Source organism: Helicobacter pametensis ATCC 51478 (assembly GCF_000518225.1).
Classification (GTDB): Bacteria; Campylobacterota; Campylobacteria; order Campylobacterales; family Helicobacteraceae; genus Helicobacter_G; species Helicobacter_G pametensis.
On sequence record NZ_JADE01000007.1, the window covers coordinates 1 to 57,671 of the forward strand.

General features: G+C 40.2%; 56 protein-coding genes, 5 tRNA genes and 1 rRNA gene (1 of these 62 running past the window's edge). 48 read left to right on the forward strand and 14 right to left on the reverse strand.

Annotated features, from left to right (window positions below; translation table 11 throughout):
• The first annotated feature begins 45 nt into the window (after positions 1-45).
• From rrf to T391_RS0101035, 3 genes are all read left to right on the forward strand, one after another.
• Positions 46-161 (forward strand): 5S ribosomal RNA (gene rrf / locus T391_RS0101025).
• Positions 162-352: 191 nt separating this feature from the next.
• Positions 353-1,726 carry a TrkH family potassium uptake protein gene (locus T391_RS0101030; protein WP_027326778.1) on the forward strand — a complete coding sequence of 458 codons (1,374 nt, stop codon included), beginning with the start codon at positions 353-355 and terminating at the stop codon, positions 1,724-1,726.
• On the forward strand, positions 1,723-2,364 hold the full coding sequence (locus T391_RS0101035; protein ID WP_027326779.1) for a potassium channel family protein: 642 nt from the start codon (positions 1,723-1,725) through the stop codon (positions 2,362-2,364). The genes T391_RS0101030 and T391_RS0101035 overlap by 4 nt, the downstream gene beginning before the upstream one ends.
• Positions 2,365-2,419: 55 nt before the next feature.
• Here the strand turns inward: T391_RS0101035 and T391_RS0101040 are convergent, their stop codons facing one another.
• From T391_RS0101040 to tatB, 6 genes are read right to left on the reverse strand one after another with little or no spacing between them, the layout of a single operon-like run.
• Complete coding sequence (locus tag T391_RS0101040; protein WP_027326780.1) at positions 2,420-2,845, reverse strand: hypothetical protein; 426 nt, start codon at positions 2,843-2,845, stop codon at positions 2,420-2,422.
• A gap of 2 nt (positions 2,846-2,847) precedes the next feature.
• Positions 2,848-3,054 carry a PP0621 family protein gene (locus T391_RS0101045; RefSeq protein WP_027326781.1) on the reverse strand — a complete coding sequence of 69 codons (207 nt, stop codon included), beginning with the start codon at positions 3,052-3,054 and terminating at the stop codon, positions 2,848-2,850.
• Positions 3,048-3,584 carry a 16S rRNA (guanine(527)-N(7))-methyltransferase RsmG gene (gene rsmG / locus T391_RS0101050; RefSeq protein ID WP_027326782.1) on the reverse strand — a complete coding sequence of 179 codons (537 nt, stop codon included), beginning with the start codon at positions 3,582-3,584 and terminating at the stop codon, positions 3,048-3,050. Before rsmG ends, T391_RS0101045 begins: the two co-directional genes overlap by 7 nt.
• The gene (queA, locus tag T391_RS0101055; protein WP_104692926.1) at positions 3,581-4,627 is read right to left on the reverse strand and encodes a tRNA preQ1(34) S-adenosylmethionine ribosyltransferase-isomerase QueA; all 1,047 of its coding nucleotides are present in this window, start codon (positions 4,625-4,627) and stop codon (positions 3,581-3,583) included. The genes rsmG and queA overlap by 4 nt, the downstream gene beginning before the upstream one ends.
• The gene (gene tatC, locus T391_RS0101060; RefSeq protein WP_027326784.1) at positions 4,624-5,382 is read right to left on the reverse strand and encodes a twin-arginine translocase subunit TatC; all 759 of its coding nucleotides are present in this window, start codon (positions 5,380-5,382) and stop codon (positions 4,624-4,626) included. The genes queA and tatC overlap by 4 nt, the downstream gene beginning before the upstream one ends.
• Positions 5,382-5,798, reverse strand: a complete 417-nt coding sequence (gene tatB, locus T391_RS08760) for a Sec-independent protein translocase protein TatB (protein WP_034583426.1) — start codon at positions 5,796-5,798, stop codon at positions 5,382-5,384. The genes tatC and tatB overlap by 1 nt, the downstream gene beginning before the upstream one ends.
• A 170-nt stretch (positions 5,799-5,968) precedes the next feature.
• Here tatB and serS point away from each other — a divergent pair, with 170 nt between their 5' ends.
• The 8 genes from serS (at position 5,969) to T391_RS0101105 (ending at position 14,655) form a co-directional block, all read left to right on the forward strand.
• Positions 5,969-7,246, forward strand: coding sequence for a serine--tRNA ligase (gene serS, locus T391_RS0101070; RefSeq protein ID WP_027326785.1), 1,278 nt, complete (start codon positions 5,969-5,971; stop codon positions 7,244-7,246).
• Between the two features lie 64 nt (positions 7,247-7,310).
• Positions 7,311-9,608: a tetratricopeptide repeat protein gene (locus T391_RS07525; protein ID WP_158654554.1), complete on the forward strand. Its 2,298-nt coding sequence runs from the start codon at positions 7,311-7,313 to the stop codon at positions 9,606-9,608.
• The gene (locus T391_RS0101080) at positions 9,605-11,614 is read left to right on the forward strand and encodes an ATP-dependent helicase (RefSeq protein WP_034583375.1); all 2,010 of its coding nucleotides are present in this window, start codon (positions 9,605-9,607) and stop codon (positions 11,612-11,614) included. Before T391_RS07525 ends, T391_RS0101080 begins: the two co-directional genes overlap by 4 nt.
• Positions 11,611-12,486: a flagellar basal body P-ring formation chaperone FlgA gene (flgA, locus tag T391_RS0101085; RefSeq protein WP_027326787.1), complete on the forward strand. Its 876-nt coding sequence runs from the start codon at positions 11,611-11,613 to the stop codon at positions 12,484-12,486. The genes T391_RS0101080 and flgA overlap by 4 nt, the downstream gene beginning before the upstream one ends.
• Entirely contained in the window at positions 12,480-13,043 is a 564-nt protein-coding gene (locus tag T391_RS0101090; RefSeq protein WP_027326788.1) for a UbiX family flavin prenyltransferase, read from the forward strand. The genes flgA and T391_RS0101090 overlap by 7 nt, the downstream gene beginning before the upstream one ends.
• Positions 13,043-13,525 carry a pantetheine-phosphate adenylyltransferase gene (coaD, locus tag T391_RS0101095; RefSeq protein WP_027326789.1) on the forward strand — a complete coding sequence of 161 codons (483 nt, stop codon included), beginning with the start codon at positions 13,043-13,045 and terminating at the stop codon, positions 13,523-13,525. The genes T391_RS0101090 and coaD overlap by 1 nt, the downstream gene beginning before the upstream one ends.
• A complete protein-coding gene (tmk, locus tag T391_RS0101100; RefSeq protein ID WP_027326790.1) occupies positions 13,516-14,085 on the forward strand; it encodes a dTMP kinase in 570 nt (189 codons plus the stop codon). The genes coaD and tmk overlap by 10 nt, the downstream gene beginning before the upstream one ends.
• Before the next feature lie 9 nt (positions 14,086-14,094).
• Complete coding sequence (locus T391_RS0101105; protein WP_027326791.1) at positions 14,095-14,655, forward strand: hypothetical protein; 561 nt, start codon at positions 14,095-14,097, stop codon at positions 14,653-14,655.
• On the opposite strand, the gene T391_RS0101110 is transcribed toward T391_RS0101105, so the two are convergent.
• The 5 genes from T391_RS0101110 to T391_RS07540 are packed head-to-tail and all read right to left on the reverse strand — an operon-like array spanning position 14,652 to position 19,634.
• Positions 14,652-15,770, reverse strand: a complete 1,119-nt coding sequence (locus tag T391_RS0101110) for an ABC transporter permease (protein WP_027326792.1) — start codon at positions 15,768-15,770, stop codon at positions 14,652-14,654. The two genes, T391_RS0101105 and T391_RS0101110, sit on opposite strands and share 4 nt — an antisense overlap.
• Positions 15,767-16,900 carry an ABC transporter permease gene (locus tag T391_RS07530; RefSeq protein ID WP_051420511.1) on the reverse strand — a complete coding sequence of 378 codons (1,134 nt, stop codon included), beginning with the start codon at positions 16,898-16,900 and terminating at the stop codon, positions 15,767-15,769. The genes T391_RS0101110 and T391_RS07530 overlap by 4 nt, the downstream gene beginning before the upstream one ends.
• 8 nt (positions 16,901-16,908) lie before the next feature.
• A complete protein-coding gene (locus T391_RS0101120) occupies positions 16,909-17,907 on the reverse strand; it encodes an HlyD family secretion protein (protein WP_027326793.1) in 999 nt (332 codons plus the stop codon).
• Between the two features lie 10 nt (positions 17,908-17,917).
• On the reverse strand, positions 17,918-19,270 hold the full coding sequence (locus tag T391_RS07535; RefSeq protein WP_051420512.1) for a TolC family protein: 1,353 nt from the start codon (positions 19,268-19,270) through the stop codon (positions 17,918-17,920).
• 10 nt (positions 19,271-19,280) lie between these two features.
• Entirely contained in the window at positions 19,281-19,634 is a 354-nt protein-coding gene (locus T391_RS07540) for a rhodanese-like domain-containing protein (protein ID WP_034583378.1), read from the reverse strand.
• Between the two features lie 154 nt (positions 19,635-19,788).
• On the opposite strand from T391_RS07540, the gene gyrA reads away from it, so the two are divergent.
• Genes gyrA through T391_RS0101145 form a run of 3 tightly spaced genes read left to right on the forward strand, consistent with a single transcriptional unit; the run spans position 19,789 to position 23,985 of the window.
• The gene (gyrA, locus tag T391_RS0101135; RefSeq protein ID WP_027326794.1) at positions 19,789-22,263 is read left to right on the forward strand and encodes a DNA gyrase subunit A; all 2,475 of its coding nucleotides are present in this window, start codon (positions 19,789-19,791) and stop codon (positions 22,261-22,263) included.
• Between the two features lie 55 nt (positions 22,264-22,318).
• The gene (locus tag T391_RS0101140) at positions 22,319-22,678 is read left to right on the forward strand and encodes a hypothetical protein (protein WP_156923045.1); all 360 of its coding nucleotides are present in this window, start codon (positions 22,319-22,321) and stop codon (positions 22,676-22,678) included.
• On the forward strand, positions 22,675-23,985 hold the full coding sequence (locus T391_RS0101145) for a sigma-54-dependent transcriptional regulator (protein WP_027326796.1): 1,311 nt from the start codon (positions 22,675-22,677) through the stop codon (positions 23,983-23,985). Before T391_RS0101140 ends, T391_RS0101145 begins: the two co-directional genes overlap by 4 nt.
• A 35-nt stretch (positions 23,986-24,020) precedes the next feature.
• Here the strand turns inward: T391_RS0101145 and T391_RS0101150 are convergent, their stop codons facing one another.
• Genes T391_RS0101150 through murJ form a run of 3 tightly spaced genes read right to left on the reverse strand, consistent with a single transcriptional unit; the run spans position 24,021 to position 27,292 of the window.
• Positions 24,021-24,407 carry a group III truncated hemoglobin gene (locus tag T391_RS0101150; protein ID WP_027326797.1) on the reverse strand — a complete coding sequence of 129 codons (387 nt, stop codon included), beginning with the start codon at positions 24,405-24,407 and terminating at the stop codon, positions 24,021-24,023.
• 45 nt (positions 24,408-24,452) lie between these two features.
• On the reverse strand, positions 24,453-25,862 hold the full coding sequence (cysS, locus tag T391_RS0101155) for a cysteine--tRNA ligase (RefSeq protein WP_027326798.1): 1,410 nt from the start codon (positions 25,860-25,862) through the stop codon (positions 24,453-24,455).
• A complete protein-coding gene (gene murJ, locus T391_RS0101160) occupies positions 25,859-27,292 on the reverse strand; it encodes a murein biosynthesis integral membrane protein MurJ (protein ID WP_027326799.1) in 1,434 nt (477 codons plus the stop codon). Before murJ ends, cysS begins: the two co-directional genes overlap by 4 nt.
• A 122-nt stretch (positions 27,293-27,414) precedes the next feature.
• On the opposite strand from murJ, the gene T391_RS0101165 reads away from it, so the two are divergent.
• The 34 genes from T391_RS0101165 to fusA all read left to right on the forward strand — a co-directional run.
• Positions 27,415-29,232: a FapA family protein gene (locus T391_RS0101165; protein WP_027326800.1), complete on the forward strand. Its 1,818-nt coding sequence runs from the start codon at positions 27,415-27,417 to the stop codon at positions 29,230-29,232.
• Positions 29,229-29,792 carry a Holliday junction branch migration protein RuvA gene (gene ruvA, locus T391_RS0101170; RefSeq protein ID WP_027326801.1) on the forward strand — a complete coding sequence of 188 codons (564 nt, stop codon included), beginning with the start codon at positions 29,229-29,231 and terminating at the stop codon, positions 29,790-29,792. The genes T391_RS0101165 and ruvA overlap by 4 nt, the downstream gene beginning before the upstream one ends.
• A gap of 48 nt (positions 29,793-29,840) precedes the next feature.
• Positions 29,841-30,044 (forward strand): 50S ribosomal protein L31, encoded by a 204-nt coding sequence (gene rpmE / locus T391_RS0101175; RefSeq protein WP_027326802.1) that lies wholly within the window; start codon positions 29,841-29,843, stop codon positions 30,042-30,044.
• A 2-nt stretch (positions 30,045-30,046) separates the two neighbouring features.
• Positions 30,047-30,877: a 16S rRNA (cytidine(1402)-2'-O)-methyltransferase gene (gene rsmI / locus T391_RS0101180; protein WP_027326803.1), complete on the forward strand. Its 831-nt coding sequence runs from the start codon at positions 30,047-30,049 to the stop codon at positions 30,875-30,877.
• Positions 30,877-31,569 carry a 23S rRNA (guanosine(2251)-2'-O)-methyltransferase RlmB gene (rlmB, locus tag T391_RS0101185; RefSeq protein ID WP_027326804.1) on the forward strand — a complete coding sequence of 231 codons (693 nt, stop codon included), beginning with the start codon at positions 30,877-30,879 and terminating at the stop codon, positions 31,567-31,569. Before rsmI ends, rlmB begins: the two co-directional genes overlap by 1 nt.
• A complete protein-coding gene (locus tag T391_RS0101190) occupies positions 31,559-32,482 on the forward strand; it encodes a hypothetical protein (RefSeq protein ID WP_027326805.1) in 924 nt (307 codons plus the stop codon). Before rlmB ends, T391_RS0101190 begins: the two co-directional genes overlap by 11 nt.
• The gene (locus T391_RS0101195) at positions 32,479-33,315 is read left to right on the forward strand and encodes a hypothetical protein (protein ID WP_027326806.1); all 837 of its coding nucleotides are present in this window, start codon (positions 32,479-32,481) and stop codon (positions 33,313-33,315) included. Before T391_RS0101190 ends, T391_RS0101195 begins: the two co-directional genes overlap by 4 nt.
• 8 nt (positions 33,316-33,323) lie before the next feature.
• Positions 33,324-34,595 carry a homoserine dehydrogenase gene (locus tag T391_RS0101200; protein WP_027326807.1) on the forward strand — a complete coding sequence of 424 codons (1,272 nt, stop codon included), beginning with the start codon at positions 33,324-33,326 and terminating at the stop codon, positions 34,593-34,595.
• Positions 34,596-34,612: 17 nt separating this feature from the next.
• On the forward strand, positions 34,613-34,924 hold the full coding sequence (locus tag T391_RS0101205) for a YraN family protein (protein WP_420806126.1): 312 nt from the start codon (positions 34,613-34,615) through the stop codon (positions 34,922-34,924).
• Between the two features lie 3 nt (positions 34,925-34,927).
• Positions 34,928-35,353 (forward strand): MerR family transcriptional regulator, encoded by a 426-nt coding sequence (locus T391_RS0101210; RefSeq protein WP_027326809.1) that lies wholly within the window; start codon positions 34,928-34,930, stop codon positions 35,351-35,353.
• A gap of 52 nt (positions 35,354-35,405) precedes the next feature.
• Positions 35,406-36,506, forward strand: a complete 1,101-nt coding sequence (locus tag T391_RS0101215) for an NAD(P)-dependent alcohol dehydrogenase (RefSeq protein WP_027326810.1) — start codon at positions 35,406-35,408, stop codon at positions 36,504-36,506.
• 68 nt (positions 36,507-36,574) lie between these two features.
• Entirely contained in the window at positions 36,575-37,909 is a 1,335-nt protein-coding gene (locus tag T391_RS0101220) for an anaerobic C4-dicarboxylate transporter family protein (RefSeq protein ID WP_027326811.1), read from the forward strand.
• 72 nt (positions 37,910-37,981) lie between these two features.
• Positions 37,982-38,299 (forward strand): thioredoxin, encoded by a 318-nt coding sequence (gene trxA / locus T391_RS0101225; RefSeq protein ID WP_027326812.1) that lies wholly within the window; start codon positions 37,982-37,984, stop codon positions 38,297-38,299.
• Between the two features lie 89 nt (positions 38,300-38,388).
• The gene (gene trxB / locus T391_RS0101230; protein WP_027326813.1) at positions 38,389-39,318 is read left to right on the forward strand and encodes a thioredoxin-disulfide reductase; all 930 of its coding nucleotides are present in this window, start codon (positions 38,389-38,391) and stop codon (positions 39,316-39,318) included.
• Positions 39,318-40,079, forward strand: a complete 762-nt coding sequence (gene dapB / locus T391_RS0101235; RefSeq protein WP_027326814.1) for a 4-hydroxy-tetrahydrodipicolinate reductase — start codon at positions 39,318-39,320, stop codon at positions 40,077-40,079. The genes trxB and dapB overlap by 1 nt, the downstream gene beginning before the upstream one ends.
• Positions 40,076-41,041: a tRNA modification radical SAM protein MnmL/YtqA gene (mnmL, locus tag T391_RS0101240; RefSeq protein ID WP_027326815.1), complete on the forward strand. Its 966-nt coding sequence runs from the start codon at positions 40,076-40,078 to the stop codon at positions 41,039-41,041. The genes dapB and mnmL overlap by 4 nt, the downstream gene beginning before the upstream one ends.
• Complete coding sequence (locus T391_RS07545) at positions 41,031-41,705, forward strand: tRNA (5-methylaminomethyl-2-thiouridine)(34)-methyltransferase MnmD (protein ID WP_034583437.1); 675 nt, start codon at positions 41,031-41,033, stop codon at positions 41,703-41,705. Before mnmL ends, T391_RS07545 begins: the two co-directional genes overlap by 11 nt.
• A 92-nt stretch (positions 41,706-41,797) precedes the next feature.
• Positions 41,798-41,873, forward strand: a tRNA-Thr gene (locus tag T391_RS0101250).
• Between the two features lie 35 nt (positions 41,874-41,908).
• Positions 41,909-41,993, forward strand: a tRNA-Tyr gene (locus T391_RS0101255).
• Positions 41,994-42,035: 42 nt separating this feature from the next.
• Positions 42,036-42,112: transfer RNA gene (locus T391_RS0101260), tRNA-Gly, on the forward strand.
• A 62-nt stretch (positions 42,113-42,174) separates the two neighbouring features.
• Positions 42,175-42,249, forward strand: a tRNA-Thr gene (locus T391_RS0101265).
• A gap of 93 nt (positions 42,250-42,342) precedes the next feature.
• Positions 42,343-43,542: an elongation factor Tu gene (tuf, locus tag T391_RS0101270; RefSeq protein WP_027326816.1), complete on the forward strand. Its 1,200-nt coding sequence runs from the start codon at positions 42,343-42,345 to the stop codon at positions 43,540-43,542.
• Between the two features lie 12 nt (positions 43,543-43,554).
• Entirely contained in the window at positions 43,555-43,713 is a 159-nt protein-coding gene (gene rpmG / locus T391_RS0101275) for a 50S ribosomal protein L33 (protein WP_027326817.1), read from the forward strand.
• 18 nt (positions 43,714-43,731) lie between these two features.
• Positions 43,732-43,807, forward strand: a tRNA-Trp gene (locus T391_RS0101280).
• A gap of 24 nt (positions 43,808-43,831) precedes the next feature.
• The gene (gene secE, locus T391_RS0101285) at positions 43,832-44,014 is read left to right on the forward strand and encodes a preprotein translocase subunit SecE (protein WP_034583439.1); all 183 of its coding nucleotides are present in this window, start codon (positions 43,832-43,834) and stop codon (positions 44,012-44,014) included.
• 28 nt (positions 44,015-44,042) lie between these two features.
• Positions 44,043-44,570 carry a transcription termination/antitermination protein NusG gene (gene nusG, locus T391_RS0101290; RefSeq protein ID WP_027326819.1) on the forward strand — a complete coding sequence of 176 codons (528 nt, stop codon included), beginning with the start codon at positions 44,043-44,045 and terminating at the stop codon, positions 44,568-44,570.
• Between the two features lie 27 nt (positions 44,571-44,597).
• Positions 44,598-45,023 carry a 50S ribosomal protein L11 gene (gene rplK / locus T391_RS0101295; RefSeq protein ID WP_027326820.1) on the forward strand — a complete coding sequence of 142 codons (426 nt, stop codon included), beginning with the start codon at positions 44,598-44,600 and terminating at the stop codon, positions 45,021-45,023.
• Positions 45,024-45,040: 17 nt separating this feature from the next.
• Positions 45,041-45,745, forward strand: a complete 705-nt coding sequence (rplA, locus tag T391_RS0101300) for a 50S ribosomal protein L1 (protein WP_027326821.1) — start codon at positions 45,041-45,043, stop codon at positions 45,743-45,745.
• 89 nt (positions 45,746-45,834) lie between these two features.
• Positions 45,835-46,317, forward strand: a complete 483-nt coding sequence (rplJ, locus tag T391_RS0101305) for a 50S ribosomal protein L10 (protein ID WP_027326822.1) — start codon at positions 45,835-45,837, stop codon at positions 46,315-46,317.
• Between the two features lie 22 nt (positions 46,318-46,339).
• Complete coding sequence (gene rplL, locus T391_RS0101310; RefSeq protein ID WP_027326823.1) at positions 46,340-46,720, forward strand: 50S ribosomal protein L7/L12; 381 nt, start codon at positions 46,340-46,342, stop codon at positions 46,718-46,720.
• A 151-nt stretch (positions 46,721-46,871) separates the two neighbouring features.
• On the forward strand, positions 46,872-55,523 hold the full coding sequence (locus tag T391_RS0101315; protein ID WP_027326824.1) for a DNA-directed RNA polymerase subunit beta/beta': 8,652 nt from the start codon (positions 46,872-46,874) through the stop codon (positions 55,521-55,523).
• A 71-nt stretch (positions 55,524-55,594) separates the two neighbouring features.
• Positions 55,595-55,978 (forward strand): 30S ribosomal protein S12, encoded by a 384-nt coding sequence (rpsL, locus tag T391_RS0101320; protein ID WP_027326825.1) that lies wholly within the window; start codon positions 55,595-55,597, stop codon positions 55,976-55,978.
• Between the two features lie 11 nt (positions 55,979-55,989).
• Positions 55,990-56,457, forward strand: coding sequence for a 30S ribosomal protein S7 (gene rpsG / locus T391_RS0101325; protein ID WP_027326826.1), 468 nt, complete (start codon positions 55,990-55,992; stop codon positions 56,455-56,457).
• A gap of 64 nt (positions 56,458-56,521) precedes the next feature.
• Positions 56,522-57,671, forward strand: partial view of an elongation factor G gene (fusA, locus tag T391_RS0101330; RefSeq protein ID WP_027326827.1) — the 5' portion only. The gene runs 929 nt beyond the window's last position; only the first 1,150 of its 2,079 coding nucleotides appear in the window; its start codon is at positions 56,522-56,524; its stop codon lies off the right edge, out of view.

Here is a 57,671-nt window from a genome sequence, read left to right on the forward strand (position 1 = left end):
TAGAAAAGGGAGTAGAGGATAAGATCTTATCTTCTTCTCCCTTTTCCCTGTGTCTATAGAGAGGAGGTCACACCCAGCTCCATTCCGAACCTGGAAGTTAAGCTCCTCATCGCTGATGATACTGCACTTTTCAAGTGTGGGAATGTAGGTCGATGCAGGGTTGGGATTACTTCTTTTTTCTTCTATGATTTTTTATCTTTTAATTTATGCTTTAATTCTTGTCTTGTCTTGTCTTGTCTTGTCTTGTCTTGTCTTGTCTTGTCTTGCTTCTGCTTATTGAGTTGAGTGGATCTAGCTTGTTTTAGTGTGTCTTGAAAAGGGAGTATAATTGATCTTTTGATGAGAGGATTAGATGTTTGAGATTCGCCTAAAAAGCATACAGATTCTTGTCTTGAGCTATCTTGGTATTATTCTTTGCGGAGCGGTGCTATTGATGCTTCCGTGGATGCATCGAGGGCATCTAGATTTCTTGGATTCTCTTTTTACGAGTGTTTCAGCTTTCACTTGCACGGGATTGATCGTCAAAGATACTTCACATGATTTTACTTTTTGGGGACAATTTGTCATTTTGGCGTTGATCCAAATTGGAGGATTTGGATATATGACTATGCTTGGGTTGCTCTATATGTTTTTGCATAAAAGAATTTCAAATCGTGAAAAGAATTTGATTCGGCAATCGATGAATTATCCTTCCCATAGCGGTATCACATCCTTTATCAAAAAAGTTTTATTTTTTGTTTTGTTTATTGAGGGTTTGGGGGCTTTGATTTTGATGGGATATTTTTATTTTAGGGGTTTTGGATTATTGGAAAGTTTGTGGTTTGGGATTTTTCATTCTATTTCGGCTTTTAATAATGCGGGATTTTCAACCTTTAGCACGAATTTAATAGATTTTAGAGAAAGTGTGATTGTGAATTTTGTGATTAGTGCTTTGGTGATTTTTGGGGGATTGGGGTATCTTGTTTTGATTGAGGTTTTTTGGTTTCTCAAAACGCGTTGTAATTTATTTTCCAAAGTAAAAACTCCCAAATTGGCTCGGTTGAGCTTGCATGGAAAAATTATTTTAAGTTATACGGTTTTCTTGCTTTTGGCAGGTCTGTGTGCCACACTATTGCTTGAATGGAACAATGCTAAGAGTATTGGAAATTTTGATTTTTTGGATAAGGTCTTAAGTTCATTTTTTATCTCTGTGAATTATAGAACCTCAGGATTTAATACAATTGATCTGAGTGGCTTATCTAACCCTAGTTTATTCTTAGCTTCAATCTTGATGAATGTCGGTGCGGCTCCAGGAGGAACTGCTGGAGGAGTGAAAATCACAACTCTTGCGATCTTGCTTGCTTTTTGTATCGCTCTTTTTAGGGATAGACCTGTAAGGATTTTTAAAAGAAGGATTGCAGAATCAAGCATCAAAAAAGCAATCGGATTATTTATCATCGCAAATTTATCTTTTGTTTTTTCGATTTTTTTGATTCTGTATTTTGAGCCGACGATGCGCTTTATTTATATTTTGTTTGAGGTTTCTTCTGCTTTTGCAACAGTAGGTGTCTCTGTGGGTAATGGAGGAGTTTTGTCTTTGAGTGCAAATTTGAGTCCCCCATCACAGATTGTGATTATGTTTTTGATGTTTATGGGAAAGATGGGAGTGCTAACTCTTTGGTTTGCATTTAAATGGAGAGATAAAAAGACAAGAATTCGACTTCAAGAAGAAAAGGTGATTGTATGAAAGCGAGTTTTGCTGTTGTGGGGTTGGGTAAATTTGGAAGATATGTTGCCATGGGTCTCATTGAGCATGGAGAGCACATCATCGCATGTGATAATAATGAATTACATATTAAAGATTTCAAAGATTTGACTGATGAGATCTATGTTTTGGATTCGACAGATAAAGAAGCTTTGGCAGAAGCGGGCATTAAGGGGTTGGATATTGTGATTGTGAGTATTGGAGAGAATATTGAGGCTAGCATCCTTAGTGTGATTGCATTACAAGAATTAAAAAACCAATTCATTATTGCCAAAGCTGTGAGCAGGGAGCATGCAATCATTCTGGAGCGTCTTGGGGTCAATCTTGTGATTAGGCCAGAAAAAGATGCTTCCGCTCAACTTCTAAGACAGCTTCTATGGAATCAAGATCGATTTCTGAAAATCAATGATGTCTTAGAAATTGTTGAGATGCCGATTGAAGCAGCACACGAGGGACAATTCTTGCAAGATCTTGAAAAAGCACTTAAGATGAAAACACATCAGAGTGAGGTTAGGGTGATTGCTTTTTGTTGTGATGGAGAATGGAGATTGAGTTTTGAAAATCCCATTGTTAAGAGTGGAGATGTTTTGCTTCTTTTGTATTCCAAAAAAGATCATTGATTTTATGAAGAGCAAGAAGAGGATGAGGAAATCAAACTCTTCTATTTCTTATTTGTCATCTTTGATTGGTGGGGTGATTTAGTGGATGAGATGAGGAAGGATTAAGATAAGAAGAGAAAATCACTCCATCGATGCCAAGTAGTGCTAGAGATTCGATGTCTTTTTCACTCTGGATGATGCACAATAGAAGAGAATCCAAAAGATACTCTCTGATGATATCTTGAAAGATTTTGATTTGATCCATAGAGGCAATCAGATATTTTGCACCAAAATGAGAAAAATAGAGTAGATCCGTGATGTTATGTATCAAAACAGCATAATCAACCTTTTGGGCTTGACAAAACTGAGCTAGAGAGAATTGTTGATCTTGTGTTGATTCCCACCATACAATCAAATGAGCGGGGATATGATCGATCTCCTTTTGATCTGAGATTTTGATGAAATTGCAAGAGGGAATGAGGGGATGTCCAAAGATTTTCATTTTTAGCCTTGCAGTAAGCATTCTTTTGAGCAGTAATAGGAGCCATTGGATAAAATAGCTTCATTTTGCATGATAAAAGTTTTGCATTTTTGGCATTCCACCATCGAATCGGCCTGTGGATGATGGTTTGTTTTTGTGGGGCGTTTCTTGATGAAAAAGAACCAAATGATGAGCGCAATGATTCCCAAGATGAGAAGAGTTTTTAGCATGATAGTCTCCTATAGAAATAAACTCGATTGCTAGGTGAAGTAAAGATCTCATTATCCCCTATCTCTTCCCCTTCGTGCAATAAATTTGATCCTTTATAAAACAAAAATGCACCCCAAGGATTGAGAAGATGCCTAGAGATTTGGATAAGCAAGGGGGTTTGAGCCACAGCCCTTGATGTGATAAGATCGATGCTAGATGGGATTTTGGCATCTTGCACAAGTGTGGGAAAAACGCAAACATTATCTAGTTTTAATTCAAAACAAAGCATTTGCAAAAAGCTCGCACGCTTCTTGCGCGGTTCAGTCAAATAAAACATACTCTGAGGCAAAGCAATAGCTAGAGGAATGGCTGGGAATCCACATCCTGATCCAATATCTAGGGCATTGGCAAAGGGGGCGATAAATTCTAGGGGATATAGACAATCCTTGATGTTCTCATCAACTTCAGTTTCATTTTTTGCTCCACTAAGATTATGTGTTTTGTTCCATTTGAGTAGGAGAGCTTTGTAGTGCTGAAATTGTGCGTTCATAAAATCAGCATTCCATCGCCATAAGAATAAAAACGATAGCCATGTTTGATGGCTTGATGATAGAGTTCAAGGCATTTTTCTCGCCCTACAAGAGAGCTGACAAGCATAATAAGGGTGGATTTGGGTAGATGGAAATTGGTCAGCAAGGCATTGAGTTTGGATGGAGGATTGAGTGGGTGCAGAAAGATATTGCACTCGCCACTGAGTATTTCACCCTCAAAGAGTGGGGGGTTGGCATTGAGATATTCGACAACTCTCGCACTTGTTGTGCCAATGCACAATATATTTTTGGATTTTTGAATCTTTTGCCAGCTCTCTTGGGTGATGCTAAAGGATTCTGTGTGAATCTGGTGATCGCGAATGTCTTGAGTTTCAACGCCCAAAAAGGTTCCAGCTCCCACATGAAGAGTCACAAAACAATGATCAAAATGAGATTGCAGATAAGAGATATCGCTAAAGTGCAGAGATGCTGTTGGCGCAGCGACTGCTCCTAGTTGTTGAGCAAAAACACTTTGATAATCTGCTTCATCTATTTTTGTATCTTCTCGTTTGATATAGGGTGGCAAGGGAGTATGTCCTAAAAGATTGACTTGATGCAAGACATCTTGGAGTGATGCATATTTGCCATGAAGCAAAAACTCAACCTCTCTAAATCCAGAATCTAAAAGTTTGCAAACTTTGAGAGAGAAAGAGGGGCTTAATACAATCTCTGTTCCTTCTTTGACCCTCCCGCGTATTTGCACAAGATAAAGATTCTGATTGAGATGTTTGTGATAGAACACTTCCACCTCTCCCCCTTTTTGACCTTGATGGATTTTGTGTCCAAAAAGTCGTGCTTTGATGACTTTTGTGTTGTTGAGTACAAAAAGTGTATCAGGAGCAATAAAGTCAAAAAAATGCCAAAAATCACTGTGGGTGATTTGATCACTCTTGCGATCATAGATCAAAAGCTTGGCGCTCTCTCTAGGTGATGCAGGATGTGTGGCAATCAGCTCTTGGGGAAGATGGTAATCATAATTTGCAAGAAGATGATCGCCTATCATACTTCGTCTTGATCTTCCTGATCTTTAGGATCTTCTTCTTGGGGGGCAGGATTGACGATCTTGGCAATCAGGATTGACAATCCATAAAGACCAATCAATGGCAAAGCCATAAAGAATTGTGAGAGGACATCTGGGGGGGTAATAACAGCAGCGATGATAAAAATGATCACAATGGCGTATTTAAAAAAGCCTTTGAGTGTTGCATCTGTAATGAGTCCGACTTTGGCCAAAAAATAGCTTACTACAGGCAATTCAAATGCGATTCCAAAACCAAGAATAAGACGCGTGAAAAAAGTCACATAGTTTTCAACACTAATATTGGCACTAAATAACTCATTTCCAAACATCAAAATATACTTGATCACAAAAGGAAAGACGATGAAATAAGCAAAGCTTGCACCAATAGCAAACATAATCGTTGCAAATAATACAAAAGGAATGATGATCATTTTTTCATGCTTATAAAGTCCTGGTGCGACAAAAAGCCACATCTGCCAAAAGATCACGGGCATTGAGATCACCAAAGAGGCAAAAAAACTTACTTTCATCGCCGTAAAAACACCCTCAGCTGGAGAAAGTTGGACAAGTTCACCCTTGACATGGTCATCAAAAGCTTGTGTCAAAGGAAGTTTGATCCATTCAAAAATATGATCCCAAAATGAAAAACATACAAAAAACACAACAATGAGCGTAAGAGAGGAAATAATCAAGCGCTTGCGTAAATCTTGGATGTGGGGTTTTAAATCTTCAAACATTAGGTATCCTTGCTTTTATAAGAGATCTCTTGGATATTTTGTGTGGGTTGGATTTTGGGAGATTTTGGAGTTTCTTGCATAGTTTTGTCTTTGTCTTCTAGGCTCTGTGCATTGAGGGCCTCTTGAATCTCTTGGGAGGGTTTTGCTTTGGGGGCATCATCAAAGAGGGAGTTTGAGCTGCGATTGAGTTCATCTAATCCCTGTGTCAGCGAGCTTTTATACTCTAGTGCTTCTTTTTTGAGTTCTTCTAAATTAAGCTCTTTATCAAGACTGCTCTTTGCATCATCAAGAGTTTTTTTGAGAGCCTTGAAAAACTTAGCAAGATCCACCATGGCCTGAGGAAGCTTATCTGGACCTAGAAAAATAACAGCAACGATGATGATCATAAAAATTTCAAAAAAACCCATCCCAAACATCGATGTTATCCTTTGTCGTAGAGATTTTGCTTGATTGTAGTTTTGATTTGAATCTAGCTCATATTTTACACTCAAAAATCCAACTTGTTTTTGGTTTTGTTTGTGGAACAAAAAGTGTTTGATAAGTTAATATTCTAGCAAGAGTAAAATGAATTTTAAGGGGCTGTGCGATGATTGATGTGAAATTGCTTCTAAATGACTTTGATGAAATTACAGCAAGGTTGAGAGTTAAAAAAGTTGATTCTGAAGTCCTAGATCAGCTTAAGCAATATGCATTAGATTTCAAAAAAAATAAACAAGTTCTTGAGGAATTGCAAGCAAAGCAAAATGCAGATTCTAGGAGTTTTGCTCAATGGATGAGAGAAGGGAGAGATATCAATGAGCTAAAGCGTGGGCTTGAAGAAAACAAGCGTGAGATTCAGAAAATGAATGAAGTGGTTTCTAGTAGTGAAGAGCGCTTGATGCAGCTTTTGCACTCAATTCCCAATATCCCTGATGCACAAACACCACAAGGAGAGGATGAGAGTGACAATGTCGAAATCAAAAGAGTGATGGAACCACGGGTATTTGGATTTAAGCCCAAAGAGCATTGGGAACTTGCTCAGCAAAATGGCTGGATTGATTTTGAGGGGGGTGTGAAGCTTGCCAAAAGTCGCTTTAGTGTATTGAGGGGTGAGGGTGCGCGAATCCATCGTGCATTGATCAATTTTATGTTGGACTATAATGAAAAGCGAGGGTTTGAGATCGTCTCAACTCCAGTCATTACGAATGCAAGCTGTCTTTTTGGGACAGGGCAATTGCCCAAATTTGAAGATGATATGTTTAAGATTGCTGGCAAAACAGAAGAGAGTGATGGGAGTGAGTGTGGGAATGAATTGTATTTGATTTCTACCTCAGAAATTACGCTGACAAATCTCTATCGTGATGAGATTATCCCAGCAGAATCTTTGCCACTTAAGCTCACTGCGCACACGCCTTGTTTTAGGAAAGAGGCAGGAAGTGCTGGGCGTGATACGCGTGGAATTATTCGCCAACATCAGTTTGATAAAGTCGAGCTTGTGGCAATCACTCATCCCAAAGAGAGCGATATGATGCAAGAATATATGCTTGAGACTGCTTCAGGCATCCTCACTGAGCTTGGACTTCCTCATCGCTTGATTCAGCTTTGTGGAGGAGATCTTGGATTTAGTGCTAGCAATACTGTGGATATTGAGGTTTGGCTCCCTGGACAGAATACATATCGTGAGATTAGCTCCGTGTCCAATACAAGGGATTTTCAGGCAAGACGCGCCAAGATTCGATTTAGGGATGGTAGGAAAAATACATTGGTGCATACACTCAATGGTTCCTCACTTGCAGTAGGACGCACACTTGTGGCTCTGATGGAAAATTATCAAAATGAGGATGGGAGTATTGATATTCCTGATGTGTTGAGAAGGTATCTCTAAGATGTGGGATAAAAAATCCTTTTTTCTACAGATTCAGAGAAGAATCAGATATTTTTTTCGTTTGATGAGGCACTTTATCCTCACACGAGATAATAAGGTGATTTTTTATTTTGTTTCTTTGCTTTTTGCGATTTTGCTTGTTGTGGTTTTGTTTTGGTTTGCTATTAAGGCTTTTGATCATCAGTCTGCCACCCAAGAAATCCCTCAAGAAATTTCTGAAAAAATGACTGAAGCTTCAGAGATACAAGTAGCAAAAAGTTCTGCGATGACTTTAGAGAGAGATTTCTACACCAAACCAGATAAGGAACTCTCAGAATTGATCCAAAAGGCTAATATCCTTTATGATAATGGAAGAGTTGAGGAAGCACTTGATGTGTTCAAAAAGATCTCACTCTACTCTCAATCCTTGGCCAATTACAATTTGGGTGTGATTTATTTGGGTGCACAAGATTATGTGCGTGCTAAAGAGTTGTTTGAGCATGCGATTGAGGGGGGAGATAGTGTGGCACTAAGCGCGATTGGTGCAGCTTATAGTGCGCTTAAACAAGGAGATCAAAAATCATTTGAGCATTTTGTGGGATTGGCTGAGCGAACCTTGTCTGATTCGGCTAATACACCTTTTTATTCATATTTGTATGCACTCACCTCATTTTATAAAAACCAATATTTTGAAGCCCTCTCTCCCCTGCTTCATCCCAATTCAAAGAATTACGCCCAAAATAATGCCGCCCTTGCCTCTGAGATTTTTTTGATGCTTGGCGATGATTATAGTGCCCTAGAGCATCTCAAGAATGATCCAAGGGTTGAGAATGCCTTGGCAATTGGTATGCTTTATGCGCGAGTGGGGGATTATGCACGAGCAAGAGATGAGATTATGAAATATCTAGCAGCTTTTCCTAATGATCATGAAGCATTGAGTGCGCTAGAGCTTGTGGATCTTAAGTTGAGAAATTATTCTGATAGTGCAAATTTGTTGGAAGATTTGGAGAAGAAGGGTGGGTCCTTTTTTAAGATTCGTGTAGGGCTTAATCCTTCTTTGTTTAACATCAATGAGGCTCAAAAGCGTTTTTGGAATCTTAAGTTTGAATCGCGCCGATCTCTTCAATATAAGATTCTATTTTATTATGCGCCCTACAAAGTCTTCAATACCCAGCAAGTGTTTCGATTTTTGGCAGATGGTGGGTTTGAGTGGAAAGTTGGGGATGTGGATGAAGCAAGAGATGCTTATACGCGTGGAGAGGCATTTTCTAGAATCAATCGCAATATAGCTAAGGGGCTCAAAGAAATTTATGCTGGTGATTTACGCAAAGCACTCAAGATTTTTCTCCAAAACCTTCGCATACATAGCCAGCACTCGGTTTTATACTACAACATCGGTTTGCTGTATGCCCAGCTAGGTGATTTTGAGAATGCTTTCACTTATTTTTCAAGAGCCTATCATCTAGATAGTCAAGACTTGATGGCAGGAATTTTTGCTGTAATGACAGGAAAACTTGTTTATCGTGATACTTCGGGCATTGAAGAGATGCTTAGTGGAGATTTTTTGAGAGTTGATTTTCGCAATGAAAATGAGCGAGTATTTTTGAATGAGTTGTTTGCTTATGCGCGGGGGAGGCAGCATGGAATTTCTGATTTGGTTGAGACACCTCAAAATTCCAAGCCCATCTATACTGCTTTGCAAGCTATTTTGGCAATGGGTGAGGGGAATCAAGAAAAGATTACGAAGTATTTTTCCTTGCTTAGGGAGAAATATCCCAATGATCTCACCACAGATGTAATGTATCAGGTCTCCAAACATTACAAAGGCAATCTCAAAGAGATGTCTTTGGAGTTTTCGCGCTTTTTTAGAAAGGGGAAGTTTTCTAATATGCATGCTTTGTTTTATGGGGGGAGCTTGACGCGTGAGCTTTATGTGTATCTTGCTTTTATCACAGGAAATCTTTCTTTTGTGATTACACATTTGCAAGATAAATTAGTCACAGATGAGGAGTCGCCCATTGGGACGATGCAAGCACTTGGGATGGCTTATATCTATAATCAAGAATTTGAAAAGGCATTTGTGGTCTATAACGATTTGATTGATAGTTTGCAACAACAGGATGTGGGGACGAAATTTATGGGAGCTGTGGCTGCAATTGGAGCTGGGCATTTTAGTAATGCTGTAGCCTTATTGCAAATTTCTAAAATTGATTCGACTGCCACGCTAGAGAGCCGCTATGCTCTTGCCTTGCTCTATCAGCAAGAGAAGAATCTTAAGAGCGCGATTTCTCTTCTTCGGACAATTTCAAACAAAAATTTTGTCTCAGAATTTTTTGATTTTGAGATTGATTCAGGTGAAATTTTGCAGAAGGCTCAAGAGTGATTTTGGAGGGTTTAAATACTCAGCAGAGAGAGGCTGCCACCCATATAGATGGTCCACTTCTTCTTCTAGCTGGTGCTGGGAGTGGTAAGACAAGGGCACTGACTGCGCGTCTAGCTTATCTCATCCAAGAAGTTGGAATCCCTGCTGATTTGATTTTGTGTTTGACCTTTACCAATAAGGCAAGCAAAGAGATGCATGATCGTGCTATGAGGATGATTGGCACTTCTTCTTCATATCCACTTCTATGCACATTTCACAAATTTGGTCTTCTTTTTCTCAAACAATATCTCTCCTTGCTTGATCGCCCATCTTCATTTGTCTTGCTTGATGGTGATGATGTCAAAAAAATTGTGAAATCTTTCAAATCATTACTGCCTACCTCTATGATCATGGGATATATTTCATATTACAAAAATCAAGTCATCTCCCCCCAAGAAGCACTCTCTCAGGCAAAATCTAAAGAGTTTCAAATGATTGCGGAGCTTTATGAGCAATATCAATATTATTTGGAGAGCAAGAATTTATTAGACTTTGATGATTTGCTCTATCTGACTTATTTGATCTTGCAGCAAAATCCCAAATTGATTCAGACAATGAGCGAGAGATATGCATATATTATGGTCGATGAGTATCAAGATACCAATCCTTTGCAATACAAGATTCTCAAATCCCTAACCTCCATTCATCAAAATTTATGTGTTGTTGGGGATGAGGATCAGAGCATTTATGGGTGGCGTGGTGCAGATATCCGTAATATTTTAGAATTTGAAAAAGATTTTAAGCAAGCTAGGGTGATTAAGCTTGAGCAAAACTATCGCTCCACGCCTCAGATTTTGGCATTTGCCAATCGTCTGATCTCACACAATACTCAGCGCTTGGGAAAAACACTGCGCCCCACACTTGAGGATGGAGAGGAAGTTGAAATCACTCAATATGGGGATGAGAGTGAGGAGATCGCAGCAATCACTCAGAAAATTTGGAATCTTGTCCAAGGGGGAGTTGGACTTGATGAGATTGTGATTTTGTATCGTCTCAATGCGCTTAGTCGTAAGGTGGAGGAAGGACTGAATCAGGCTAGGATTCCTTATCGATTGATTGGCTCTGTGCGATTTTATGAGCGTTCTGAAGTGAAGGATGTGTTGAGTTATTTGCGTTTGATGGCAAATATAGAAGATGATTTTTCTTTAATGCGTGTGATCAATAAACCCAAAAGAGGATTGGGTAAGACTTCACAAGAGAGACTTCAAGCTCTTGCCAATAATCAGAGTATCTATAAATTATTTTCTCAAAGACCAGATGCCATCAGTCCCAAAACTTTGAAGGTTTTGGAAGATTTTTTTACTTTGATTGCAGAGCTAAAGGAAGCATTTCATATTTCTATAGATCGCTTTGTGGATCTTTTTGATACCAAAGTCCCACTTATGGATGAGTATCTAGAGCATGAACGCGAGGATCGAAGGGCAAATATTTTGGAGCTCTTTGGTTTGTTGCGTGAATTTAGAGAGAAGTATAGGGATGCGTCATTGCAAGATTTTTTGAATGATTTGAGTTTGAGTTCTGATTCTGATTTGGAGAGCAAGGAGCAGGTATCTTGCATGAGCATGCATTTGAGCAAGGGGCTTGAGTTTGATTATGTGTTTGTGATTGGGTGTGAGGAGGGATTTTTCCCTTTGGAGCGCGATGGTGGGAATCTTGAAGAAGAGAGGCGGCTTGGGTATGTGGCTTTTACCAGAGCCAAAAAAAAGCTTATAGTTAGCTCTGTGCGATCGCGTTTTTATAAGGGGAAGCGTCAAATGCTAGAACCCTCAAGGTTTATTCGAGAATCTCTAGAAGGACAGAGTGCTTTGAGTGTGGTAATGACACGCAATGCTTTGGTCAAGCACAAAGTGTTTGGGATTGGACGGATTGAGGAGGTGATGGGAAGTGGAAATGGTGCAAAAGCTAGGGTAAATTTTGGAGGAAATCAAAGGGTGATTTTGTTGAATTTCTTGGAGCTTGCACAATGAAGCGATGGCTTATGGTGATCTTATGCTGTGTTGCCCTTAGAGCAGAGATACTCAAAGAGCACTACATCCTTTCAAAAGATCCCATTATGTCATATGACTTATTTCCTCAGTCTCCATCATTTGTGATTGCTTCATTTGGGGAATCTTTTGAGCTTCATATCAAGGCTTCTGATTTGCAGAGGCTTTTTGCCTCCAAGGGATTTGCCGTGGATAGCAAGATCAAAGAAGTGCGCTTCACTTATCATCTGCCTTGGGATAGCACAAAATTGAAAGAGGAGATTAGCAAGACTTTTCTTGCATTTTATGCATCCTATCATCCCAAGATTCAAGAAGTGAGGCTAAAGCCACTCAAAGCGCTCAAGTCTTCAGATTTGAGATTGATTAAAGCGCAGATCACAGAAAAAATGCTACGCAAAAATCGCTTTGTTGCAATGGTTGAGGTGCAAGAGGGAGGCAAGCATTCTTTGCAACCTTTTTTTGTCGAGATTGTGGCGAGTTTGGAAGCCTATGTTGCTAAGAGAGATTTGAGTGCTGGGGAGAATTTGGGAGAAGAGAATGTCGAGCTTAAGCGAGTCCCTTTTGATTCTATACCGATGCCTTTGGCAGATAAAGGGGAGCTAAAGACTGCAGCACTTAGGAGTTTTGTAGCCAAAGATCAAATGATTTTCAAATCCAAGCTTAAACCTAGATTGCTAGTTAGGCGTGGAGAATGGGTAGATGCATCATATAAGGAAGGGGGGGTTGAGATCGAAGCTAGAATGGAAGCGATGCAAAATGGAAGTATGAATGATGAGGTGATGGTGCGCAATCTGGAGAGTAAAAAACAAATTCGCGCCAAAGTGATTGGAGAGAGAAAGGTTGTGATTTGGTAAAAAAAATAATTGTGGGAGTGGGTGGAGCAAGTGGGATTAGGCTTGCTTTGCGTTTTATCCAAGAGGTGCAAAAGCATAGTGTATGTCATATTATCCTCTCAGAATCAGCACAAGTTGTTTGGCAGAAAGAAGCAAATCGTGACTTGATTGAGGATATCAAAGCCCAAGGGGGGAATCTATATGAAGAGAGAGAGATTTGGGCAGGGATTGCTTCTGGGAGTTTTGGTGCGGATATGATGGCACTCATTCCTACAAGTATGAATTTACTTGCAAAGATCGCATGGGGGATTGGAGATGAGTTGATCTCGCGTTGTGCTAGTGTCATGATCAAAGAGCGAAAAACTTTACTTTTGGCACCAAGAGAGATGCCATTTTCAAGTATTGCTCTAGAGAATATGCTTAAGCTTGCAAATCTTGGCGTGATTGTCGCTCCACCTGTTTTGGGGTATTATGCCAAGATTCAGACATTGGAAGAGATGGAGGATTTTTTGGTGGGGAAGTGGCTAGATGTTTTGGGATTTGAAAATCAATTATATGCGCGATGGAGCGGAGAGTGATGAGGGCGGTTTATCCAGGGACTTTTGATCCTTGCACAAATGGACATTATGACTTGCTGATTAGAAGTGCTCAGCTTTTTGATGAGGTGATCGTCGCAGTGGCTAAGAATGCTTCCAAATCCCCGCTTTTAAGCCTAGAAGATCGATGTGAGATACTTGCTCGTTGCACAGATAAAAATCCCAAGATTAGGGTGGAATCTTTTGATTGTTTGCTTGTGGAGTTTGCTCAGTCATTGGGGGCAAGAGTTGTGATTCGTGGGCTGCGGGCTGTGAGTGATTTTGAATATGAGCTGCAAATGGGTTATGCCAACCAATCACTCAATCCAGCAATTGAGATTCTCTATTTGATGCCCTCACTTCAAAATGCCTTTGTGAGCTCATCGATCGTGAGAAGCATCATCGAGTATGGAGGCAAGATTTCTCATCTTGTGCCAAAGGAGGCATTTGAATTTCTTAGACAGAGGGGATATGCATGTATTTAGCACTAGAGGGCATTGATACAGCAGGCAAGAGCACACAGATTGAGCTTTTGAGATCTAAATTTACAAATGCTATTTTTACGCATGAGCCAGGGGGGAGTGAGTTGGGCAAGAGATTGAGAGGTATTTTGCTTGAAGAAGACATTAGCCTAAGCAAGGAGACAGAATTGCTTTTGTTTTTGGCTGATCGATCTGAGCATATTCATCGTGTGATCCTCCCCAATAAAGATCGCTTGATCATTTCAGATCGCTCATTGATTTCTGGGATTGCTTATGGCAAGGGTTTTGCGTTTGAGGATCTATTGAAATTTAATCGATTTGCTACACAAGATGTTTTGCCCTCATGCGTTGTATTGCTTGAGCTTGATGCCTTGGAACTTCAAAAAAGACTAGGAGCCAAGAAGAGAGATAAGATTGAGCAAAGGGGGGTGGAATTTTTGCTTGAGATTCAAGGATGTATGCTCAAAGCGTGCCAAGCTCTTGGTATTGAGTGCTTGAGGATTGATGCAAGGCTTAGTATTCAAGAGATCCATCAAAAGATTGTAGAGAGGATTGAAACCTAAGGGTGGGCAATGAGATGTCTAATCTGTGGTGTTTGGAATCTTAATGGCTTGATTTGCAAGAAATGTATGCCTACACTTTCATTGGGTAAGAGGCTTGTGGATGGGGTGAGTGTGTATAGTTTTTATGCCTTTAGTGAGATTGAGTTTTTATTGCATTTCAAATATCAACCGATTGGATCGCGTATCATGACTGTGCTAGCAAGATGGGCAAGCTTGTATTTCTCTCAAAATTTTTCTTTTCCGCATGGCTTGGTGGGTGTTGGGATCGATGATCGTATCAAAAATGGCTACTCACATACTGGGATTATTTTGCATCAATTTAAGCGCTGTGGAATACAGCCTATTTATGGGGAGCTCAAAGCTAAGAATCCTGTGAGTTATGCAGGAAAGAGTTTGCAATATCGTCAAGCTAACCCTAAGGGGTTTCAAACCCAACTTGTATCTAGGGATGTGGTTGTGATGGATGATGTGATCACAACTGGTGTGAGCTTGCAAGAAGCCATTGGGCTTCTGCGATCAAAAAACAATCGTGTGATCTTGGCTCTAACGCTTTGTGATGCAAGGCGTTAGATTCTTTTGACTTGCTTGATCCAGAGGATAAGGATTGTCAAAAGACTATAAAAGACCCCCAATACAGCAAGATGGATGAGATAAGAGTGTAGAGATTCTAAGCTTGCTCCCATTTCATTGAGTCGCAACAGTGCATTGACTCCATGAAATAATGGAACAAATTGCACCAAGGTATTGATGGGAGATGGAATGGCAAAAGAGGGCCAAATAAATCCCAAAAGAAATACAAGTGGAAGGGAGCAAAAAAGAATGATAATTGTGGCTTGATAGCCTTTCTTGATCCATGATCCAAAGAAATTTCCAAATGAAACAAAAGAAAAGATAAAAGTGAGAGAGAGGAGCCAGAATTCTTGTATGTTGGCATGCCTTGTGATTCCATAAAATCCAAATCCAAATCCAAAATAAAATGCAAAAAGAATAATTGCAATGACACCAAAGAGAATAAGGCGTGAAAACATAAGAGAAAGAGGATTGGCATACCCTTGATAATTGGAGCCAAAGATTCCCATCCCAACAAGAATCATCTGATGCAAGATCACGACAAACACAGCAGCGAGTGCGTAGTTGATATAACCCAAAGAGGGATTAAAGAGAGGGGAAGACTTGAGCTCTATGAGATCTTTTTGGATTTGATAGTGAGGAGAATGAATCCCATAAAGCAGGCGTTGTTTTTCTCTGATTGTTGGATTGAGAGCCTCTGTGGCATCATGAAGTCCATTGATGATAGCTCCATAGATGAGAAAATAAGAGGAGTTAGCCAAAAAGGCGAGATTGGGAGAGCTTTGAAGCAATGTTTTTTCTTCAAATCCTTTGGGAATGTAGAGGATTCCAAAGATCTCGCCTTGCTCCAAAAGTTTTTGAGCCTGAGTGATGGAGGTTGCATGGGTTTTGATATGAATATCAGGAGATGCACCAGCAAAAAAACTTAGAAGTGATGAAAGTTGGGTTTTGTCCTCATCAATGATGGCAATCTTTTGAGTTTTGATGACATCATTGGCATAGGGAGCTGGATAGAGGAAGAAGTAGGCAAGGGGGCCGATGATGCAAACCACAAGCACAGAAAAATCACGCAATAAGCGTCTAGCCTCTTTGGCAAAAACATCAAAAAAGATCATTTTTGACTCCTTAACCCATAGATCACTAGACCCAAGAGACCAAAAAGCAAGAATGGAGTCATAGAGAGGCAAAGAGATAGAGCATATGCAAGACTTCCTCCATAATTGGCTTGCTGGATATAAAGCTCAAGATAGTGACTTACAGGCAAAAGATCGCTCCAAAATTTGGAAAATGATTCCATGCTATTGGTGGGAAATGTGATCCCAGCAAATGCAAAACTTGGAGCAGAGTAGATACTAATCACGCTAATAGAGCGTGTAGAATCTTTGGCTAAAGCAAAGATAAAAAGTGTAATCGCCTCATACGCTAAGATCATCAAAAAAGCACCTAAAGCCAGAGTGTTCCAATCTCCTCGCATAGGAAGATGCATAATGTGAGTAAAAAACCACATCATCGCTAGCCACCATAGAAAAGAAAAGCAAGCTGTATTGAAGATTTTGGCAAATAAAAGCCAAAAGAGCTCAGTTTGACCTCCTTTGGGGAGAACAAAAAATGATGTGCGTGGATCTCTAAGGATTGAGCATAGAAGTGAGACGCAGATAAAAATAGCAAGTGAGCAGGGCAAGATGGCGGTGAGCAAGAATTGTGCATAGCTACTATCTGGGTTGTAGAGGGCTGTGATTTGTTGAGAGATGGGGAGAGATTTGGAGAGAGCCCCAAGGAAGTTTTTACTCTCAACTAGATTTTTGGCAAGTTTGAGTTTGACATTTTCTACTCCAATGATTTGAAGAATCTTGGATTGGAGTGTTTTGGCTACGAGCAAAAATTGCGCATTGTAATAGAGTGGGATGGATGAAGTGATGCCTTTTTTAGAATTGCTTTGGAGGTTGTGTGGCAAGACGATGAGGGCAAAGATTTTGGCGTTCTGTAGATCGTTTTTGGCATGATCTAGGCTTGTATAAAAGTGCTCGATGTGTAGAGAGGGTGAGGCTTGAAGAGAAAAGATGATTTGATTTGATGTGCTTGTTTGATCAAGATCAAGGATGCCAATTGGCATTTTTTGCAAGATTCCATGTCCCAAAGTGAAAAAAAGCAAGATTGCAATAAGGGGCATAGGAATCAATAAGATAAAAAGTGAAAAAGGACTTTTGGCTAGCGAGAGCAAATCGTCTTTGAATGCTTTGATCATGAAGAGACTTATGCCTTAGGCTTAGATCCATCTTTTTGGATGATGACACTCATGCCGATTCTGAGATTGGGGATAGGTGTGATGGGCTTGGCATTGACTTCAAATGTTCTGACATCATAGCCTTTGTTGCTTGTCGTGCTTTTCCATGTCGCAAAATCTCCCATGACAGACACAAAAGTCACTTTGAAACTTGCCATTTGATCAAGGGCGGGGATATAGGCTTGGAAGACTTTGTCTTTTGGATAATTTTTGAGCTCATCTTCAGTGATATTGAGTCGTAAATATGCCTCACTCATATCTGCTAAGAGCACCACGGGGAATCCACTAGGTGCAAGCTCTCCTTCATGAAGCAAAATATTGCTAACCTCTCCATCAGCAGGAGCTAAGACTTGAGAATCTTTGGCATAAGCTTCGACCTCGGCAACAGTGCCAGCAGCAGCTCTTTCTTTTTCTTCTACTGCACGCTTAGTCTCCTTGCTTGCTCCCTCAAGAGCAAGTTTATATTGCTGATAGGCTGTGCTTTCTCTTAGTTTTGCACCTTCAAAATTGGCATAAGCCTCATCGCGTTTTTGGAGACTTACAACTCCGCTTTTATAAAGGCTTTCTACTCGTGTGTAAGTTTTTTCAGCAAGATCGCGCATAGTTTTTGCACTCAGCCACATATCTTTGGCAGAGATGATTTGCTGTTCTCTTGCACCCTTTTGAGTTTCTTCATTGAGAGCTTTTGCTGCCTCATAGCCTGCTTGGGCTTGCTGTAGCTTCGCCTCAAGTTCTGGAGAATAAATCATATAGATCAATTCTCCCTTTTTGACAAGCTGTCCCTTTTGGACATAGATCTCTGCAATTCTTCCAGCAATTTTGGAGGATACATTGTATTCGCGTGCTGCGATTTGGCCTTGGAGGATTTGGGGTTGGGGCTGATAGGCTTTTTGAAAACTTTTGGTAAGCCATACACCAATAGTGATGATGAGGATTCCTAAGATCGCAAGAGGGATGAATTTCTTCATAAAATCTCCTTTATTGATAGAGTTTGAAATCATTGATTGAATCACTTAGAGCCATTAGTTTGGCAATAGAGAGAATGTATTTGTATGCGATGCTTTTTTGTTCAATCTTGGCTTTTGAAAGCATATTGCGCGCATCGATGACTTGTGTGCTTGTTGCCATTCCTTGGGCAAAGGCTTTTTCTTGGAGCTTGAGATTCTCTTGGGCGAGTGCGATGGAAGAGTTGAGCGTGAAATAGAGCTCTTTGGCATGCATGGCTTCTTTGTATGTTTTTTCGACAAGGAGTGAGATATCTTTGATTGCTTGTCTTTTGCGCTCAGAGATCTCAAGCTGAGCAATCTTGCTTGCTTGGTATTTTTGATATGAGCCTGTGTTATCCAAAAGAGGCATTTTGGCACCAATGCCAACAAACCAGCTAGGAAGTGAGCGCCCAAGAATGGAGTCGTGATCGTGGTAGCTGTAGTTTCCAAAAAGGGCAATTTGTGGGATAAATTTGGAGCGCTCAAGTTTGGTGACCTCTTGTGCTTGCTTGGTTTTGATGTCGATGATTTTGAGTGCTGGATATGAGGCTAAAGTGGTCTTAAGGATGGATTCTAGACTTAGTTTTTTGGCTGTTTGACTGATGAGTAGTTTGGCATCTGGGGTGTAGTTTTGTTTGGAATCAGAGAGGAGAGTTTGGAAAGCGAGTTTTGAGATTTCTAGAGAATCTTTGGCTTTGAGTGTGTCGTTTTTAGCGCGATCATAGGCGACTTGAGCTGTGAGGGTTTCGATCTTAGCAATTTGTCCAGCTTTTTGAAGTTTGAGTGCATTTTCAAGGTGAATTTTGTGTCCTCTTTGGACATCTTGAAGGGTTTTGAGAATCTCTTGGTTGAGGAGCACACCATAATATACATTGGCTAGTTGTTCAAATGTAGAGAGTTTTTTGAGTCTGAGTGCTTCTTGTGCATCTTTGAGTGCGAGTTTTCCTAGATTGTTGGCTGCATAAATTGCCCCACCTGCATAGAGTGGATAAATGATTTTGATGGAGGCTATGATGATGTTTTGATTGCTAAGATCTAGAGGGGTGAGATGATCAAGGATTTGTGAGGGGATAGGGATGGGGAGTGAGGGGTTGATGGATTGAATGCTGCTTTTGATGTCAAATTGGACAGGCGTCCCAAGATAGGCATAGGCTGCTGAAAGCTCTATTTTGGGGAGATAGAGCATAATATTGGCTTCTTGTAGTTTTTGTGCTTTTTGCGTGGCAATTTTGTCTGCTTGGATTGCGTGATTGTTTTGCTCTACAATCTTCCAAGCTTGCTGAAAGTCAAGAGGTGTGGAGAAAAGAGCAATGGTAGAAACCAAAAGAGAGACAAGATGTTTCATATTTGACTCCTCAAAGATTATCTAGTGGAAGATACTCTTGGATGATTTGTAGATACTCATCAAGGAAATAAATATTGCTCAATCCTAGATCAACAAGTTGAGTACCAACCCGTGCTGCTTCAAGTCCTCCATTGCACACAAGGAGGATTTTGTCATCTGGATGCGCTAGACAAAACTCTCTTAAAGCTTCAAAATTTTCAAAATTGAGTGCTCCAGAGATATGGGGAGTGAGTGCAAAGACTTGGGGTGAGCGCACATCGATTATGTGATATTGCGTGCAGTCCAGATCTTCAAGCGATACCTTTTGTGCTTTGCTTGAGTGATTTTGGTTTTTGAGAATTTTTTTGAGAATATCCTTACTCATTGAGTTCCCTTGCATCAAATGCATCATTGAGTTTCTTGCAAAAGATATATTTTATCACCGTGTTGCAAATAAGTTGCTATGAAAAACAGGATAAAAATATCGGTTATTGCCTTAAAATATAACATTCAAAATATGTATATCTTGTGGAGTTTGAATGGCTGAGAATTTGCTTGACCATAGTGAAGTTGTGGATATTTGTATTGATGATTCGATGAAAGAGAGTTATCTTGATTATTCGATGAGCGTGATTGTGGGGCGTGCATTGCCTGATGCTAAGGATGGCTTAAAACCTGTGCATCGTAGAATCTTATATGCAATGCATGAGCTTGGAGTAACCTCAAGGGCGGCATATAAAAAAAGTGCAAGAATCGTAGGGGATGTGATCGGTAAATATCATCCTCATGGAGATAGTGCAGTCTATGAGGCATTAGTGCGAATGGCGCAGGATTTTTCAATGCGTCTTGAGCTTGTAGATGGTCAAGGAAACTTTGGATCCATCGATGGAGATAATGCCGCAGCGATGCGTTACACAGAAGCAAGGATGACGCAGGCAAGTGAAGAGATTCTCAGAGATATTGAAAAAGATACTGTGGATTTTGTCCCTAACTATGATGACACTCTCAAAGAGCCCGATGTGCTTCCAAGTCGGATCCCAAATCTTCTCATCAATGGATCAAGTGGGATTGCTGTGGGGATGGCGACATCTATTCCACCTCATAGAATCGATGAGATCATCGATGCTTTGGTGTTTGTCATCGATCATAAAGATTGTGAGCTTGAAGATGTGATGGATTTTGTCAAGGGGCCAGATTTTCCGACAGGGGGGATTATTTTTGGCAAACAGGGGATCATTGAGGCCTATCGCACAGGGCGAGGACGCATCAAGGTGCGAGCCAAAGTGCATATTGAGACAAGCAAAAATAAAGATGTGATTGTGATTGATGAGGTGCCTTATCAAGTCAATAAAGCACGCCTTGTAGAGCAAATTTCTGAACTTGCCAAAGAAAAAGTGATTGATGGGATCGCAGAAGTGAGAGATGAATCAGATCGTGAGGGGATTCGCGTCGTGATTGAGCTTAAGCGTGATGCGATGAGTGAGATTGTGCTTAATCATCTCTACAAATCTACAGCGATGGAAACTACATTTGGAATCATCTTACTTGCCATTCACAATAAAGAGCCAAAGATCTTCACTTTGATGGAGCTTTTGAAGCTTTTCATCTCTCATCGCAAAACAATTGTGATTAGAAGAACGATTTTTGAACTTGAAAAAGCCAAGGCAAGAGCTCATATTTTAGAAGGTCTAAAAATCGCACTAGATCACATTGATGAAGTGATCAAAATCATTCGTGCAAGTAAAGATAGTGAAGAAGCAAAAAATGCATTGATGGAGCGATTTGGACTCTCTGAGCTTCAAAGTAAAGCAATTTTGGAGATGAGGCTTCAACGCCTTACGGGCTTAGAGCGAGATAAGATCGAGCAAGAGTATGCTGAGCTTTTGGCTCAAATTGAATATCTCAACTCTATTTTGAGAAGTGAAGAAAAGCTCAATGAAATCATCAAAGCTGAACTTCTTGAGGTCAAAGAAAAATTTAGTTCCCCAAGAAAAACAGAGCTTGAAGATGATTATGATGCCATTGATATTGAAGATCTAATCCCCAATGAAAAAGTCGTTGTCACCATGAGTCATCGAGGCTATGTCAAGCGTGTCCCACTCAAAACCTATGAGAAGCAAAATCGCGGAGGCAAAGGAAAAATGAGTGGAAATACTCATGATGATGATTTCATAGAATCATTCTTTGTAGCCAATGCACATGACACGATTATGTTTGTGACAAATCGTGGTCAGCTTTATTGGCTCAAGGTCTATAAGATCCCTGAAGCTGGACGCACAGCGATTGGGAAGGCTGTGGTCAATCTCATTCAGATTCAACAAGATGAAAAAATTATGGCAACAATCACTACAAGTGATTTTGATGAGAATAAATCGCTTGTGTTCTTTACACGCAATGGAATCGTGAAGAGGACAAATCTAAGCGAATATAGCAATATTCGAAGTGTTGGTGTGAGGGCCATCAATTTGGATGAAGATGATGAACTTGTGACAGCCAAGATTATCACAAGTGAAGTCAAAGAGCTGTTTATCGCAACTTATGAGGGGATGTGTATCCGCTTTGGCGTGGATGATGTGAGAGAGATTGGGCGTGTGGCACGAGGGGTGACGGGAATAAGATTTAAAAATAGCGGAGACTATGTTGTGGGGGCTGTGACGATTGCTAGTGATGAGGATAAGCTTCTTACAGTGAGTGAGAAAGGGATCGGAAAGCAAACCACGGCTCAATCTTATCGCTTGCAAAGCCGTGGCGGAAAAGGAGTGATTGTCATGAAACTCACTTCTAAGACAGGGAAACTTGTCAGTGTGGTCAATGTCAATGATGAGAATATGGATTTGATGGTGCTTACAAGCAGTGGAAAAATGATTCGTGTGGATACTCAAGCAATCCGTGAAGCTGGACGCAACACAAGTGGGGTGAAAATCGTCAATGTTGCTGGAGAAAAAGTGGCTTATGCAAGCCAGTGTCCCAAAGAAGAAAAAGATGAAGAACTGCTAGAGGATGAAGAAGGCTAATCTGATCTTTTGGGGTTTGATGTGTTGGGGAGTCGGGCTAGGGGGGGAGGAGTTTATGATTTCTTATCGGGCAAAGATCAAAAATACTTTGTTTGTCGGTGAGGAGTATCGCGTCTCAAAAGTGATCGATTCTAAAGGCACACGAGGATTGAAAGATGGGAGTTTCAAGGTCTTTGGTGTGTGTCATTTGACTCCCAAAATGTCTTTGGAAAAAAAGGAAATTGGGAGATTTCTGAAGGAGAATCAGGAGGGGGTTTTGGAATGTCTGTATGCAAGTGGGGTGAAAATCACTGATAATGTAGTGATGAGGGATTTACAGGCGCGTAGCAAAACAATTCTTGCAATCCCACCAAGACGAGTGATCGCATCTCTTAAAGATGGGATAGTCGAGCTTAAGATATTGGAGAAAAGATGAAAATTGCAGTGATTGAAGATGATATCAATTTGAGAAAGGCTCTTGAGATTTCACTCAAAGATTATCCAGAGTTTGAAGTGGAGCTCTTTAAGGGGCCAAAGGATGCACTCAAAAAACTAGATGAGAGTTTTGATTTGATCATTACAGATATCAATATGCCTCAAATGGATGGATTGGATTTTTTAAGTCAGCTTGGGGGCAAATATGAGGCAATCGTGATCACTGCCAACGCCTCTGTCAATAATGCAATCAAGGCTATTAGACTTGGAGTCAAAGACTTTTTGACAAAGCCTTTTGAGATCGAAGATCTTGTGAGTGCGATTCGCAAAAATAAAAAAATCCAAGATGTTTTGCAGACAAAACCAGCCAAACCCAATAAAACAATCAAGCAAGCTGATTTTATCGCTTCATCACAGGCTCTTGAAATCGCCAAGACAAAGGCGTTGAGAGTCGCACCCACACACGCAAGCGTGATGCTTCTTGGAGCAAGCGGGGTGGGCAAGGAAGTATTTGCTCATTTTATCCATAAGAATTCTCCAAGAGCCTCATCTCCTTTTGTAGCGATCAATATGGCCGCAATCCCTGAGCATTTGCTTGAATCTGAGCTTTTTGGCTATGAAAAAGGAGCATTTACTGATGCAACTGCGACCAAAAAAGGATTGTTTGAAGAAGCAAATGGAGGGAGTATTTTTCTAGATGAAATTGGAGATATGCCCATCAATTTGCAAGCTAAGCTCTTAAGGGCCTTGCAGGAGCAAGAAATCGTGCGTTTGGGGAGTGCAAAGCCTATCAAAATTGATGTGCGCGTAATTTGTGCGACTAATGTGCAGATAGAAGAAAAAATCGCCAACAAAGAATTTAGAGAAGATTTATTTTTCCGTCTCAATACGATGCCCATCTCTATCCCTCCGCTCAAAGATCGCCAAGAAGAAATTTTGCCTTTGGCTGAGTGGAAGCTTGCTAGCGTGTGTGAGCAGTATGACTTCTCTGCCAAAACATTCTCAGAATCTGCTCAAAAAGCACTTTTAGATTATGCTTGGCCTGGAAATATTAGAGAGTTACTTTCTGTTGTGGAGAGGGCTGGGATTTTGAGTGATGGGGATGTGGTGCAAGAGGAAGATTTGTGCTTGCAAGTGCGTAATGAAGTGTTTTTTGGAACAAAGCAAGAAAAGAGGGTTGAGAATCTTGAAAAAGAATTGATCCTTGAGGTGCTTTTGGAGACAGGGGGTGATTTGCAGAGGGCTAGTGAAATGCTTGGTATGAGTCTTGAGGTGCTTAAAAGCAAAAAAGCGAGATATGGAGTATGAGAGAATATTGCCCCCCCCCCTATTTTTGATAAGTCTTAAGATTGTTGATGCATATAGATCATACTTTGGAATCTCTGTGCGATCATTTGTGCTCTTGTGAGGATTGCTTTGGCTGGTCCTTCTGTAAAAACCACATTGAGACTTTCTTCAAACAAACTGAGCCATAGGGCAAAAAATTCTTGAGGAAATGGAGGAAGATCGATATGAGTTTTGAGGGGTTGGCCACTATAGTTTCCACTTCCAAGAAGCATTCCTTCCCAAAAGCTTGCAATTTTTGCTTTATGATGTTCCCATTCTTCATCGCTTGTACCAATCTGACTATTAAAAAGATCCCCCAATCCATTTTTGTCATTCCTGATTTTTGTGTAAAACACATCCATAAGCTTGCCAATGGCCTCAATTGTAATTTCTTGATTTTTCATTAGGAATCCTTGAATTGAAATAAAGGCTCCTTATATCATAGAGAATCAAATTTTTTCCCAAATTGTTCCCTCACTTGTATCAAGAAGAGCGATCCCCTCTTCTTCGAGCTTTTTGCGAATCAAGTCGGCTAGATTGTAGTCTTTGGCTTTCTTGGCTTGAAGTCTTAGGGCGATTTGCTCTTGGATGTAGAGTTTTTGCTCTGGGCTTAAGCCAAGCTGAAAGTATTCAATCGCATCCATTTCTCCAATCCCAAGCAAGTGGCTGATTAGTTCAAGATTGGCACAAATCTGTGCCTTGAGTTCTTTGTCTTTTGGATATTGATCCAAAGATTCGTTGCTTTCTTTGATCATTTGTTCAATCACACTGAGTGCAAGTGAGATATTGAGATCATCGCTTAGTGCTTCCAAGAGATTTTGTGAGAATTGCGTCATAGCTTTGGATGATTGGATTGAGTTGAGGCGTTTTTTGAGGCGATAGAGTTTGTCCAATCTTTTTTTGCTAGCAAGCAAATCTTCCTCGCTGAAGTCAAAATTGGCTCGATAGTGCGTGCCAAGCAAATAATTACGAACGATCTCGCCATGATAGTGCTTGAGCACATCTTTGAGAAAAAAGCTATTACCCAAGCTTTTGCTCATTTTTTCACCATTGATTGTGACAAAACCATTGTGAATCCAATACTTAGCAAGCTCTCTTTTGGTGGCACAGCGTGTTTGACTTGCTTCATTTTCATGATGAGGAAAAAGAAGATCTGCGCCCCCAGCATGAATATCAATCGCATAGTCACCATTTTGATAGGCAAGATGTTTTTCAATCATTGCAGAACACTCTATATGCCATCCTGGACGCCCTTTGCCAAATGGACTTGCATAACCGATATCATGCTCACCCTTATAGGCTTTCCAAAGCACAAAATCACGGTGTGATTTTTTTCCCTCTTCATCTTGGATGCGTGATCTAGTTTCCAAATCTTCTCCTCGATGACTGAGTGTTCCATAGAGAGAATCTTTTGTGCTATCTAGATAAATATCTCCATTAGAAGTTTGATAGGCATGCTGGGATTCAAGCAAGGTGGTGATGAGTGCATGCATCTCATCAAGATTCTGAGTGGCTTTGGGTTGAATGTCTGCTGGCAAGACATTGATAGCAGACATATCTTCAAGATAGGATTGGATGTAGTATTGTGTGATTTCTTCAAGTGATTTTTGGGTGTCTTGGTATTTTTTGATGATTTTGTCATCAATATCTGTGAAGTTTTTAGCAAAGCTGACTTCATACCCCAATGCCAAAAAAAGCCTTCTCCACAAATCAAAGGCAATCGAGCTTCTTGCATGCCCCAAATGAGCATGATCATAGACAGTTGGCCCACAGACATAGAATGTGACTTTTCCTTCTTGTATGGGGACAAAGGGAAGTTTGCGTTTTTGAGAGCTATCAAAGAGTTGGAGTGTTTTCATAGGATATATCCTTCTAACAAGAGTTTGATTCCATAAAGTAGGGCGGTTTCACAGATAAGAATCCCTACAAGGAGGATCGCAGCATTTTTGTGCAAAATTATACAAAAAAAGTTTTTAGCACCCAATGCATAGGCATTGAGGATGAGCAAGATAAATCCCGCAATCGAGCTTGAGAGCGCAAGCCCTAGCACTCCAAGAGGTTTGATCAAAACAAATGAGAAGAAAGTCCCACATATAAGTGAAATCAAAGAATATTTGGCTGCGCGTCCTTGTAAGCGATGAGAATACAGCCAAAGAGAGAAGATTCTGCTTAAGCCAAAAGGAAGAAGACCAATGAGATAGAGAGCAAAGACTTGAGAGGTGATGAGGGTATCTTGAGCGCTAAATGAGCCTCTTTGATACAAAAGCCAGATAATCTCTTTGCTTAGCATAATCCCTCCAAGTGTGCAGGCACAAAGGGTGATGCATAGAAACCAAAAAGCTTTTTTCATCGCTTCTAGGGCTTTTTGTTCTTGTGAGGCTTTGATGGCTTTGGCAACCATGGGGAAGAGGGCTGTGGAGATGGCGATTGCAAAAAGAGCTAGGGGGAGCTGGAAGATACGATTGGCATAATAAAGATAAGAGATGCTCCCAAAGCTTAAAAAAGAAGCGATAAAAGTTTCAATAAAGGCAATAAGTTGGGCTGTAGAGCTTCCCAAAAGTGCTGGAAAAAATTGCTTGAAGAAATCTTTGAAATCTGATTTGAATTTGTTTTTTTTATTTAAAGTGGTTTGAAAAACCTTGCAATGCAGCATAGATAACCAAAATAATCTCAAAAAACCATGGCGATAAAGTGGATAGAGGTGTAGGAGAATCTGTGCTATCCCTCCGCATAGCACACCATAGCTAAGCATATAAACAACCTCAAGCTTATCGCGATCTTGAGAAAAGGTGAGAGCTAGAATCATTGCGATATTGAGTAGGGCTGTGTTGTAGGCATTGACCCAGAAGACATTTTTGTATTGCAGGAGGGTGCTCAAAAAAGTCACGATAAATACAAGCAAGAGATACCAAAAATTGATACTTACAATGGGTGCAGCCAGATCAATGGTCTCTTGAGGGAATCCAAATGCTAAAAGTTTTGTAAAAAAGGGTGAAAAATAAAACACAACAAGGCTCAAAAACAGCAAACAAAAACAAAAAATTCCTCCAATGCTTAGGGCGAACATTCCCTTGTAGCGTGCGTGAATGAATGAGGGGAGAAAGCTTTGGGTAAATGCCCCTTCCCCGAAGATGCGTCTAAAGAGATTGGGAAGTTTGAATGCGATAAAAAAAATATCGCTATATACTCCTGCTCCAAGACTTGAGGCCATATAGACATCACGAAAAAATCCAAAGATTCTTGAGCATAAGATTCCACTACTATTGGAAAAAAAGGCCTTTTTTAGCAATGCTGGGATCCTTTGGAGTGAAGTTTGACGAATTGTAACCCACATTTGATAATAAGTAGGGGTTTTGGGGATAAATGCAAAAATAGCGTTTGATATAATGAAATCTTTTTGAAGGAGAGAGTTTGAATCAAGAGTTCAAGCATGGTGGAGATGCAATTTATGTGCAAAAGTGTTCAGATATCGCCCATGAGTTGCACAAAGCTTCTATTTTGTTTAAATGTTTGATTGAAGAGGTGAGTTTTGAAGTCCTTGAGGTCTATACTTTTTTGAAAGAGGGTGAGAGGGCAAGGGAGCTTTCCAAAGAAGAGAGTATTGATTTTTTTAAGAGTAAAAATTATGAAAATGATCAGCGCAAACTCTCTCAAATCTATGATTTGAAAATTTATCCTAGGGTGAAGAATCTGGACTTTGATCTTGAGCTTGATTTGGGAGATTCGCGCTTGTTTTTGGTTTGCCCTGAGCCTAAGGATTTGATGGAAGATTTAGAGGAGACTCATAGGCAGATCAATGCCAAAAAAGCTTTGCTTGGTGTGATTTTTAAAGAATTTAACTCTGCTGATTCAAAGCAGGCAATAAAAGAGTGTTTGGGAAAAGTGTATGATGAATTTGGTGGGAAGAAAAGAATTTTGCTAGAGCAAAGCGAGTTTTATTCTCCAATTTTGGATTCTTATTTTTGGTTTTCTCTTGAAAAAGAATGGGAGCTTAAAAATGGTGAAATCCTTGAAAATTCTTCATATGCAGTCAAAGAAGGAGAAGAAGTAGGAAGATTGATTAAAAGCCGCAATGGGGTGGATGGTCGGAATCTATTGGGAGAGTTTGTGTCTGTTCAGAAGAGAGAAGCCCAAGAGATTGAGTTTGGTAGTTTGGATGAGGACTTTACTTCTGAGGAAATGGATGATAGGGTGGTTTATCGTGCTCTCAAAGATGGATTTGTCGGTCTCAATGGAAGTGGACTCATTATGATTAAAGACTTTAACTTTGAAGAGATCAATCATCGCAATATTGGGAATCTGCTTGGAGGGATCGAGCGTGGGTTTGAGGTATTTGTCAAATCTTCCACTATAGATAAGGATGCTATTGGAGCCAATATCATTCTTGAAGCAGAAAAAATTCATATCAGTGGTGGAGTTGATCAGGGGTCGATTCTGAGATCTAAAAAATGTGTGGTGATAGGCTCCACTCATCAGGGGGTTGAGATTTGTGCTGAGTATGCTGAAATCACAACACACAAGGGTCTGCTCAAAGCTAAAGATGCCAAGGTAATGCTGTGTGAGGGAGGTGTGGTTGATTGTGAAAAGGGTGAGTTTGAAGATTTGGTCGGTGCAGAAGTGTCTTGCAAAGAGGCTTATGTGAAGAATTTGCGCTCCAATAATAAGATTTCTTTTTGTATGCATTTTGAGATTGATCAACTTGTGGGTGGAAAAAATCAATTTAAGATTGATAGTTCGGCATTTGGTGAATATCGTGACAAAATCAATCAGATTTTGGAGAAGCACCATCGTTATGAGCAATTCATAGAGAATGCTTTAAGGATCTATCAAAAAGAACTCAAAAAAGCCTCGCAAATGAAGCCAGCAATTCAGCGTTTTAGAGAGATTTTTTTCAAAAATGTAGGGAGAGGTTTGCAGACACAAAGCTACATCCTTGGTGCGATCGAGCAATATGTGCAAATGTGTGACAAGCTTAAGCAAGTCAAAGAGAAGATTGACATCTATCGCAAGAGGGCTGATGCAATCAAGCAAGAGCTTGAGCCAATCTCAGATCTCTGTATGGGGGCGAAGTTGATTTGCCATAGTCCATGGGTGGATCAAAATCAAGTGGAATATTTTGACTTGTATCAGAATCAAAAAGAGAATTTGGTGATTGAGGATGGAGAGAGGGTAAATATTGTGATTGATTCCTCTAGTCATAAGCTTATCAGAGAAAGGATTCAGAGATGATTGTTGGCTTGAGTGGAATGGTGGCAAAACTTGAGGGTAATTTGGTGGTCTTGGAAGTGAGGGGAGTGCTCTATGGAGTACATGTATCTTTGTTGTGTGGGCTTGAGCTAAAAGTGGGAGATGAAGCAAGGTTGTGGATCACAGAAGTGATCCGTGAGGATGCTTATTTGCTTTTTGGATTCTTGGATCCTTTGGAACAAAAGATTTTTGAGCGATTGATTAAAATCAATGGGGTGGGGCCAAAAGTTGCTTTGGCTATTTTGTCTTCTTTTTCGCCGATTCATTTCTCAAAGATCATCGAAACAAAAGATGTGCGTGCCCTTCAAGCTGTCCCTGGAATTGGTGCTAAGGGGGCTAGCAAGATTATGGTGGATTTGGCTGGATTTTTTGATTTTTCTCAAGATGGAAGTGTCGAGCTTGAGGCCAAAAGAGAGGCTTCTATGGCGCTAGAGGGCTTGGGGTTTAAGAAAAGCGAAATTGATCGGGTGCTCAAAAAGATAGTCGCTCATGATACTCCTACGGTTATCAAAGAAGCTTTGAGGTTTTTTCAACAAAAGTAAGAGTTTTGAGATAGAATCCGCAGTTTAAATCATCAAAAGGGATCAAGTATGAAAAAAGGTATTCATCCAGAATATGTTCCATGTAAGGTCACTTGTGTTACAAGTGGAAAGACGGTTGAGGTGATGAGCAACAAAAGCGAGCTTAGAATTGATATCTCAAGCTTTTGCCATCCATTCTATACAGGAAGTGATAAAATTGCTGATGCAACAGGACGCGTAGAGAAGTTCCGCCAAAAATATAATATGAAATAATCGTGCTTTACCTATTGCCTACTCCTATTGGCAATTTGGCCGATGTCACGCTGCGAACCTTGAGGGTTTTGCAAAGTTGTGACAAGCTTTTGTGTGAGGATACAAGAATCACACAAAAGTTGCTGATGCTGCTTGAGCAGCAGGGCTTGCTTCCAAAAAAACAGCGAGAGCTTTTTTCATTTCATTCTCATAATCAAGAGTCATTTTTATCTCGCATGACACCATCATTCTTTGATCAAGATATTGCTTTTTTAAGTGATGCGGGTATGCCATGTGTAAGTGATCCAGGATCAGCCTTGGTGCGTTATGCGCAAGACCATCAGATACCCTATGAGGTGCTTTTGGGTGGAAGTGCTGTGGTATTGGCACATGCTTATAGTGGATTTGGAGATCATGGGTTTGTATTTGATGGGTTTTTGCCCACCAAAAGTGCAGAGCGCCAAGAGAGATTTGCGTTTTGGAGAGATGTTTTGCCTCATCGAGGGATTTCGCTCATCGTTTTTGAATCTCCTCATCGTTTGCGTGAAAGTTTGGAGGATCTTGGGAGAATTGATGAGAATTGCTATGTATTTGCAATTAAAGAGATGACAAAGAAATTTGAAACAAGCTTTTGTGGATTCGCATCAGAGATTCTTGACTCATTGGATCAGGGTAAAATTTTGGGAGAGTGGGTGCTTGTTTTGAGATTTTCATCCAAAGAAGATGAGAGAAAGCTTGGCAAGGTAGATATCTTGCAGGCAGATTTGCCACCAAAGCTTAAAGCCAAGCTTCTCGCCAAAATCACAGGCGATGAGACAAAAGAGTGGTATCAAAAGCTAATGGAGCAAAGATAATGATTGTCTATGGTAAGCATGTTGTGTTGCATCTTCTTGCTAAACACCCTCAAAAAATCAATGAAATTTTTTTGGCAAAAGAAATTGATCCAAAAATCTTTTCTCAAATGATAAAGCTAGGAATCAAAATCACACGCCTTGATTTTAAAAAAGCCCAATCTATGGCAAGAGGAGGGAATCATCAAGGATATCTTGCACAAATCTATGATCTTCAACCCATGCCTTGGAGGAGTATGATGGAGTTTGCTTCATTGGTGGTTTTGTGTGGGGTGAGTGATGTGGGCAATATCGCCTCCATTGTGCGTAGTGCTTATGCTTTGGGTGTTGGGGGACTTGTCTTGGATGGGACACTTTCTTCCAAAGTGATAGAGAGTGTTGTTCGCTTAAGTAGCGGAGCTATGCTTGAGATGCCATTTTGTTTCTCTACTTCACTGCTTGATCATATCCATCAGCTCAAACAAGCAGGTTTTATGTGCTATGGGACCCATATGGAGGGTGAAGATATTTGTAAGATTTCTCCCGCAGCGCGTTGGGCTTTGTTTTTGGGAAGTGAGGGGGATGGGCTTAACAAAAAAATCATCCAAAAAATGGATAGAATTGTTTCGATTAACATGAAACACGGATTTGATTCTTTGAATGTGGGTGTTGCAGGGGGAATCTTTGTACATAGGTTGGTTTCGCATGGAAAATGAGAAAAATTTGCAGAGCAGAGATTTTAAACTTTTGCGAGAAATAGGGGTTGATCGCATTAGGAGAGATACAAAGCTAGATATTTCAAGGATTGAAGATATTTTAGAAAAGCGCTTTGATCGTTTTGATTATGTAAGAGCCAAGGGGTTTATCCATATTTTGGAGAAAGAATATGGGCTAGATTTGTCTGATTGGCTTGAAGAATATCGACTCTCTTGTCCGATTGAGCATCAAGAAGAAGAGGAGAAGGAGATCCAAAGAGGATATTGCAAGCAAGTGCAGCAGAAGAAGACAAGAGTTTTGATTGCTGGGTTTGTTCTAGTTTGTACTATTTGTTTTGTTTTGATCAAATTATTTTCTGGGAATCTAAACTCAGAGACCAAAAACTCAGAGACTGCGCAAATTTCTTCAAACCAAAATGCTCAGGATGTGCAAGCCAGTCAGGTAGATGCAAATTTAGAGACTAAGTCTCCTATCCAAGAGCCAAAAAGAAGTCAAGAAGCAGGCAACCAAGGAGAGAGTCAAGAGAACATCGAACAATCAATCTCTTCACAAACTCAAGAAAAACCTCAGATTGAAAAGCCAATCCATGAGTTAGGGAAGATTATGTTTGAGAGTGTGGATTGGAGTGCTGAGCATCAGCTTTCCCTTCAATTTGAGCGACCTATTTGGGTTGGAATAGTTGATTTGGAAAGTAAGAAGAGGATTGCTCAAACTCAAAAGAGCTATGAGATCCCTCTTGATGGAGAAAGACTCATTTATATTGCATATGGAAGTTTTGAGGCTTCTATCGGTGAATACAAAGAGCGATTTAGGACTTATAAGCCTATTTTTTTGATTTATACACATGAGGGGGGATTGAGAAATGTGACGCGTGAGGAGTTTGTCTTGGCCAATGGTGGTGTTGAGTGGTGAGAATTTTTCTGGGATTTTTATTCTCTGTTCTCTGTCTTTGGGCTGATGCGATTGATGATGTGATTATCAATATTATGGGTGAGGATTCCTATCAAGTGAATAGGAATTTTGTTCAAAGACTTTTTTCAGACAAATCCAAATTTTATCTTGATGAGAAGAGACAGAAAATTGATTATTACAGAATCACAAAGGTTTTGAAAGATAATGGGTTGCTTTATCTTGGATTTCAAGAGCCTATGGAGGTAAGTCTTGGATTCAAAGCCAAGACAAAACCTATTTTTTTGATGAGGACGATCAATAGCGCCCTCTCATCCATTGGTTATTCTTATTTTACTGTGACCAAGGCTAAATACACACAAGAGAATGTTTTTTTGACTTTTTCGCTGATGACAGAGCATGGTGTAACCCCAGAAGTTCTTTTGTCAGAGTTGAAAAAGCGAGGGATCGAGGCTCTAAGAGTAGTGCGCAAAAATCAGACAGATTGGCTCTATGAGCTAGAAATCGTTCGTCCCTCTATTGCGAGTGCAATTGTGATCAAAAATGGCGATCGTTTGGAGCCCAAAAATATATCTGGTGAATACTGGTTTTCTGTCCAAGAAACTGGTGTGCTTAGCATTCTAAAAAAGAATTCAAGGATTGGTTGGAGTCCGAGAATCGTGCTTTATGATCGTAATTTGCAGATTTTAGAGATCCTGACACAAAAAGAATTTGCTGTCAGTGCAGAGGTCAATGTCACTGATCAAACTGCATTTGTGATGGTAACTGATCTTAATAATCCCTCACGCCTAAAGAGTGGAATCACGGTCACTTTTTCAAATTTTTCTAGCGAGTGAGGATTGCGATGGAGAGAGTAGGAATCGGTCTTATAGGGTTGGGAACAGTTGGGGGAAGTGTAGCGCGTATTTTGGATGCATTTGGGGAGAGGATTGGGCAGAGGGCTGGAGTAGAGCTCTATGTCAAGCGTGCTGTTGTGCGTGATGTTGCAAAGTATGGAGAATTTTCTTTTGAAGTGACTGAGGATTTGGATGCACTTTTGGATGATGATGAGATAAGTATTGTTGTCGAATTGATTGGAGGCATAGAGTATCCATTCGAGATTGCAAAACGCGTTTTTGCTAGAAAAAAGGCTTTTGTCACGGCAAATAAGGCGATGCTTGCCTATCACGCTCAAGAGTTGCTTGAATGCTCAGAGGGGATTCCTTTTGGATTTGAGGCAAGTGTATGTGGAGGGATTCCTATTGTTGAAATTTTGCGTGATAGTTTGGTTGCCAATGAGTTTGAGGGATTTGAGGGGATACTCAATGGGACGAGTAATTTCATTCTCTCAAAGATGATTCAAGATAAATATGAATTTGATGAAGCTTTACAAATGGCTCAAAAACTTGGATATGCAGAGGCTGATCCAAGTCTTGATATCAATGGTGGAGATGCTGGACATAAGCTTTTGATTTTGGCAAGACTTGCCTATGGAATTAACGCTACTCCAGAGGAGATTTTGATCGAGGGTATTGAAAGTGTTGGTTTGGAAGATATGTGTTTTGCTGATGAATTGGGATATGTCATCAAGCTTGTGGGGATTGTCAAAAAAGAAGAGGATACGCTTGATGTGAGATTGCATCCTGCATTGGTGCATAAGGACAAGGAGCTTGCACAAGTTCATGGTGTGAAGAATGCGATTTTATTGCATGGTGATTGTGTGGGTGAGTTATTTGTGAGTGGATTTGGAGCTGGAGGAGATGTGACGGCAAGCGCTGTTATCGCCGATCTTGTGCAGGTTGCTCGTCTTAGAAATACAGGAACTTGTCCTTATCCTCCATTTGGGTTCTTTAAAATCCCCCAAGCTTTGCGCCTCAAACCCAGAGAAGAGATTGAGAGTGCATATTATTTGCGTTTTGTTGTGAGAGATGAGTATGGGGTCTTAGCCAAAATAACAGCAAGTTTGGCTCATTTTGGAATCTCTGTCAATCAGATTTTGCAAAAGAGCTCCAATGAAAAAGCAAAGATCATCTTGATCACACACAAGATTCAAGAGCATAAGATCGATCTGGCGCTCGATCAGATTGTGACTGAGGGACTCTTGCTTCAATCTCCATACAAAATCCGAATCCAATGAGTAGAAAAAAGGGAGAGATGCATGAAGAGCAAGCTTGTGCATTTTTGATTGATAGGGGATTTGAAATCATTGAGCGCAATTTTCATTCTCGATTTGGAGAGATTGATATCATTGCGATGCGAGATGGGGTGCTTCATATTGTCGAGGTCAAGGGAGGGAGAGGGTTTGATCCAATCTATGCAATCACACCAAAAAAGATTCAAAAAATCATACAAACATTGCAGTATTACTTGATGATCAATCGCTTAGAGATCCCTTATTGTATCGATGGGATCAGTATCTGTGATGATGAGATCGAGTGGATTGAAAATATGACTTGCTGGGAGTAAATGGTGGCATATAGAATCAAGGAAGTTGAGCAAATCACTGGAATTTCTTCACACACATTGAGGTTTTGGGCCAAAAAAGGACTTTTTCCTTTTGTTCAGAAGGATCGAAATGGAGTTAAATATTTTTCAAATTCTGATTTAGAGTGGGTCAAGCTGATTGCTTGTTTGCGTTCTGTAGATATGGGAATTGAAGAAATTGAAGAATATATCAAATTGTGTCAAAAAGGTTTTCAAACCGCGCAACTTAGGAGAGAAATGCTCCACAACAAAAAGACTCATTTGCTCCAAAAAATACAAAATTTACAAAATAGTCTTGAGCATCTGCAATATAAAATTTCTTATTATGATGAGATGTTGAAACAAAATCAAGACAGCTTAAATCCCCTGAGTCATCAAAAAATTTCAAATCAATGTCAAAAAAACTCTTGACTTAGAGCTGCTCTCATTTTTTATACTTTCATAAATTTGAATGAAAGGAAAAATGATGAGAGAGTTAAATTTAAAAGAGTTTCAGGAATCCAAACGCATTAGTTCTAGGGGGTATGCGATATTTTCAAAAGATGGACAATTTCAACCCTATGATTTTACGCGTCATCCTGTCGGAGAGCATGATGTGCTTGTAGAGATTTTGTATGCAGGAATTTGTCATAGTGATATTCATACGGTGAGAGGTGAATGGGGTGAGAGAGAATATCCCATTGTTCCAGGACATGAGATCGCTGGAGAGGTGATTGCGGTGGGAAAATCAGTTAGTAAATTTGCTATTGGAGATTGGATTGGCATTGGATGTATGGTCAATGCTTGTCAGCAATGTCCTACTTGTCTAGATCATGAAGAGCAATTTTGCGATCAAACAGTATGGACTTATGCAAGTGAGGATGTATTTCATGACAGAGAATACACACAAGGTGGGTATTCCAACAACATTGTAGTCCATGAAAATTTTGGAATCAAGATTCCAAAATCAGCTGATCTTTCACGCGTTGCTCCATTGTTGTGTGCAGGAATCACGACTTATTCACCGTTGTATCGAGCAGGAATTAAACAGGGAGATAAAGTCGGGATCGTAGGACTTGGTGGACTTGGGCATATGGCTGTGCAATATGCAGCAAGCTTTGGAGCTAGAGTGAGTGTTTTTGCTACAAGCGAGAGCAAAAGAGAGTTGGCAATGGAGCTTGGTGCAAAGGAGTTTATCAATGTCAAAAATCAAGATGAGATGCAAAAAGTGAGAAAAGATTTTGATGTGATTTTGAGTACAGTGCCTGCTTCCTATGAGATCTCAAAATATTTGGGCTTGCTTAAGCCTAAGGGAGAGATGATTGTTGTTGGTTTGCCCTCACATCAGGATCCTGCTCTTTTGGATGCAAATGGATTGATTTGGAATTTTAGTCGGAAGCTTTATTCCTCATTGATTGGAGGGATTAAGGAAACTCAAGAGATGCTTGATTATTCAATTGAGCATGGAATCTATCCAATGGTTGAGATGATTGGAGGATCTGAAATTGATTGGGCATATGAGAGAGTTTTGAAGAGTGATGTGAAGTTTAGATTTGTGATTGATATGAAGAGTTTGGGGGTTTGATTGGTTGAATCTTATGCATTGTGCTAGTCTTTCATCTTTGGTTTTAGAAATTTTTATAAGAGTTAGAGATGGAAGTAGGTTTAGTTTTTTTCTTTGAGCTGTTTATTGTTCTTTCAATGATAGCGATTGGGGGTAGATATGGGGGGATTGGGCTTGGGGTTGCTGGGGGGCTTGGAATGAGTATTTTGGTCCTTGTTTTTGGGATGAAGCCAGCCTCACTCCCTGTAAGCGTTGTGTTTATTATTTTGGCGGCTATCACATGTGCTTCACTTTTGCAAAGTGCTGGGGGACTTGAGCTTTTGGTGAAAATAGCAGAAAGGATTCTAAGAAAGCGTCCAAGAGCGATCACTTTTATGGGGCCATTTATCGCTTCGACATTTACACTTTTTTGTGGAACCACCTATGTAGCTTTTTGTATTTATCCAGTGATCGCTGAGGTGGCAGCTGAAGCAAAAATCCGCCCAGAACGACCCCTGTCTGCTTCAGTCATTGCTGCTGGAATGGGTGTAGTTGCTTCTCCGATGAGTGCGGCTACTGCGGGAATGGTCGCGATTTTATCAGTTAGTGGTGTGGGACTATTTCAGATTCTTAGCATTGCACTTCCATCCTTTCTGATTGGTGTTTTTTGTGCAGCATTGAGCGTTTATAAAAGAGGCAAAGAACTTGAAGAGGATCCCGAATTTATTAGGCGTGTCAATGCAGGAGAATATCAGTCTCTATCTTCTCATCAAGGGTATGATCAAAGCACAGCCAATCCAAATGCAAAAAAAGCATTGTGGATTTTTGCCTTTGGGATTTTGGGAATTGTTTTTTTGGGGACTTTTACAGAATTTTTGCCTCACTATAAGATGGGAGATTCTATGCAGAGATTACCCACTCCAAATTTGATCCAAATGATGATGCTTGCTACAGCATGTCTTATTATGCTTTTTGCAAAAGTGCCAGCCAATAAAATGGGTGATAGCTCCGTGTTTCGATCTGGATTGATTGGTGTTATAGGAGTTTTTGGAATCTCATGGATGACAGGAACATTTTTTGAGGCTTATAAGCCTTTTTTTGTAGATTCTTTATCAGGTGTTGTCAATGACTTTCCTTATTTGTTTGGCATTGCTTTGTTTGCATTTTCAATGGTTGTTTTTTCTCCATCTGCCACGGTGGCTGCCTTGATGCCTTTGGGAGTGAGCTTAGGAATCCCACCTCAAGTTTTGATTGTGCTGTATCCATGCGTTTGTGGAGATTTTATTGTTCCAGGAGCCAATCAGATCTCTTGTGTATCTTTTGATCGGACGGGAACGACGCGTATCGGACGATTTGTGCTGAATCACTCTTATATGCGCCCTGGATTTGTTTTGATGATTTCATCGGTGATTTGTGCTTATTTCATTGCTAGTTTTGTATTTTAATGGTGCTTAAATGTAGAGTGTTTGTTTTCGTTGTATAATGAAAAATATATCAACAAATAAAAGGAGAAATCAATGGGACAATACATTGAACTAACAAAGGATAATTTTGACGCAACTGTCAAAGAAGGCGTTTCACTTGTGGATTTTTGGGCTCCATGGTGTGGTCCATGTAGGATGCTTTCTCCAGTGATTGACAAGCTTGCGCAAGATTATGCAGGTATTGCAAATATTTGCAAGGTCAATACTGATGAGCAAGAAGAGCTTTCAGCAAAGTTTGGAATCAGAAGTATTCCTACGATTTTGTTTTTTAAGAATGGTGAAGTTGTTGATCAGATGATTGGAGCGACTTCAGAGCAGGCATTGAAAGACAAATTAGATTCATTGAAGTAGGAATCTCAAGAATCATTGGTTATCAAAGGTAACCGATGATTTGCCTTTTTCCTTTAGAATAAATAATAATTTTTATTAAAGGATTAAAAATGTTAGATTTAGCAATTATCGGTGGAGGTCCAGCTGGACTTAGTGCAGGATTGTATGCCACAAGAGGTGGTTTGAAAAATGTTGCTCTTTTTGAGATGGGAATGCCTGGAGGGCAAATCACAGGAAGTAGTGAGATTGAAAATTATCCAGGTGTTGCTCAAATAATGAGTGGAATTGACTTTATGCAGCCTTGGCAGGAGCAATGCTTTCGTTTTGGTCTCCAGCACGAAATGGCAGAGGTGACTCGTATATCTAAGCAGGGTGATATTTTTCAGATTATTCAGGCAAATGACAAAGTGATCGAGGCACGAAGTGTGATTGTCGCAACTGGAGGAAGACCCAAAAAGAGTGGAATCAAGGGCGAGCTTGAGTTTTGGGGAAAAGGTGTGAGTACTTGTGCGACTTGTGATGGCTTCTTCTATAAAAATAAAGAAGTTGTTGTGCTTGGCGGAGGAGATACTGCTCTTGAAGAGGCGATTTATCTCTCAAGAATTTGCTCCAAAGTTTATCTTGTGCATAGACGCAATGAGTTCCGTGCAGCTCCAAGCACTGTTGCACATGTGAAGGAGAATGATAAGATTGAGATTATTACTCCAGCCTCTATCAAAGAAATTGGAGGGGATGCTATGGGTGTGACTTTTGTTGAGTTGGAGGTTGATGGTCAGAGTAGAAAGCTAGATGTGCCAGGGATTTTTATTTTTGTGGGTTATGAGGTAAATAATTCTGTTTTGAAGCAAGAAGATGGAAGTATGTTGTGTGCTTGTGATGATAGAGGTAGTGTGATTGTTGATCTTTCGATGAAAACCAATGTGGCTGGTTTATTTGTAGCTGGAGATTTGAGGATTCAGGCACCCAAGCAAGTGGTTTGTGCTGCTGGAGATGGGGCGACAGCAGCATTGAGTGTCTTGTCATATTTAGAAGGACACTAGTGTTGAAGCTTGGCCTAGTTGGTTATAGTGGAAGAATGGGGCAGCTTATTTTTGAAGCTGCTTTGGAAAGTGATGAGGTAGAGATTGCAAGTATTTATACAAGGACAGGCACAGAGCGCTTGAGTGGTGTGCATATCGCATCAGATTGGGGAGATTTATTGACTCATTGTGATGTGGTGATTGATTTTTCTAATCCTAGCGGGACAAGAGATTTAGTGCGCTCTAGTCGTCTCCTGCCCAAACCCTTGGTGATAGGCACAACAGGATTGGATCAAGAAACATTGGAGATGATGAGGGAGCTATCACAGCAGATTCCAATCGTGTATGCGACCAATACTAGTCAGGGGGTAAATATTCTTAATCACTTAGCATCACTAGTGGCTTCTCTCTTGCCTGATTCAGATATTGAGATTGTCGAGATGCACCATCATCACAAGAAAGATTCCCCAAGCGGTACTGCTATGACCTTGGCTCAATGTTGTGCAGATGCAAGACAAGTAAAGCTTGAACATGCGCGTGTGAGCGGGCGAGATGGCAATATCGGAGAGCGCAAAAAGGGAGAGATTGGGGTGATGAGTTTGCGAGGAGGGGATATCGTGGGGCGCCATACTGTTGGATTTTATTGTGATGGAGAATATTTGGAGCTTACTCATAATGCTACAAGTCGTAAAACATTTGCACTTGGAGCAATTAGAGCTGCTCAGTGGGTTTGTGATAAGAGTGTTGGACTTTATAGCATGAGAGATGTTTTGACATCATGAGGGAAGTTCTGACACTAGGTCGATATTTCAAGAAGAGATTTGGGCAGAGGGTGAGAAAGATCCCTATTTCTCTTCAGGGTTTTACTTGCCCAAATATTGATGGACGAGTTGCTAGAGGGGGGTGTATTTATTGTTGCAATGAGAGTTTTTCACCCAGTCTCATCAAAATCAATCGCCTAGATAATCGAGTGAAGATGCACTTTGATCTCAAAGAAAATCCTATTTTAGATTCCCAAGTTGCTCAACTGAGAGAGCAATTTTTTTGGCATGCTGATTTCCATAAGGATAAATTTGAAATTACAAAATTTATGATTTATCTTCAATCCTATACAAATACTTATGCGCCATTTGAAACTCTAAAAAGATTGTTTGATGAGGCTTTGGGTTTGCCCAATGTTGTAGGAATCAGTATCGGAACGCGTATTGATTGTGTGAGTGATGAAGTGCTTGATTTGCTTGAGGGGTATGTGCGTGAGGGGAAAGAAGTGTGGATTGAGTATGGAATTCAGTCTATTTTTCCTCAAACGCTTGAATTGATCAATCGTGGACATGGAATCCAAGGAGCTTATGAACAGGTTGAAAAGACGCGAAAGAAAGGGGTCAAAGTTTGTGCGCATCTAATCTATGGTTTGCCCAAAGAGAGTCATGAGATGATGATTGCTTCTTTGAGGGAAGTTGTGCGTTGGGGGATTGATGGGATCAAAATTCATCCACTCTATGTTGTGAGTAACACCAAGCTTGCCAAGATGTATAAAGATGGTGAATATACTCCCATTTCTCTTGAGGAATATACTCAGCTTGTGTTGCAATCTTTTCAGGAAATACCAGAATCTGTAGTGATTCATCGTATCAGTTCTGGTGCTCATGATGATATGTTGATTGCTCCAAAATGGTGTTTTGATAAAAATATCCAAATGCGCTACATTCGCGAGAAATTGAGAGAAATTGGGTTTGAATATTGAGAAAAGACTTAGCGCTGATGGGAGTTATACGCTTTTTAATACTGATTATGAAGAGAGCTATCATAGCTTAAGAGATGGTGCTGTACAAGAGACACTTTGCAAGCATATTGGACCCCCATTGAGATGTTTGGATCTTTTTTTGCGGCCAAAAATTAGGATTTTAGATATCTGTTTTGGACTTGGATACAACTCTTTTTTTACGATTTGGCACTATTTATCCAATGGATATCAGGGGGAAATTGAGATTTATAGTCCAGAGAAGGATGGGGGGATTTTTGAGAAATTGTTACAACTAACATACCCTCAAGATATTGCGTTTCTTGATGGAGTGGAGATCAAAAAGATTTTACTATCTCTTTGGAAGCATGGAGTATATACTCAGAATCAATGGAAAATTGAATGTTTCATTGGAGATGCTCTTGAGTATCTTGAATGCTTTGAGATTGGATTTTTTGATGTCATTTATCAAGATGCATTTTCTCCAGATAAAAATCCGGAGCTATGGAGTGATCGATATTTTTGTCGACTTTTTGCTTTGCTTCGAGAAAATGGAATCATCACAACATATTCGCAGAAACGCAGCGTGAGGGATGCTGCTGAGCGAGCTGGATTTGCAATCTATGAAATAGCACATGAGGGTATGAGGCAGAGTCGAGTTTTTTAAAGCAGGATCTAAATTTGGATTTTTTGAAGAAAAAATAGTTTTTTTCTTGACAAGAGAATAAAAAGTCTATACAATGCGACTTTCATTTTGATGCTGGTTTAGCTCAGTTGGTAGAGCAGCTGCCTTGTAAGCAGCAGGTCGGGGGTTCAAGTCCCTTAACCAGCTCCATGATTTTTGGTGTTTGACCGGTGATAAGCTAATTTGGTGAGATACTCAAGTGGCCAACGAGGGCAGACTGTAAATCTGCTGACTTTGTCTTCCGTGGTTCGAATCCACGTCTCACCACCACTTTCTAGCCAGAAGTGGTAGTCGATTTGCTTTTGTGTTTATGCGGGAATAGCTCAGTTGGCTAGAGCATCAGCCTTCCAAGCTGAGGGTCGCGGGTTCGAGCCCCGTTTCCCGCTCCATTCTGGGAGCCAATTTTCTTCTTAAGAAATTATCCCTTTGATTTATTTTTGTTGGAGTTTGTGCCCATATAGCTCAGGGGCAGAGCACTTCCTTGGTAAGGAAGAGGTCGGCGGTTCAAATCCGCTTATGGGCTCCAGTTCAGTGTTATATTGCTTTCCATTAGATAATAAAGTCGAACTTTGTTATAATTTGGAGCATTTTAATTTTTAGAAAAGCTAGGAGAATAAAGATGGCTAAAGAAAAATTTGTAAAAAGCAAACCACATGTCAATGTTGGAACAATCGGACATGTTGACCATGGTAAGACAACGCTTAGTGCTGCAATTTCTGCCGTTTTGGCAACAAAAGGTTTGGCAGAACTAAAGGATTATGACAATATTGATAATGCACCAGAAGAAAAAGAAAGAGGGATTACAATCGCAACTTCTCATATTGAATATGAGACAGAAAACAGACATTATGCCCATGTTGATTGTCCGGGGCACGCTGACTATGTTAAAAATATGATTACTGGTGCTGCTCAAATGGATGGAGCGATCCTTGTTGTTTCTGCTGCGGATGGTCCTATGCCACAAACTAGAGAGCACATTCTTTTGTCTCGCCAAGTTGGGGTACCTTACATCGTTGTATTCCTCAATAAGCAAGATATGGTTGATGATGCTGAGTTGCTCGAACTTGTTGAAATGGAAGTTAGAGAGCTTTTGAGTAGTTATGAATTCCCAGGAGATGATACTCCAATCGTTGCTGGATCTGCATTGAAAGCTTTGGAAGAAGCGAAGGCTGGATCTGTTGGTGAGTGGGGACAAAAGATTCTTGATTTGATGGCAAAGGTAGATGAATACATTCCAACTCCAGAAAGAGATACAGAAAAAACATTCTTGATGCCTGTTGAAGATGTTTTTTCAATTGCTGGTCGTGGAACAGTTGTAACTGGAAGAATCGAAAGAGGTGTTGTAAGTGTGGGTGATGAGGTTGAGATCGTTGGAATCAGAGATACTCAAAAAACTACAGTTACTGGCGTTGAGATGTTTAGAAAAGAACTTGATAAAGGTGAAGCTGGCGACAATGTTGGTATTCTTTTGAGAGGAACAAAGAAAGAAGAAGTTGAGCGAGGAATGGTTCTCTGTAAGCCAGGATCAATCACTCCACATAGAAAGTTTGAAGGTGAAATTTATGTCCTTTCAAAAGAAGAAGGTGGACGACATACTCCTTTCTTTAACAACTATAGACCTCAGTTTTATGTAAGAACAACAGATGTTACTGGAGCGATCACTCTTCCTGCTGGAACAGAGATGGTTATGCCTGGTGATAATGTCAAAATTTCTGTTGAATTGATTAGTCCGATTGCTCTTGAAGAGGGAACTCGATTTGCGATTAGAGAGGGTGGAAGAACTGTTGGTGCTGGTGTTGTAACAAAAATCATTGAATAATAGGACTTTGTGATGAAAGTAAAAATAGGTCTTAAGTGCTCAGAGTCCGGTGATATCAATTACAGCACAACAAAGAATGCTAAAACTAACACTGAAAAACTGGAGCTCAAGAAATTTTGCCCCAGACTCAATAAACATACACTTCACAAAGAAGTTAAGCTAAAGAGCTAAGGCTCTTTGGCGAATCATAGGTCAGTAGCTCCAATGGTAGAGCGTCGGTCTCCAAAACCGAGTGTTGGGGGTTCGAGTCCCTCCTGGCCTGCCAATATATAAGAATGAGATGTTAGAAATGATAAAGAAAATTGTCAGCTATTATCGAGGTGCCAAAGAAGAATTGTGGAAAGTCATTTTTCCAACAAAACAACAACTTAAAGTTTCATTTATCGCTGTTGTGATTGTTGTGAGTGTTGTGACGCTATTTTTGGCTTTGGTAGATCTGATTTTGTCAAGTTCTATGTCGAGCATTTTGTAGAATTTACTTAGAAAGAGAGAGGTGTAGTTTGGATTGGTATGCTATACAAACCTACTCGGGAAGTGAGCAATCTGTCAAGAGAGCTATTCAGAATCTTTTCCGCGAATGCAAGATGCAAGATCGCCTAAAGGATATTGTTGTTCCGACAGAAGACATTATTGAGATGAAGAATAGCAAGAAAAGAGTAGTAGAGCGCAGTTTGTATCCAGGATATGTTTTTATCCAAGTTGATGAACTTGATACGAGTTTGTGGCACATGATTCAATCTTTGCCTCGTGTTGGACGCTTTATTGGAGAGAGTAAAAAACCTACACCTTTGATGGAATCCGACATTAAGAATATTCTAGAGAAGGTTGAAAATAGAGCTGCTCCTAAACCTAAAATTTTCTTTGATTCTGGTGAGGTTGTAAGGATTGTGGAAGGTCCTTTTGCTAATTTCACAGGAATTGTTGAAGAGTATGATATGGAACACGAAAAGCTTAAACTCAATGTTTCTATTTTTGGAAGAAATACACCTGTTGAGATTCTGTATTCTCAGGTCGAAAAGATTATTTAACTCACCCATCATGAAAGGAGAAAGATAATGGCGAAAAAAATCGTTGGTGAACTTAAATTGCAAATCCCTGCTGGAAAAGCAAACCCATCTCCGCCTGTTGGTCCAGCATTGGGTCAGCGTGGTGTTAATATTATGGAATTTTGTAAGGCTTTCAACGAAAAGACAAAGGATATGGGAGATTTCAATATTCCTGTGATTATTACTGTTTATCAGGATAAGAGTTTTACTTTTGTTACAAAGAAGCCACCTGTCACTGATTTGATCAAAAAGGCAATCAAACTTCAAAAGGGTTCAGATAATCCATTAAAGAATAAAGTTGGACAGCTCACAAGCGCTCAGCTTGAAGAGATTGCAAAAACAAAGATGGAAGACCTAAATACTTCAGATATCGAAGCCGCCAAGAAGATTGTCGCGGGAAGTGCTAGAAGTATGGGAATTGATATTGTAGATTAAGTAAGGTTGGAGAAAAGATGGCAAAGAAGATATCAAAACGTTTAAGAAGTTTGAATGAAAAGATCGATGCAGCTAAATCTTATGATGTAGATTCTGCTGTTTCTACTTTAAAGGGATTGGCTTCAACTAAGTTTGATGAAACTGTTGAAATTGCTTTGAGATTGGGTGTAGATCCTCGTCATGCTGATCAGATGATTAGGGGTGCTGTTGTGCTTCCCCATGGAACAGGGCGAACAGTTAAGGTTGCTGTATTTGCTAAGGGTATCAAAGCCGATGAGGCTCGTGAAGCAGGTGCTGATATTGTTGGTGATGAAGATCTAGCTGAAGAGATTAAAAATGGCAATACAAACTTTGATATGGTCATTGCAACGCCAGATATGATGGCTTTGGTTGGGAAAGTGGGTCGGATCTTGGGACCAAAGGGATTGATGCCCAATCCAAAGACAGGAACTGTTACACTCGATGTGGCTAAAGCTGTCTCAAATGCCAAAAGTGGTCAGGTGAATTTTAGGGTTGATAAGAAGGGGAATATTCATGCCCCAATTGGAAAGGCAAGCTTTGAAACACAGAAGATCAAAGAAAATATGCTTGAATTTGTACGAGCGATCAATCGCTTGAAGCCAGCAAGTGCAAAGGGTAGATACATCAAGAACAGTTCTATTTCTTTGACAATGAGTCCTGCTGTCCGAATTGATTCTCAAGAACTCTTGGAGATCAAGTAAGATTTGAAGAATTGTTTATCTTAGACTAAGACTATTGGTGCGTAAGCTTAATTTCCAATATATGTCCTTAAGTCTGAAAGGAGGAAAAAATGACAAAACAAGAGAAGATTGAAGTTGTCGAGTCTCTTAAGGAAGGTTTTTCCGCTTCTTCAGCAATCGTTGTTTGTGATTACAAGGGCTTAAAAGTTAAGCAACTTGAGCAATTGAGAAACAATGCTCGATCTGCAAATATTAAAGTCCAGATCGTAAAAAATACATTGGCAAAGATCGCAATGAATGCTGTAGAGCTTCCAGAGGCTGAACTTAAAGACACAAACATCTTTATTTGGGGAGATGATCAGATCGCTCTTTCAAAGATTGTGTATAAGTTTGCACAAGAGAATAAAGATCATTTTGTCTTGAAGTTTGGATATTTCGATAGAGAGCTTGTTGATGTTGCTCATATTGAAGCAATTTCTAAATTGCCAAGCAGAGATGAGCTTATTGGTATGTTGCTATCTGTATGGACTGCACCGGCACGCTACTTTGTCACTGGTCTAGACAATTTGAGAAAACAAAAAGAAGAACAATAATATTGCTAGAAAGGAGTAAAAAATGGCAATCACAAAAGAAGAGGTATTAGAGTATATTGGCAGTTTGTCTGTCTTGGAACTTTCAGAGCTTGTAAAAGAGTTTGAAGAGAAGTTTGGAGTCAGTGCTGCTCCTACTGTTATTGCTGGAGCTGGAGCCGTTGCTGGTGGTGCGGCTGGTGGCGCAGAAGAGAAGACAGAGTTCAATGTAGTTTTGGTTGATGGAGGATCTAACAAGATCAATGCCATTAAGGCTGTAAGAGAATTGACTGGTCTTGGTTTGAAAGAAGCGAAAGAAGCAGTAGAGCAAACTCCTTACACAATCAAAGAGGGTGCTAGCAAGGATGATGCTGAAGCAATGAAGAAGAAGCTTGAAGAAGCTGGTGCGAAGGTTGAAATCAAATAAAATTTCACCCTTTCCTTTTAAAACAAACGCAAATGCCCACTAGATTTTCTAGGGGGCATTTTGTATTTAGTAATGTGGGTTTTCTAATTAAGGCTCTCAGGGGCTTTATTTAGAGTACTTACTCTTTCAATCTTAATTCGAGGATTCGGTAATGCCAATGAAAAATGATTTAAAAAATAGATTACGCGTTGATTTTACACAAAATCCACAAAACCTAGAAGTCCCCAATTTATTGCTTTTACAACGAGGAAGCTATGATTCGTTTCTCTCTTCTGATCCCAACTCTGAGAGCGGAATCGAAAAAGTATTCCGATCCATCTTCCCCATCCAAGATGCCCAAAACCGCATCACTCTTGAATATATGGGATGCGAATTTGGAAAACCAAAATACACAGCGACTGAGGCGATGGTTCGTGGGATCACTTACTCTATCCCACTTAAAATCAAAGTAAGACTTGTGCTCTGGGATAAGGATGAGAAAACTGGAGAAAAAATTGGAATCAAAGATGTAAAAGAGCAAAGTATTTTTATCAGAGAGATTCCTCTAATGACTGATCGCACATCATTCATCATCAATGGGGTAGAGAGAGTTGTTGTGAATCAGCTCTATAGAAGCCCTGGTGTAATCTTCAAAGAAGAGGAATCCAATACCGTTTCCAATAAGCTCATCTATACTGGACAAATTATTCCAGATCGTGAATCTTGGCTTTATTTTGAATATGATGCTAAAGATATTTTGTTTGCACGAATCAATAAGAGAAGAAAAGTGCCAGTTACAATCATTTTTAGAGCGATGGGCTATGACAAGCAAGATATTTTGAAAATGTTTTATGAAAATCTTCCCATCAAGTTTAAAAATGGGAAATTTTTAACCCTTTTCAATCCTAAAAATTTTGATGGACGCCTTGAGTTTGATTTGAAAGATGAAAAGGGCAATGTTCTTGTTCAGGCCAATAAACGACTTGGGACGAAAAAAGCCAAACAGCTTCAAGAAGAAGGATTGAAGTGGATTGAATATCCTGTTGAAATTCTTCTCAATCGCTTTTTATCTGAGCCAATTGTCGATGCTCAGAGTGGAGAAGTTTTGTTTGATTCTCTTACTCAGCTTGATGAAGCCAAGCTTAAAAAAATGCAAGAATTAGGGATCTCTGAGTTTCAAATTGCCAATGATTTGGCAAGTGGGTCAGATAAATCAATCATCAATTCTTTCTTTGCCGATGCAGAATCTCTTAAGCTACTCAAGCAAACCGAGAAAATTGAAGATGAAAATGATCTAGCAGCAATCCGAATCTATAAAGTTATGCGTCCAGGTGAGCCTGTGACAAAAGAGGTTGCAAAATCATTTGTCCGCCAATTATTCTTCGATCCTGAGAGATATGATCTAACTCGTGTGGGACGAATGAAGATGAATCACAAGCTTGGTCTGAAAGTTCCAGATTATGTCACTGTTTTGACACATGAGGATATTTTTGAGAGTGTTAAATATCTTATCAAAGTCAAAAATGGTCAAGGTCGTATTGATGATCGCGATCACTTAGGGAATCGAAGGATTCGATCAATTGGTGAGCTTTTGGCCAATGAGTTGCATGTCGGTCTTGTCAAAATGCAAAAGGCAATCAGAGATAAGCTAACTACTATGAGTGGGCAGTTTGAGACAATTATGCCCCATGATTTAATCAACTCCAAAATGATCACAAGCACGATTATGGAATTTTTCACAGGAGGTCAGCTCTCTCAATTTATGGATCAGACAAATCCCCTATCTGAGGTAACGCATAAACGAAGATTGTCTGCTTTAGGAGAAGGAGGACTTGTCAAAGAGCGCGTTGGGTTTGAGGCAAGAGATGTGCATCCAACACATTATGGTCGTATTTGTCCTATTGAAACTCCAGAGGGACAAAATATCGGTCTGATCAATACGCTCTCTACTTTTACGCGTGTGAATAGTTTGGGCTTCATTGAAGCACCTTACAAAAAAGTGAGCAATGGGATGGTGAGTGAAGAGATCGTCTATCTCACCGCAACACAAGAAGAGGGATTGGTGATTGCTCCAGCAAGCACAAAGGTGGATGAGAATGGAGCAATTGTTGAAGATTTGATTGAGGTGCGAAAAGATGGCGAGATCATCTTGAGCGAAAAAGGAAAAGTGGATCTAATCGACCTAAGTCCTCGTATGCTTGTAGGTGTGGCTGCTTCACTTATTCCATTTTTGGAACATGATGATGCCAACAGAGCATTGATGGGATCCAACATGCAGCGTCAAGCTGTGCCATTGCTCAAGCCTGATGCGCCAATGGTTGGAACAGGGATTGAAAAAGTGATTGCTAGAGATTCTTGGGAGGCGGTTAAAGCCCAAAGAGCTGGAATTGTAGAAAGGGTAGATTCTCGCAATATTTATATTTTGGGTGAAGATGATGGCGGGGCATTTATCGATCACTATGCATTGCAAAAAAATCTAAGAACCAATCAAAACACAAGTTTTTCTCAGCATCCAATTGTCAAAATTGGAGAAAAAGTAGAAGTGGGTCAAATCATTGCTGATGGTCCAAGTATGGATAGCGGAGAACTTGCTTTGGGACAGAATGTGCGTGTTGCCTTTATGCCTTGGAATGGATATAACTTTGAAGATGCAATTGTGGTCAATGAAAAATTGGTCAAAGATGATGCATTCACTTCGATTCATATCTATGAGAAGGAGATTGAAGCACGAGAGCTTAAGCATGGTGCTGAAGAGATTACTGCTGATATTCCTGGTGTAAGGGATGAAGAAATCGCTCATCTTGATGAGAGCGGAATTGTCAAAATCGGGACCTATGTGAGCTCGGGTATGATTCTTGTAGGAAAAGTTTCACCCAAGGGAGAGGTTAAGCCAACGCCAGAGGAGAGATTGCTTAGAGCGATTTTTGGAGAGAAAGCTGGACATGTTGTCAATAAGTCGCTTTATTGCCCTCCTTCACTTGAGGGGACTGTCGTAGATGTCAAGATTTTTACCAAAAAGGGTTATGAAAAAGATGCAAGAGCAATCAGTGCATATGAAGAAGAAAAGGCAATTTTAGACATCGATCATCATGATCGTCTAACAATGCTCAATAAGGAAGAAATGCTTCGTATCACATCCATTTTGGTTAAAGAAAAATTGATTTCCAATGCAAAAATTGGTGAGAAAACCTATAAAAAGGGAGAAATCATCTCTAAAGATGAGATTGCAAATATCAATCGTTTTGCTCTCAATACATTGATCAAAAGCTATTCTTCTGGTGTTCAAGCTCAATATGAGCAAATCAAAAGCAACTTCTTGGAGCAGAAAAAAACTTTGGGAGAAGAGCACGAAGAGAAGCTTGCGATTTTGGAAAAAGATGACATTTTGCCAAGTGGCGTTGTGAAATTAGTCAAAATCTATATTGCCACAAAGCGTAAGCTAAAGGTGGGAGATAAAATGGCTGGACGCCATGGAAACAAGGGAATTGTGTCCAATATCGTTCCATCTGTAGATATGCCCTATACTGCTGATGGTGAAGCTGTAGATATCGTGCTCAATCCTCTAGGGGTTCCTAGTCGTATGAATATTGGACAGATTCTTGAAGTGCATCTTGGACTTGTTGGGAAGAATCTTGGACGCCAAATTGAGACAATGATGCAAGAGCAGACAGATGATTGGCTTAAGGCTGTGAAGAAAAAAATGATTGAGGTTGCAGAGCTTGTAACACCCAAAAGTGCCGAAGCTAAGGTATGGATTGAGGGGTTGAGTGAAGATGAGCTACTTGCATATGCTCGTGATTGGAGTAGGGGAGTGAAGTTTGCTATTCCTGTGTTTGAGGGAATTGAGCAGGAAAAATTTGACAAACTTTTTGATTTAGCACAAATTGCTCAAGATGGAAAATGCGATCTTTATGATGGAAAAACTGGAGAGAAGATCAAAGAGCGTGTTAATGTCGGATATATGTATATGTTGAAACTTCACCATCTTGTGGATGAAAAAGTTCATGCCAGAAGCACTGGACCTTATTCTCTTGTAACTCAACAGCCTGTGGGCGGAAAGGCATTGTTTGGTGGTCAGAGATTTGGAGAGATGGAAGTGTGGGCATTGGAGGCTTATGGAGCTGCACATACACTCAAAGAAATGCTTACCATCAAATCTGATGATACAGAAGGAAGAGTAAGGGCATATAAGGCTATCACGCGAGGAGAGCCTGTGGGCGAATCAGAGATTCCAGAAACTTTCTATGTCCTCTCAAAAGAACTTCAGTCTCTTGGCTTGGATGTCAATGTTTATGGAGATGAAAAAGATGAAGATGGCAATCCTCAACTCTTGAGTATCAAAGAAGATGGACGACCTAAAGATTTCAACGCATTCCAGCTTGTTTTGGCAAGTCCTGAGAAGATTCTCTCTTGGTCTAATGGAGAGGTAAAAAAGCCAGAAACAATCAACTATAGGACACTCAAACCTGAAAGAGATGGTTTGTTCTGTACCAAGATTTTTGGACCAGTTAGGGACTATGAGTGTTTGTGTGGAAAGTATAAAAAGATGCGCTACAAGGGAATCGTATGTGAAAAATGCGGTGTGGAAGTGACAAGTGCAAAAGTTAGACGCTCTAGAATGGGGCATATCGAGCTTGTGAGTCCAGTGGCACATATTTGGTATGTAAGCTCGCTTCCAAGTCGTATCGGAACCTTGCTTGGTGTGAAGGTCAAAGACCTTGAGAGAGTGCTTTATTATGAGGCATATATCGTCAAAGAGGCTGGTGAGGCATATTATGACAATGAGAAAACTAAGCCTGTGATGAAGTATGATGTTCTCAATGAGGAGCAATTCCAAAGCATCAATCAGCGTTTTGAGATGACAGGTTTTGTGGCTCAAATGGGAGGAGAGGCTGTTAGAGATTTGCTTGAGGGGCTTGATTTGGTTGAGCTTTTGGCAACGCTTAAAGAAGAAGTCAAAAATACAAATTCAGAAGCCAAAAAGAAAACAATTATTAAGCGTCTTAAGGTCGTTGAGAGTTTTGTAGCTTCAGGCAATCGCCCAGAGTGGATGATCCTCAATGTATTATCAGTTCTGCCACCAGATTTGAGACCTCTTGTTGCATTGGATGGTGGCAAATTTGCCGTGAGTGATGTCAATGATTTGTATCGTAAAGTGATCAATCGAAATCAGAGATTAAAGAGATTGTTAGAGCTTGATGCACCAGAAATTATTATTCGCAATGAAAAAAGAATGCTTCAAGAAGCAGTTGATGCTCTTTTTGACAATGGACGCAATGCTAATGCTGTCAAGGGCGCCAATAAGAGACCTCTTAAATCACTCTCTGAAATTATCAAAGGAAAACAAGGACGCTTTAGACAGAATCTCTTAGGAAAGCGTGTGGATTTCTCTGGACGAAGTGTAATTGTCGTTGGACCAAATTTGAGAATGGATCAGTGTGGATTACCTAAGAATATGGCTCTTGAGCTATTTAAACCACATTTGCTTGCCAAACTTGAAGAAAAAGGTTATGCCACAACACTCAAACAGGCTAAAAAAATCATTGATCAAAAAAGCAATGAAGTGTGGGAATGCTTGCAGGAGGTAGTCGAGGGGTATCCTGTGCTACTCAACCGTGCGCCAACACTCCATAAGCAATCCATCCAAGCCTTCCATCCAAAGCTCATTGATGGTAAGGCGATTCAGTTGCATCCTCTTGTTTGTTCAGCATTCAATGCCGACTTTGATGGAGATCAGATGGCTGTGCATGTTCCACTCTCTCAAGAAGCAATCACTGAGTGCAAGGTGCTTATGCTTAGCTCAATGAATATTTTGCTTCCAGCAAGTGGAAAGGCTGTAGCAGTTCCTAGTCAAGATATGGTTTTGGGTCTTTATTATCTATCTCTTGGAAAAGAGGGTGTGAAAGGCGAGCATAAGCTATATGGAGGAATCAATGAGATTATGATGGCCTTAGAGCTTGGAGATCTTGATATCAATGCCAATATCCGTGTCTCATGTAACCAAAAGATCATTCAAACAACCGCTGGAAGAATGATTCTTAAATCTGTGTTGCCTGATTTTGTCCCAGTGCATTTGTGGAACAAAGTGATGAAGAAAAAAGATATTGGAGCTTTGATTGATTATGTTTATAAAGAGGGAGGTATCGGGATTAGTGCTACCTTCCTAGATAGTCTTAAGGATCTTGGTTTTAAATATGCTACCAAGGCTGGAGTATCAATTTCTGCTGCTGATATTATCGTCCCAGAAAACAAGCAAAAAGTGATTGATGGCGCTAAGAGTAAGGTCAAAGAAATCCAAGCACAATTTGAATCGGGTCTTTTGACAGAGCAGGAGCGCTATAACAAGATTATCGATATTTGGACTGAAACCAATAACAGTATGAGTAAGGAAATGATGAGTCTTGTAGAGAGCGATAAGGGAGGATTTAACTCTATTTATATGATGGCTGATTCTGGAGCGAGAGGAAGTGCAGCACAGATCAGACAACTTTCTGCGATGCGTGGTTTGATGGCAAAGCCTGATGGGACTATTATTGAAACTCCTATTGTGTCCAACTTCAAAGAAGGTTTGAATGTCTTGGAATACTTCACTTCAACGCATGGGGCAAGAAAAGGACTTGCAGATACGGCACTCAAAACAGCCAATGCGGGATATTTGACAAGAAAGCTCATTGATGTCTCGCAAAATGTCAAAGTAGTGATGGAGGATTGTGGGACACATGAGGGGGTTGAGATCACAGATATCACTGTTGGTAGTGAGATGATTGAACCAATGGAGGAGCGAATCTATGGGCGTGTCTTGGCCAAAGATGCGATCGATCCTATCACCAATGAGGTTGTCGTCAGTGAGGGGACAATGATTGATGAAGAAATGGCACAAAAGATCAAAGAGATTGGTTTGAAATCAGTCATCATCCGTACCCCTGTGACCTGTAAGGCTGAGAGAGGGATTTGTGCTAAGTGTTATGGATTGAATCTTGGTGAGGGCAAAATGGTCAAACCTGGAGAAGCTGTTGGCGTTTTGGCTGCTCAATCTATTGGTGAACCTGGAACACAGCTTACACTCCGAACTTTCCATATCGGTGGGACAGCTTCTAGAAGTGCAGAAGAGAGACAGGTAGTGGCGACAAGCGAAGGTTTTGTACGCTATTACAATGTCAAAACATTTAAGAATCAAGAAGGCAAAGATATCATTGCCAATAGAAGAAATGCTTCTATTCTTGTTGTTGAGCCAAAGATTTTTGCTCCATTTGATGGAAAGATTCAGCTTGAAATTGCTCATGATGAAGTGATTTTGAGTGTGATTTCCAAAAAAGATCAGGCGAGATTTACTCTTAGAAAAGATGATCTTGTCAAGCCAAATGAATTGGCAGGAATTAGTGGCAAGATCGAGGGCAAGATCTATCTTCCTTATGAGAATGATGCCCTAATCAAAGAGGGTGAGAGTATTGTAGATATCATTAAGGATGGATGGAATGTCCCCAATCGCATTCCTTATGGTAGTGAGCTTTTGATCCAAGATGGTGAGTCTGTTTCACAAAATATCTACGCTCAAACTGCTGGAATTGTTCATTATTACAAGCTTGAAGTAGATTCATTGCAGCGACTTGAAAAACTCAAAGCGCAAGAAAAGATCACAAGTGAAGGTGTATTTGCTGTGGTGGTAGATAGCAATGATCGAGAGGTTTCAAGACACTATATTGCCAATGGTTCTATCGTGTCTGTTGCAGATGGAGGTAGTGTGGCACAGAATGAATTGATCGCCCAGTCAGCATCTTCTGCTCAACCCGTGATTGCAATGTGGGATCCTTATAGCACGCCTGTGATCGCTGAAATTGCAGGTAAGGTGAGCTATGAGGATATTATCCCTGGAATCACTGTGGCTGAACAGCTTGATGAGACAACTGGACAGAGTTCACTTGTGGTCAATGAGTATTTCTCAAGTACCTATAAGCCTGCTTTGGTGATTGAGGATAAGAATGGAGAGAAAATCTCCTATCGTCTTGAGGCTCAAACTTCAATCATGGTCATTGATGGAGCTCAGGTTGGTGTCGCTGATGTGATTGCCAAAACTCCAAAGGCTCTTGCAAAATCCAAGGATATTACAGGGGGTCTGCCAAGAGTTTCTGAGCTCTTTGAGGCAAGGAAGCCTAAGGATATGGCAGTGCTCTCTGAGCTTGATGGAATCATTACATTTGGAAAACCTGTGCGAGGCAAAGAGAAGATTATTGTTACAGCAGAGGATGGCCGTGTTTGTGAATATTTGATCGACAAAAATAAAAAGATCTTAGTCCATCAAAATGAATTTATTCATGCTGGTGAAGCCATGACAGATGGTGTGATTTCAAGTCATGATATTTTAAGAATCAGTGGTGAAAAAGAGCTTCACAAATACATCATCAGTGAGGTTCAGCAAGTTTATAGACGCCAAGGTGTAAGCATTGCTGATAAACATATTGAGATTATTGTGTCTCAAATGTTGCGTCAGGTTAAGATTGTGGATAGTGGAGATACGAAGTTTATCGAGGGAGATCTTGTGAGCAAGCGTCATTTCAAAGAAGAAAATGAAAGGATTCAAAGACTTGGAGGTGCTCCAGCTATCGCAGAATCTGTTTTGCTTGGGATCACAAGAGCAGCTGTTGGAAGTGATAGCATCATTTCTGCAGCATCATTCCAAGAAACAACTAAGGTCCTTACAGAGGCTTCAATCGCTGCCAAAACAGATCGCTTAGAGGATCTCAAAGAAAATGTTGTTCTTGGAAGAATGATTCCTGTTGGAACCGGACTTTATAAGAATAAGAAGTTCCGATATCAAGTCGGTTAGAGATATAAAATGCGAAAAATATTGTAAAATTTTCGCATTTTTGATTTTAATTTTGTAAAAAGGAAGAGAAAGTGCCTACAATAAATCAATTGATTAGAAAAGAAAGAAAAAAAGTTGTCAAGAAGACAAAGTCTCCAGCACTCATGGAGTGTCCTCAAAGAAGAGGAGTATGTACGCGTGTTTATACAACAACACCAAAGAAACCAAACTCAGCTTTGAGAAAGGTTGCAAAGGTTAAACTTACAAGCAAGGTCGAAGTGATTAGCTATATCCCTGGTGAAGGACATAATTTGCAAGAGCACTCTATTGTTTTGGTAAGAGGTGGAAGGGTCAAAGACTTGCCAGGGGTTAAGTATCACATTATCCGTGGTGCTCTTGATACAGCAGGTGTTGCGAAGAGAACAGTATCTCGCAGTAAGTATGGTGCCAAAAAAGCAAAAGCAGACAAAAAATAAGGAAGGTGTGAATGAGAAGAAGAAAAGCTCCAGTTAGAGAAGTATTGGGTGATCCTGTTTATGGAAATAAGGTAGTGACAAAGTTTATCAATAAGATGATGTATGATGGCAAGAAGAGTGTTGCTGAGAAAATCATCTATGCTGCTTTTAATAAGATTGAGGAAAAGAGTGGAGAAAAAGGGATTGAGACTTTTGAGAAGGCACTTGAAAAGGTTAAGCCACTTGTTGAAGTTAGAAGCAGAAGAGTTGGAGGGGCGACTTATCAGGTTCCTGTAGAGGTGCGTCCAGCAAGACAGCAGTCTTTGTCGATTCGCTGGATTTTGGAGGCGACTCGTAAAAGAAATGAGAGAACGATGATCGATCGCTTGGCAAATGAGTTGATGGATGCTGCCAATGATAGAGGTGCAGCTTTCAAAAAGAGAGAAGATGTTCATAAAATGGCTGAAGCTAACAAAGCTTTTGCTCACTACCGCTGGTAATTTCGCATTTCCCATTATGGGAAGTGCTCTTCTATAGCTATAAACTACAAAACAAGGACAAGAAATGGCAAGAAAAACCCCATTAAATCGCATTAGAAATATTGGTATTGCTGCACATATTGATGCAGGAAAAACAACAACATCTGAGAGAATCTTGTTTTATACAGGAGTAAGCCACAAGATTGGAGAGGTACATGATGGTGCTGCGACAATGGATTGGATGGAACAAGAAAAAGAAAGAGGAATCACAATCACATCGGCTGCAACAACATGTTTTTGGAAAGATTGTCAGATCAATTTGATTGACACCCCTGGACATGTAGATTTTACAATTGAAGTTGAGAGATCTATGAGGGTTTTGGATGGAGCTGTTGCAGTATTTTGTTCGGTTGGGGGTGTGCAACCACAGAGCGAGACAGTATGGAGACAGGCCAATAAGTATGGCGTTCCACGCATGGTTTTTGTCAATAAGATGGATCGAATCGGAGCAAATTTCTACAATGTAGAAGAACAAATCCGCACAAGACTTAAAGCCAATCCTGTGCCTATCAATATCCCAATTGGGGCAGAAGATAGCTTTAAGGGAGTTGTTGATCTTATTGCGATGAAAGCTATTGTTTGGAATGATGAGACAATGGGCGCGAAATATGACATCGAGGAGATTCCATCTGATTTGCTCGAGAAAGCCAATCAATATAGAGAAAAACTTGTTGAAGCAGCAGCAGAACAAGATGAAGTATTGATGGAAAAATATCTTGGCGGAGAGGAGTTGAGTGTCGAGGAGATCAAAAAGGGAATCAAAGCAGGATGTTTGGCAATGACTATCGTTCCTATGCTTTGTGGCTCATCTTTTAAAAATAAAGGAGTCCAAACACTTCTTGATGCTGTGATCGATTTCTTGCCTGCTCCTACAGAAGTGGCTGATATCCGCGGAATTGATCCTAAGACTGAAGAAGAAATCAGTGTCAAATCTGGAGACAATGGGGAATTTGCCGGACTTGCTTTTAAGATTATGACTGACCCATTTGTGGGACAATTGACATTCGTGCGTGTATATCGTGGAATGCTTGAATCTGGAAGCTATGTGCTTAACTCAACAAAAGGCAAAAAGGAAAGAGTAGGAAGACTTCTTAAGATGCACTCTAATAAGAGAGAAGATATTAAAGAAGTTTATGCTGGTGAGATCTGTGCCTTTGTAGGCTTGAAGGATACTT

Excerpts from the sequence above, each read along its gene's own strand:
- tmk (WP_027326790.1), top strand. The coding sequence starts at position 13,516 with ATGTATTTAGCACTAGAGGGCATTGATACAGCAGGCAAGAGCACACAG.
- T391_RS0101110 (WP_027326792.1), bottom strand. The coding sequence starts at position 15,770 with ATGATCTTTTTTGATGTTTTTGCCAAAGAGGCTAGACGCTTATTGCGT.
- secE (WP_034583439.1), top strand. The coding sequence starts at position 43,832 with ATGATAAAGAAAATTGTCAGCTATTATCGAGGTGCCAAAGAAGAATTG.
- cysS (WP_027326798.1), bottom strand. The coding sequence starts at position 25,862 with ATGAAAACACTCCAACTCTTTGATAGCTCTCAAAAACGCAAACTTCCC.
- rpmG (WP_027326817.1), top strand. The coding sequence starts at position 43,555 with ATGAAAGTAAAAATAGGTCTTAAGTGCTCAGAGTCCGGTGATATCAAT.
- tuf (WP_027326816.1), top strand. The coding sequence starts at position 42,343 with ATGGCTAAAGAAAAATTTGTAAAAAGCAAACCACATGTCAATGTTGGA.
- T391_RS0101190 (WP_027326805.1), top strand. The coding sequence starts at position 31,559 with ATGGAAAATGAGAAAAATTTGCAGAGCAGAGATTTTAAACTTTTGCGA.
- T391_RS0101205 (WP_420806126.1), top strand. The coding sequence starts at position 34,613 with ATGCATGAAGAGCAAGCTTGTGCATTTTTGATTGATAGGGGATTTGAA.
- gyrA (WP_027326794.1), top strand. The coding sequence starts at position 19,789 with ATGGCTGAGAATTTGCTTGACCATAGTGAAGTTGTGGATATTTGTATT.
- T391_RS07525 (WP_158654554.1), top strand. The coding sequence starts at position 7,311 with ATGAGGCACTTTATCCTCACACGAGATAATAAGGTGATTTTTTATTTT.
- serS (WP_027326785.1), top strand. The coding sequence starts at position 5,969 with ATGATTGATGTGAAATTGCTTCTAAATGACTTTGATGAAATTACAGCA.
- queA (WP_104692926.1), bottom strand. The coding sequence starts at position 4,627 with ATGATAGGCGATCATCTTCTTGCAAATTATGATTACCATCTTCCCCAA.
- flgA (WP_027326787.1), top strand. The coding sequence starts at position 11,611 with ATGAAGCGATGGCTTATGGTGATCTTATGCTGTGTTGCCCTTAGAGCA.
- rplL (WP_027326823.1), top strand. The coding sequence starts at position 46,340 with ATGGCAATCACAAAAGAAGAGGTATTAGAGTATATTGGCAGTTTGTCT.
- T391_RS0101040 (WP_027326780.1), bottom strand. The coding sequence starts at position 2,845 with ATGAAAATCTTTGGACATCCCCTCATTCCCTCTTGCAATTTCATCAAA.
- ruvA (WP_027326801.1), top strand. The coding sequence starts at position 29,229 with ATGATTGTTGGCTTGAGTGGAATGGTGGCAAAACTTGAGGGTAATTTG.
- T391_RS0101030 (WP_027326778.1), top strand. The coding sequence starts at position 353 with ATGTTTGAGATTCGCCTAAAAAGCATACAGATTCTTGTCTTGAGCTAT.
- T391_RS07535 (WP_051420512.1), bottom strand. The coding sequence starts at position 19,270 with ATGAAACATCTTGTCTCTCTTTTGGTTTCTACCATTGCTCTTTTCTCC.
- trxA (WP_027326812.1), top strand. The coding sequence starts at position 37,982 with ATGGGACAATACATTGAACTAACAAAGGATAATTTTGACGCAACTGTC.
- T391_RS0101145 (WP_027326796.1), top strand. The coding sequence starts at position 22,675 with ATGAAAATTGCAGTGATTGAAGATGATATCAATTTGAGAAAGGCTCTT.
- tatC (WP_027326784.1), bottom strand. The coding sequence starts at position 5,382 with ATGTTTGAAGATTTAAAACCCCACATCCAAGATTTACGCAAGCGCTTG.
- T391_RS0101215 (WP_027326810.1), top strand. The coding sequence starts at position 35,406 with ATGATGAGAGAGTTAAATTTAAAAGAGTTTCAGGAATCCAAACGCATT.
- T391_RS0101150 (WP_027326797.1), bottom strand. The coding sequence starts at position 24,407 with ATGAAAAATCAAGAAATTACAATTGAGGCCATTGGCAAGCTTATGGAT.
- rplA (WP_027326821.1), top strand. The coding sequence starts at position 45,041 with ATGGCAAAGAAGATATCAAAACGTTTAAGAAGTTTGAATGAAAAGATC.
- rplK (WP_027326820.1), top strand. The coding sequence starts at position 44,598 with ATGGCGAAAAAAATCGTTGGTGAACTTAAATTGCAAATCCCTGCTGGA.
- coaD (WP_027326789.1), top strand. The coding sequence starts at position 13,043 with ATGAGGGCGGTTTATCCAGGGACTTTTGATCCTTGCACAAATGGACAT.
- rsmG (WP_027326782.1), bottom strand. The coding sequence starts at position 3,584 with ATGAACGCACAATTTCAGCACTACAAAGCTCTCCTACTCAAATGGAAC.
- rlmB (WP_027326804.1), top strand. The coding sequence starts at position 30,877 with ATGATTGTCTATGGTAAGCATGTTGTGTTGCATCTTCTTGCTAAACAC.
- T391_RS0101105 (WP_027326791.1), top strand. The coding sequence starts at position 14,095 with ATGAGATGTCTAATCTGTGGTGTTTGGAATCTTAATGGCTTGATTTGC.
- rpmE (WP_027326802.1), top strand. The coding sequence starts at position 29,841 with ATGAAAAAAGGTATTCATCCAGAATATGTTCCATGTAAGGTCACTTGT.
- T391_RS0101220 (WP_027326811.1), top strand. The coding sequence starts at position 36,575 with ATGGAAGTAGGTTTAGTTTTTTTCTTTGAGCTGTTTATTGTTCTTTCA.
- T391_RS0101315 (WP_027326824.1), top strand. The coding sequence starts at position 46,872 with ATGCCAATGAAAAATGATTTAAAAAATAGATTACGCGTTGATTTTACA.
- tatB (WP_034583426.1), bottom strand. The coding sequence starts at position 5,798 with ATGTTTGGGATGGGTTTTTTTGAAATTTTTATGATCATCATCGTTGCT.
- T391_RS0101045 (WP_027326781.1), bottom strand. The coding sequence starts at position 3,054 with ATGCTAAAAACTCTTCTCATCTTGGGAATCATTGCGCTCATCATTTGG.
- T391_RS07530 (WP_051420511.1), bottom strand. The coding sequence starts at position 16,900 with ATGATCAAAGCATTCAAAGACGATTTGCTCTCGCTAGCCAAAAGTCCT.
- T391_RS0101035 (WP_027326779.1), top strand. The coding sequence starts at position 1,723 with ATGAAAGCGAGTTTTGCTGTTGTGGGGTTGGGTAAATTTGGAAGATAT.
- T391_RS0101140 (WP_156923045.1), top strand. The coding sequence starts at position 22,319 with ATGATTTCTTATCGGGCAAAGATCAAAAATACTTTGTTTGTCGGTGAG.
- rplJ (WP_027326822.1), top strand. The coding sequence starts at position 45,835 with ATGACAAAACAAGAGAAGATTGAAGTTGTCGAGTCTCTTAAGGAAGGT.
- T391_RS0101200 (WP_027326807.1), top strand. The coding sequence starts at position 33,324 with ATGGAGAGAGTAGGAATCGGTCTTATAGGGTTGGGAACAGTTGGGGGA.
- trxB (WP_027326813.1), top strand. The coding sequence starts at position 38,389 with ATGTTAGATTTAGCAATTATCGGTGGAGGTCCAGCTGGACTTAGTGCA.
- rpsG (WP_027326826.1), top strand. The coding sequence starts at position 55,990 with ATGAGAAGAAGAAAAGCTCCAGTTAGAGAAGTATTGGGTGATCCTGTT.
- T391_RS07540 (WP_034583378.1), bottom strand. The coding sequence starts at position 19,634 with ATGAGTAAGGATATTCTCAAAAAAATTCTCAAAAACCAAAATCACTCA.
- mnmL (WP_027326815.1), top strand. The coding sequence starts at position 40,076 with ATGAGGGAAGTTCTGACACTAGGTCGATATTTCAAGAAGAGATTTGGG.
- T391_RS0101120 (WP_027326793.1), bottom strand. The coding sequence starts at position 17,907 with ATGAAGAAATTCATCCCTCTTGCGATCTTAGGAATCCTCATCATCACT.